Origin of the sequence: Coleofasciculus sp. A1-SPW-01 (assembly GCF_040217205.1) — a bacterium.
GTDB lineage: Bacteria > Cyanobacteriota > Cyanobacteriia > Cyanobacteriales > Coleofasciculaceae > Coleofasciculus > Coleofasciculus chthonoplastes_A.
Genome location: NZ_JAVJNP010000127.1, coordinates 1 through 57,479 on the forward strand (window position 1 = coordinate 1; position 57,479 = coordinate 57,479).

49 protein-coding genes, 1 tRNA gene and 1 pseudogene are annotated in these 57,479 nt (G+C 46.3%); 26 read left to right on the plus strand and 25 right to left on the minus strand.

Annotated elements, in window-relative coordinates:
• Nucleotides 1–326: 326 nt before the first annotated feature.
• Complete coding sequence (locus RH949_RS19090) at nucleotides 327–1,064, minus strand: LmeA family phospholipid-binding protein (protein ID WP_446355329.1); 738 nt, start codon at nucleotides 1,062–1,064, stop codon at nucleotides 327–329.
• 284 nt (nucleotides 1,065–1,348) lie between these two features.
• On the opposite strand from RH949_RS19090, the gene RH949_RS19095 reads away from it, so the two are divergent.
• Both RH949_RS19095 and RH949_RS19100 read left to right on the plus strand, forming a co-directional pair.
• Nucleotides 1,349–2,116, plus strand: coding sequence for a pseudouridine synthase (locus RH949_RS19095; protein ID WP_006105488.1), 768 nt, complete (start codon nucleotides 1,349–1,351; stop codon nucleotides 2,114–2,116).
• Nucleotides 2,117–2,158: 42 nt separating this feature from the next.
• The gene (locus tag RH949_RS19100) at nucleotides 2,159–2,950 is read left to right on the plus strand and encodes a helix-turn-helix domain-containing protein (RefSeq protein ID WP_044210666.1); all 792 of its coding nucleotides are present in this window, start codon (nucleotides 2,159–2,161) and stop codon (nucleotides 2,948–2,950) included.
• A 131-nt stretch (nucleotides 2,951–3,081) separates the two neighbouring features.
• On the opposite strand, the gene malQ is transcribed toward RH949_RS19100, so the two are convergent.
• Nucleotides 3,082–4,590: a 4-alpha-glucanotransferase gene (malQ, locus tag RH949_RS19105; protein ID WP_446355332.1), complete on the minus strand. Its 1,509-nt coding sequence runs from the start codon at nucleotides 4,588–4,590 to the stop codon at nucleotides 3,082–3,084.
• Nucleotides 4,591–4,749: 159 nt separating this feature from the next.
• Here malQ and RH949_RS19110 point away from each other — a divergent pair, with 159 nt between their 5' ends.
• The 4 genes from RH949_RS19110 (at nucleotide 4,750) to RH949_RS19125 (ending at nucleotide 9,256) form a co-directional block, all read left to right on the plus strand.
• Nucleotides 4,750–5,178: an NUDIX domain-containing protein gene (locus RH949_RS19110; protein ID WP_006105561.1), complete on the plus strand. Its 429-nt coding sequence runs from the start codon at nucleotides 4,750–4,752 to the stop codon at nucleotides 5,176–5,178.
• A 125-nt stretch (nucleotides 5,179–5,303) separates the two neighbouring features.
• Nucleotides 5,304–6,620 (plus strand): FAD-binding oxidoreductase, encoded by a 1,317-nt coding sequence (locus RH949_RS19115; protein WP_446355334.1) that lies wholly within the window; start codon nucleotides 5,304–5,306, stop codon nucleotides 6,618–6,620.
• A gap of 191 nt (nucleotides 6,621–6,811) precedes the next feature.
• Nucleotides 6,812–8,215, plus strand: coding sequence for a (Fe-S)-binding protein (locus RH949_RS19120; protein WP_446355336.1), 1,404 nt, complete (start codon nucleotides 6,812–6,814; stop codon nucleotides 8,213–8,215).
• A 129-nt stretch (nucleotides 8,216–8,344) separates the two neighbouring features.
• Nucleotides 8,345–9,256: a ribonuclease D gene (locus RH949_RS19125; protein ID WP_446355338.1), complete on the plus strand. Its 912-nt coding sequence runs from the start codon at nucleotides 8,345–8,347 to the stop codon at nucleotides 9,254–9,256.
• Between the two features lie 226 nt (nucleotides 9,257–9,482).
• Here the strand turns inward: RH949_RS19125 and RH949_RS19130 are convergent, their stop codons facing one another.
• The gene (locus tag RH949_RS19130) at nucleotides 9,483–9,701 is read right to left on the minus strand and encodes a hypothetical protein (RefSeq protein WP_006105499.1); all 219 of its coding nucleotides are present in this window, start codon (nucleotides 9,699–9,701) and stop codon (nucleotides 9,483–9,485) included.
• Nucleotides 9,702–9,852: 151 nt separating this feature from the next.
• Here RH949_RS19130 and RH949_RS19135 point away from each other — a divergent pair, with 151 nt between their 5' ends.
• Both RH949_RS19135 and RH949_RS19140 read left to right on the plus strand, forming a co-directional pair.
• The gene (locus tag RH949_RS19135; RefSeq protein ID WP_446355340.1) at nucleotides 9,853–10,464 is read left to right on the plus strand and encodes a hypothetical protein; all 612 of its coding nucleotides are present in this window, start codon (nucleotides 9,853–9,855) and stop codon (nucleotides 10,462–10,464) included.
• Nucleotides 10,397–10,924, plus strand: a complete 528-nt coding sequence (locus RH949_RS19140) for a hypothetical protein (protein ID WP_446355342.1) — start codon at nucleotides 10,397–10,399, stop codon at nucleotides 10,922–10,924. The genes RH949_RS19135 and RH949_RS19140 overlap by 68 nt, the downstream gene beginning before the upstream one ends.
• A gap of 500 nt (nucleotides 10,925–11,424) precedes the next feature.
• Here RH949_RS19140 and RH949_RS19145 read toward each other — a convergent pair whose 3' ends face one another.
• The 5 genes from RH949_RS19145 to RH949_RS19165 form a co-directional block, all read right to left on the minus strand.
• On the minus strand, nucleotides 11,425–12,165 hold the full coding sequence (locus RH949_RS19145; RefSeq protein WP_446355344.1) for a DUF429 domain-containing protein: 741 nt from the start codon (nucleotides 12,163–12,165) through the stop codon (nucleotides 11,425–11,427).
• A 455-nt stretch (nucleotides 12,166–12,620) separates the two neighbouring features.
• Complete coding sequence (gene hypB, locus RH949_RS19150) at nucleotides 12,621–13,559, minus strand: hydrogenase nickel incorporation protein HypB (RefSeq protein WP_006105556.1); 939 nt, start codon at nucleotides 13,557–13,559, stop codon at nucleotides 12,621–12,623.
• Nucleotides 13,550–13,888, minus strand: coding sequence for a hydrogenase maturation nickel metallochaperone HypA/HybF (locus RH949_RS19155; RefSeq protein WP_006105483.1), 339 nt, complete (start codon nucleotides 13,886–13,888; stop codon nucleotides 13,550–13,552). Before RH949_RS19155 ends, hypB begins: the two co-directional genes overlap by 10 nt.
• A 290-nt stretch (nucleotides 13,889–14,178) precedes the next feature.
• Nucleotides 14,179–14,709, minus strand: coding sequence for a YHS domain-containing (seleno)protein (locus RH949_RS19160; protein WP_446355347.1), 531 nt, complete (start codon nucleotides 14,707–14,709; stop codon nucleotides 14,179–14,181).
• Nucleotides 14,710–15,149: 440 nt separating this feature from the next.
• On the minus strand, nucleotides 15,150–15,539 hold the full coding sequence (locus RH949_RS19165) for a pentapeptide repeat-containing protein (RefSeq protein ID WP_446355349.1): 390 nt from the start codon (nucleotides 15,537–15,539) through the stop codon (nucleotides 15,150–15,152).
• A gap of 163 nt (nucleotides 15,540–15,702) precedes the next feature.
• Here RH949_RS19165 and RH949_RS19170 point away from each other — a divergent pair, with 163 nt between their 5' ends.
• Nucleotides 15,703–16,062: a DUF4342 domain-containing protein gene (locus RH949_RS19170; protein ID WP_044210663.1), complete on the plus strand. Its 360-nt coding sequence runs from the start codon at nucleotides 15,703–15,705 to the stop codon at nucleotides 16,060–16,062.
• Between the two features lie 125 nt (nucleotides 16,063–16,187).
• On the opposite strand, the gene RH949_RS19175 is transcribed toward RH949_RS19170, so the two are convergent.
• Nucleotides 16,188–16,928 (minus strand): hypothetical protein, encoded by a 741-nt coding sequence (locus RH949_RS19175; protein ID WP_044210661.1) that lies wholly within the window; start codon nucleotides 16,926–16,928, stop codon nucleotides 16,188–16,190.
• Between the two features lie 542 nt (nucleotides 16,929–17,470).
• Between RH949_RS19175 and RH949_RS19180 the strand changes: the two genes are divergently transcribed.
• The 4 genes from RH949_RS19180 to RH949_RS19195 all read left to right on the plus strand — a co-directional run bounded on the left by RH949_RS19180 (nucleotide 17,471) and on the right by RH949_RS19195 (nucleotide 23,190).
• Nucleotides 17,471–17,983 (plus strand): hypothetical protein, encoded by a 513-nt coding sequence (locus RH949_RS19180; RefSeq protein WP_006105532.1) that lies wholly within the window; start codon nucleotides 17,471–17,473, stop codon nucleotides 17,981–17,983.
• A gap of 94 nt (nucleotides 17,984–18,077) precedes the next feature.
• Nucleotides 18,078–21,239 (plus strand): DEAD/DEAH box helicase, encoded by a 3,162-nt coding sequence (locus RH949_RS19185; protein ID WP_446355352.1) that lies wholly within the window; start codon nucleotides 18,078–18,080, stop codon nucleotides 21,237–21,239.
• A gap of 61 nt (nucleotides 21,240–21,300) precedes the next feature.
• On the plus strand, nucleotides 21,301–22,587 hold the full coding sequence (locus RH949_RS19190) for a DNA cytosine methyltransferase (RefSeq protein WP_446355355.1): 1,287 nt from the start codon (nucleotides 21,301–21,303) through the stop codon (nucleotides 22,585–22,587).
• Nucleotides 22,588–22,986: 399 nt separating this feature from the next.
• On the plus strand, nucleotides 22,987–23,190 hold the full coding sequence (locus RH949_RS19195; protein WP_006105494.1) for a hypothetical protein: 204 nt from the start codon (nucleotides 22,987–22,989) through the stop codon (nucleotides 23,188–23,190).
• A gap of 105 nt (nucleotides 23,191–23,295) precedes the next feature.
• Here the strand turns inward: RH949_RS19195 and RH949_RS19200 are convergent, their stop codons facing one another.
• The 9 genes and pseudogenes from RH949_RS19200 to RH949_RS19240 all read right to left on the minus strand — a co-directional run bounded on the left by RH949_RS19200 (nucleotide 23,296) and on the right by RH949_RS19240 (nucleotide 29,777).
• On the minus strand, nucleotides 23,296–24,075 hold the full coding sequence (locus RH949_RS19200) for a hypothetical protein (RefSeq protein WP_006105489.1): 780 nt from the start codon (nucleotides 24,073–24,075) through the stop codon (nucleotides 23,296–23,298).
• 54 nt (nucleotides 24,076–24,129) lie between these two features.
• Nucleotides 24,130–24,474 (minus strand): TMEM14 family protein, encoded by a 345-nt coding sequence (locus RH949_RS19205; protein ID WP_446355357.1) that lies wholly within the window; start codon nucleotides 24,472–24,474, stop codon nucleotides 24,130–24,132.
• Nucleotides 24,475–24,799: 325 nt separating this feature from the next.
• Nucleotides 24,800–25,168 carry a DUF760 domain-containing protein gene (locus RH949_RS19210; RefSeq protein ID WP_006105547.1) on the minus strand — a complete coding sequence of 123 codons (369 nt, stop codon included), beginning with the start codon at nucleotides 25,166–25,168 and terminating at the stop codon, nucleotides 24,800–24,802.
• A gap of 149 nt (nucleotides 25,169–25,317) precedes the next feature.
• Nucleotides 25,318–25,809, minus strand: coding sequence for an SMC-Scp complex subunit ScpB (gene scpB / locus RH949_RS19215; RefSeq protein WP_006105500.1), 492 nt, complete (start codon nucleotides 25,807–25,809; stop codon nucleotides 25,318–25,320).
• A 156-nt stretch (nucleotides 25,810–25,965) separates the two neighbouring features.
• The gene (locus RH949_RS19220; protein WP_006105486.1) at nucleotides 25,966–26,841 is read right to left on the minus strand and encodes an ABC transporter ATP-binding protein; all 876 of its coding nucleotides are present in this window, start codon (nucleotides 26,839–26,841) and stop codon (nucleotides 25,966–25,968) included.
• A gap of 10 nt (nucleotides 26,842–26,851) precedes the next feature.
• Nucleotides 26,852–26,977 (minus strand): HepT-like ribonuclease domain-containing protein, encoded by a 126-nt coding sequence (locus tag RH949_RS19225; RefSeq protein ID WP_006105576.1) that lies wholly within the window; start codon nucleotides 26,975–26,977, stop codon nucleotides 26,852–26,854.
• Between the two features lie 66 nt (nucleotides 26,978–27,043).
• Nucleotides 27,044–27,310 (minus strand): annotated as a pseudogene (locus RH949_RS19230) (HEPN domain-containing protein); the annotation flags it as partial.
• A complete protein-coding gene (locus RH949_RS19235; protein ID WP_446355361.1) occupies nucleotides 27,294–28,367 on the minus strand; it encodes a ParA family protein in 1,074 nt (357 codons plus the stop codon). The gene RH949_RS19235 and the pseudogene RH949_RS19230, both read right to left, overlap by 17 nt.
• Nucleotides 28,368–28,466: 99 nt before the next feature.
• Nucleotides 28,467–29,777, minus strand: coding sequence for an NAD(P)/FAD-dependent oxidoreductase (locus RH949_RS19240; RefSeq protein WP_446355363.1), 1,311 nt, complete (start codon nucleotides 29,775–29,777; stop codon nucleotides 28,467–28,469).
• A gap of 507 nt (nucleotides 29,778–30,284) precedes the next feature.
• Here RH949_RS19240 and petC point away from each other — a divergent pair.
• From petC to RH949_RS19265, 5 genes are all read left to right on the plus strand, one after another.
• A complete protein-coding gene (gene petC / locus RH949_RS19245; RefSeq protein ID WP_446355365.1) occupies nucleotides 30,285–30,818 on the plus strand; it encodes a cytochrome b6-f complex iron-sulfur subunit in 534 nt (177 codons plus the stop codon).
• A 236-nt stretch (nucleotides 30,819–31,054) separates the two neighbouring features.
• Nucleotides 31,055–31,432: a rhodanese-like domain-containing protein gene (locus tag RH949_RS19250; RefSeq protein ID WP_446355367.1), complete on the plus strand. Its 378-nt coding sequence runs from the start codon at nucleotides 31,055–31,057 to the stop codon at nucleotides 31,430–31,432.
• Nucleotides 31,433–31,612: 180 nt separating this feature from the next.
• Nucleotides 31,613–32,299 (plus strand): class I SAM-dependent methyltransferase, encoded by a 687-nt coding sequence (locus RH949_RS19255; protein ID WP_446355369.1) that lies wholly within the window; start codon nucleotides 31,613–31,615, stop codon nucleotides 32,297–32,299.
• Nucleotides 32,300–32,381: 82 nt separating this feature from the next.
• Nucleotides 32,382–33,380: an NAD(P)/FAD-dependent oxidoreductase gene (locus tag RH949_RS19260; RefSeq protein WP_006105874.1), complete on the plus strand. Its 999-nt coding sequence runs from the start codon at nucleotides 32,382–32,384 to the stop codon at nucleotides 33,378–33,380.
• Between the two features lie 98 nt (nucleotides 33,381–33,478).
• The gene (locus tag RH949_RS19265; RefSeq protein WP_446355394.1) at nucleotides 33,479–33,973 is read left to right on the plus strand and encodes a rhodanese-like domain-containing protein; all 495 of its coding nucleotides are present in this window, start codon (nucleotides 33,479–33,481) and stop codon (nucleotides 33,971–33,973) included.
• Nucleotides 33,974–34,277: 304 nt separating this feature from the next.
• Here RH949_RS19265 and RH949_RS19270 read toward each other — a convergent pair whose 3' ends face one another.
• Nucleotides 34,278–36,221, minus strand: a complete 1,944-nt coding sequence (locus tag RH949_RS19270) for a DUF3370 family protein (protein ID WP_446355372.1) — start codon at nucleotides 36,219–36,221, stop codon at nucleotides 34,278–34,280.
• A 216-nt stretch (nucleotides 36,222–36,437) separates the two neighbouring features.
• Between RH949_RS19270 and RH949_RS19275 the strand changes: the two genes are divergently transcribed.
• From RH949_RS19275 to dacB, 4 genes are all read left to right on the plus strand, one after another.
• Nucleotides 36,438–36,511: transfer RNA gene (locus RH949_RS19275), tRNA-Asp, on the plus strand.
• A gap of 207 nt (nucleotides 36,512–36,718) precedes the next feature.
• Nucleotides 36,719–37,480: a hypothetical protein gene (locus RH949_RS19280; protein ID WP_446355374.1), complete on the plus strand. Its 762-nt coding sequence runs from the start codon at nucleotides 36,719–36,721 to the stop codon at nucleotides 37,478–37,480.
• A gap of 187 nt (nucleotides 37,481–37,667) precedes the next feature.
• Nucleotides 37,668–39,119, plus strand: a complete 1,452-nt coding sequence (gene gltX / locus RH949_RS19285; RefSeq protein WP_446355376.1) for a glutamate--tRNA ligase — start codon at nucleotides 37,668–37,670, stop codon at nucleotides 39,117–39,119.
• A 434-nt stretch (nucleotides 39,120–39,553) separates the two neighbouring features.
• Complete coding sequence (gene dacB / locus RH949_RS19290) at nucleotides 39,554–41,101, plus strand: D-alanyl-D-alanine carboxypeptidase/D-alanyl-D-alanine endopeptidase (RefSeq protein ID WP_446355378.1); 1,548 nt, start codon at nucleotides 39,554–39,556, stop codon at nucleotides 41,099–41,101.
• 129 nt (nucleotides 41,102–41,230) lie between these two features.
• Here the strand turns inward: dacB and RH949_RS19295 are convergent, their stop codons facing one another.
• The 5 genes from RH949_RS19295 to smc form a co-directional block, all read right to left on the minus strand.
• Nucleotides 41,231–41,896 carry a hypothetical protein gene (locus RH949_RS19295; protein ID WP_446355380.1) on the minus strand — a complete coding sequence of 222 codons (666 nt, stop codon included), beginning with the start codon at nucleotides 41,894–41,896 and terminating at the stop codon, nucleotides 41,231–41,233.
• 1,116 nt (nucleotides 41,897–43,012) lie between these two features.
• A complete protein-coding gene (locus tag RH949_RS19300; protein WP_446355382.1) occupies nucleotides 43,013–43,363 on the minus strand; it encodes a hypothetical protein in 351 nt (116 codons plus the stop codon).
• A 2-nt stretch (nucleotides 43,364–43,365) separates the two neighbouring features.
• Nucleotides 43,366–43,917 (minus strand): hypothetical protein, encoded by a 552-nt coding sequence (locus RH949_RS19305; RefSeq protein ID WP_446342933.1) that lies wholly within the window; start codon nucleotides 43,915–43,917, stop codon nucleotides 43,366–43,368.
• A gap of 521 nt (nucleotides 43,918–44,438) precedes the next feature.
• Nucleotides 44,439–45,446, minus strand: a complete 1,008-nt coding sequence (locus tag RH949_RS19310; RefSeq protein ID WP_006105876.1) for a PRC-barrel domain-containing protein — start codon at nucleotides 45,444–45,446, stop codon at nucleotides 44,439–44,441.
• Nucleotides 45,447–45,527: 81 nt separating this feature from the next.
• Complete coding sequence (smc, locus tag RH949_RS19315) at nucleotides 45,528–49,352, minus strand: chromosome segregation protein SMC (protein ID WP_446355384.1); 3,825 nt, start codon at nucleotides 49,350–49,352, stop codon at nucleotides 45,528–45,530.
• Nucleotides 49,353–49,907: 555 nt separating this feature from the next.
• On the opposite strand from smc, the gene RH949_RS19320 reads away from it, so the two are divergent.
• From RH949_RS19320 to RH949_RS19335, 4 genes are all read left to right on the plus strand, one after another.
• The gene (locus RH949_RS19320) at nucleotides 49,908–51,080 is read left to right on the plus strand and encodes a HetZ-related protein 2 (protein ID WP_446355386.1); all 1,173 of its coding nucleotides are present in this window, start codon (nucleotides 49,908–49,910) and stop codon (nucleotides 51,078–51,080) included.
• Nucleotides 51,081–51,242: 162 nt separating this feature from the next.
• Nucleotides 51,243–52,796 carry a hypothetical protein gene (locus RH949_RS19325; protein WP_446355388.1) on the plus strand — a complete coding sequence of 518 codons (1,554 nt, stop codon included), beginning with the start codon at nucleotides 51,243–51,245 and terminating at the stop codon, nucleotides 52,794–52,796.
• A 195-nt stretch (nucleotides 52,797–52,991) separates the two neighbouring features.
• Complete coding sequence (locus RH949_RS19330) at nucleotides 52,992–53,615, plus strand: (2Fe-2S) ferredoxin domain-containing protein (protein WP_006105843.1); 624 nt, start codon at nucleotides 52,992–52,994, stop codon at nucleotides 53,613–53,615.
• Between the two features lie 97 nt (nucleotides 53,616–53,712).
• Nucleotides 53,713–54,762 carry an S-layer homology domain-containing protein gene (locus RH949_RS19335; protein ID WP_446355390.1) on the plus strand — a complete coding sequence of 350 codons (1,050 nt, stop codon included), beginning with the start codon at nucleotides 53,713–53,715 and terminating at the stop codon, nucleotides 54,760–54,762.
• A 449-nt stretch (nucleotides 54,763–55,211) separates the two neighbouring features.
• On the opposite strand, the gene RH949_RS19340 is transcribed toward RH949_RS19335, so the two are convergent.
• Nucleotides 55,212–57,233: a M48 family metalloprotease gene (locus RH949_RS19340; RefSeq protein ID WP_446355392.1), complete on the minus strand. Its 2,022-nt coding sequence runs from the start codon at nucleotides 57,231–57,233 to the stop codon at nucleotides 55,212–55,214.
• Nucleotides 57,234–57,479 lie beyond the last annotated feature (246 nt).

The window sequence follows — 57,479 nt, forward strand, 5'->3', positions numbered from 1 at the left end:
TTTCATGGCTAAACTATACCACCTCATGGGATAGAAAGAGAGAGATTGAAAATACTTCGGGGATTGACCCCTCGCATTTTCCGCTATCCCCCTACCCCTTACTTCGTTGAAGGGGTAGCCCCTCGCGATTCGGGTGGGAAAGTTAAAGTTATAGCAACCGCCATGGCTGTTAGGACACATCATTTATGTAGAGACGCGCCATGGCGCGTCTCTACAATGGTGCCGAACGTCCTAATCGATGTGTCTATTGCTATAACGGCGGAGAGCGTCATTTGTCATTTGTCATTCGTCATTCGTCATTTGCTCCCCATCTTCCCCAACACCCATCAGGGTATAACTCTAATACAGCCGCGACAAATTAATTGTCCTGGGGTTAGAGTGAGTTCTTCGAGATCAACCTCTGATCCTAAATCAATCGTGAAATGTTCTAACGTGATCGGGGGCTGTTGAGCATTAATGTGAATCTGGAGGGGGTGGAGTCGCAGTTGTTGAGGTGTTGCCAGTTGAATGCCCGCATCAATCATAATCGGTATTTCTCTGGTCGCCTCCTTTGTCACAGTCCCTTTGAGAGTGAGTCGCTCCCCATCAATCGTAATCTGCTGCCAATTGATTTCGGATTCGTTCAGGGGTGGATACTGATCCGGTCGATTATAAGATTTAATAAATGTATTCAGTAAATCCGTTAAAGCATTTGATAATAAGGGAGCGTCCAGAGAGGCTTGCAGGTCACTCTCTCGCAGTATGAGTTGACCCGTAACTGGGATAGGTTCTAGGAGTTGTAAGGGTTTGCCTTTAAACACCTGAGTGAGATTGAAACGAATATTTGTCCCATCTAGCTGGATTTGCGACAGATGCAGTCCTTGATAGATAGCTCGACGAGCCGCAATAGATACCGTGGGAATGTATCCCCGCAGAATTTGGCGATCGCGACCCATCAGCTTAAACTGTAGTGTTTCCACTGCCTCCACCTGCGATCGCAGCCATAATTGCACGGCGGGGGATACCACTGTGCTAATCATCCGGCTGCCTTTGTCTGTCTCAGCTTTTGATTTATTAACGCCCATTGCCACAATTTCGGGTCAATCCTGTATTCTGACACAACAGGGATAGTCTCCGAGCAAGGCAATGAGCCGGTTAAAAAAACCAAACGCTTGCAATTCTCCGCATTCTTGTAATATTTGTACATGGTCTATTCTGGTCAGGGCTAGAAGTAGACTGATTCTCTCTAGCCACCTTAAAAGCCGGAGAGGTTTAACCAAACTCCTGCTGGATACTATAAGGATGGAGATCAACTTGGAACCAGCACGATCTGGGTTGAGACGAACTAGCTTACACAGGTAGTCAAGCCATGGAGGAAAGAGTACAAAAAATTATTTCACAGTGGGGTATCGCCTCACGGCGTCAAGCTGAGAAAATGATCGTAGCAGGACGTGTTCGGCTCAATGGCACTGTGGTGCAGCTAGGACAAAAAGCCAATCCGGAAACGGATTTGATTGAAGTGAATGGTCAGCGGCTCAAACCCAGTAATCGTCCTCAGGCAATTTATCTGTTGCTCAATAAACCCGTGGGTGTAGTCTCTACTTGTCGGAATTATCGGGTGTGTAATACCATTCTTGAGAAGCGTCGTACAGTTCTTGATTTACTGCCAAGCACGATTAGACAAGGTCAGGGCATCCATCCGGTGGGACGGTTGGACATGGAATCTACAGGAGCGTTAATTCTGACAAATGACGGAACACTAACCTATAAACTTACCCATCCTCGCCATCACGTTCCCAAAACGTATCGGGTTTGGGTCAAGGGTCATCCTCCTGAATCAATTCTCTCGGCTTGGCGTCAGGGTGTGGACTTGTCGGGTAGAACCACTTTACCTGCTCAAGTTCGAGTCCTCAAGCAGCAACCCGATAAAACACTTTTAGAAATTGTCTTGACAGAAGGGAGAAACCGCCAAATTCGTCGAGTTGCTGACCTGCTAGGCTATCCAGTAATCCATCTGCACCGCACGGCAATTGGTCCGATTCAATTACAACGACCGGGTGAACCGATACTGCTCAGTGGTCACTACCGTTATCTTGAAGAATTTGAAATCCGCTTCCTCCACAACCGAGTTCACTAACCCTTACGAAAACGTGCCAGCAGATATCAAGGAGTACCGTGTATGAAGGAGAATACGAGTCATTTGCAGCAGGAACAAGTTGAGAAGCTCGAAGTCATAGGCGCTCGCCTACGTCAGTTTCGCCTCGAACAGTCGATTACCTTAGAGGAAGTTGCGGCTCAAACCCGAATTCAGGCACGGCTTTTACAGGCGATTGAAGACGGAAAGATCGACCAGTTGCCAGAGCCTGTATACATTCGCGGCTTTATCCAGCGATTTGCTGAAGTGCTAGGACTCAACGGTACAGAACTTGCCAATGCTTTTCCGGTGGGAGCGAGTATCCAGTTGATCAGACCTCGTTGGCGGTATTTACCCGCTGCTCAATTGCGACCGCTTCATCTCTACCTGCTCTATATTCTGTTGGTGATTGGTTCGGTCAGTGGTTTATCTCACATTCTGAGTCGCTCGGCAGTGCAAGTGATTGAAGTTGACAATGCCCCCTCTGCCCAGCAGTTTCCGACACCGAAAAAGACTGAACCCAGACCACCGAAACAGTCCCTTGATATTAACCAATCGGCGGAAATTAGTCATGCCAGCCAAGATGGTAAACCCGTGCAGGTGGGTGTTACCCTGAAGGCTCAGTCTTGGATTCGAGTTGTTGTGGATGGTAAAACCGAATTTGAAGGCGTCTTGCCCGAAGGCACCCAGCGGACTTGGGTGGCGGATCAACAACTGATTGTCCGGGCGGGTAATGCCGGAGGCGTCTTGGTCGAGTTTAATGACCAAAGTGCTAAACAAATGGGCGCCCCCGGTGCGGTTGAGGAAATGACCTTTGCAGCTAATCCTCGGTCTTGATTGTCTGTTTGCTCAACAGATACAGCAGTTTGCTCTGCTATGCGGTACATTGTCGATCCCCCTAAATCCCCCTTAAAAAGGGGGACTTTGATCTACTGTACTTTATTACAGCGCAAAGCGCTGTATAACCCTCAAGAATCATGGGGTGTCCGACCATAAGTATAAATCAGGGTTTTGATGCGATCGCGCAGTTGATCCGTTAAGCTCTCTGCTCGATAACGCCATTTCCAGTTTCCCTCAGATGTACTGGGACGGTTCATCTGAGCCTCTGTACCCAAATCCAAGAAATCTTGGAAGGGAATCATGGCAAGATTGGCGACACTGCTGTAGGCTAACCGGATTAAATCCCAATTGATGCCTTCGGGACTTAACCCTCCTAAGTAACGAATTGCATTGTCTCGTTCATAGTCGGGGATCTGGTTAAACCAGCCGATTGTCGTGTTATTATCGTGAGTCCCGGTATAAATCAGACAGTTGCGCTCTATGTTAAAGGGTAAATAGGGATTATCTGGACCGCCACCAAAGGCAAAATGCAAAATCTTCATCCCCGGAAACCCAAATTGATCCCGCAATGCCTCGACTTCTGGGGTAATTACACCTAAATCCTCAGCGATAATCGGGAGTCCTTCTAATTCCCGCTTCAGGACTTTGAAAAATTTAGCTCCTGGTCCTTTGACCCAGCGCCCATTCATAGCAGTGTCTTCACCTTGGTCAACCTCCCAATACGCCTCAAAGCCGCGAAAATGATCGATTCGCAGCACATCGACGTACTCGAACATCATCTTCAGGCGCATGATCCACCAGTGATAGTTATTCTTTTCCATGCGTTCCCAGTCGTAAATCGGGTTCCCCCACAATTGACCGGTTTCACTGAAATAGTCTGGGGGAACACCCGCCATCAGCGAAGGTTCGCCTGTTTCCTCATCAATGGCAAACAGTTCTCGGTTTGACCAGACATCGGCGCTATTATGGGCGACATAAATCGGGATATCGCCAATAATCTGGATATTATGGTCATTAGCATACTGCTTCAACCAAGACCACTGGCGGAAAAACTCAAACTGGAAGTACTTTTGCTCATAAATGCGATCGCGTAACCGTTCTCGCCACTCCTTCACTGCTTGTGGTTCGGCTTTAGCAATGTTTGGCTCCCACAAATGCCAACTCACATCATCAAAGGTGTTGTGAAGTGCCATAAATAAGGCATAATCATCCAGCCAATAGGCGTGACGCTGACAAAATTGCTCGAATTCCTCCTGTTGTTCCGGGGACGCTTCCCGCTTAAAGCGATCGCAGGCTTTGAGCAGGAGGGATTTTTTCAAAGGAACGGCTCGCTCAAAGTCAATAGAATCCGGGGGAAACTCCGGTAGATGGGCGAGATCTTCCTTTGTGAGTAGCCCCTTCATTTGCAGTTGTTCTGGACTAATCAACATTGGGTTTCCCGCCATGGCGGAGTAGGACATATACGGCGAGTTACCAAACCCCGTGGGTCCGACGGGCAAGATCTGCCAGAATCGCTGATCGCTAGCCGCCAAAAAATCAATAAATTGATACGCTGGTGAGCCTAAGTCACCGAATCCATAGGGACTGGGTAAGCAAGTGGGATGCAGCAAAACACCACTCGATCTAGGAATCTGCATAAAGGATAGACCATAGTACAGCAAAGCAAGTCCTATCGACATTAGCACGCTAGGGAGACGTTAAAAAAGAGCCATCGTGGTAGATTTAACTCTGCCGATAGAGGTATTCTGAAAACAACGAACCCAAGGCGATCGCTACCCGTTACCTGAACTTAGCTTGTGACTTACCGAAATCCAGTTCCCACCGTCGATATCATTGTTGAACTCATAGATCGACCCTCGCGACCGATTATTCTAATCGAGCGCAAAAATCCCCCCCTAGGCTGGGCAATTCCTGGCGGCTTTGTCGATTACGGGGAATCGGTGGAAACCGCAGCGGTTCGCGAAGCGAAGGAAGAAATTGGCTTACAGGTGGAGTTAATTGAGCAGTTTCACGTCTATTCGGCACCTGACCGCGATCCGCGTAAGCATACCCTGAGTATTGTATTTCTCGCCACGGGGACAGGCGAACCCCAAGCCGCTGATGATGCCAAAAATTTGAATATTTTTAATCTGTGGGAGATTCCCACGAATCTTTGTTTCGATCATGACCAGATTTTGCGGGATTATCGACGTTATCGCCATTATCAGGTACGACCTCGTTATTGAGAAGCTGGGGGAGATGGGGTTGTAGAGACGTTCCGGTGGAACGTCTGGAAGATGGAGGAGATGGGGTAGCAAATAACCAAGGACGAATGACGAATGACGAATGACGAAGGACGAAGGACGATCCAATGAATGCGATCGCACAAACTCTAACCCCGATTGTGGGTGACTCTAACCTCTACCAGGGGGATACTTTACCTCCGCTATGGCAAGAGCGACTCAAGAGAGCTTATGGCGTAGACACGATTACCAGTACCCTTGTTTGTCCAACCACAATTCAACAGCTTTGTCAAGTAATGGAGTCTGCCAATACTCATAACTGGCAAGTTCTTCCCTGCGGGAATGGGAGTAAATTAGCTTGGGCGGGTGTCGGTAAACCCGTGGATTTGGTGATTAGTACCCAAAACCTGAATCAGGTGATTGATCATGCGGTGGGTGACTTGACAGTAACGGCGCAAGCGGGTGTGAAATTGGCAGATTTACAGCCAATACTGCTGAAAACCAATCAATTTTTGCCTCTCGAACCCGCCTACCCGGAATCCGCCACTCTGGGTGGAATTATTTCAACGGCGGATAGTGGCTCATGGCGACAACGCTATGGTGGGGTGCGGGATATGCTATTGGGAGTTTCCTTTGTCCGCAGTGATGGACAACTTGCCAAAGCTGGGGGACGAGTGGTGAAAAATGTGGCGGGTTATGACTTGATGAAACTGTTGACGGGGGCGTATGGCACCCTGGGAATTTTAACCGAGGTGACGTTTCGCTTGTATCCGGTACAGGAAGCATCGGGGACAGTGGTACTCACCGGAGACGCTGAGGCGATCGCATCAACAACCCAAACCTTACTTGCTTCCGCCCTAACCCCTACAGCCACCGATTTACTCTCGTCGGGATTGGTAAAACAATTGGATATCGGTCAAGGGATGGGCTTAATGGTACGCTTCCAAAGTGTCACCAAAAGTGTACAGGAGCAGTCGTCCCGGTTGCTAGATGTGGGGCAACAGTTGGGACTCCAAGGCACACTTTATCAGGATAGCGATGAAGTGACTCTATGGCAATCATTACCAGAACAAATCTGGGGAATGCCCCAATCCACCTCAATTACTTGCAAAATAGGGATAGTACCAACGGCGGCAGTAATGACTTTAACTGTACTGGATACTCTTACCTCTGGAACGGGATTAGGGTTAATTCATGCTGGAAGTGGCTTAGGAAAATTGCGGCTTAAACCTGAAACAGTGAAACCTGAGACGATTTTAAAGATGCGAGAGCATTGCCAATCCCACAGTGGTTTTTTGACGGTACTAGAGGCTCCAATTAGTGTAAAGCAACAGCTTGATGTTTGGGGATACAGTGGCAACGCTTTAGATATTATGCGTCAAATTAAACAGAAGTTTGATCCGAAAACCCTTTTAAGTCCTAATCGATTTGTCGGAAATATTTGAAGACAGAAGTCACAGAATCAGATTTGACCCTTCACAACTCTCAATGGAACCTGGTTTTTACGAATGTAGGGGCGGGTTTTACTATTATCTTTTATTTTGTTTGCTCCCGGATGTGATTAAACCCGCCCCGACTAAACCCCTAAAGTCTCACAATTTATTTATTTCTGCACATCTACCTCAAATAAAGCAATATGCAAACGGATTTTAAATTTCCCACACCAGATTCAGTCAAAGAAAGCGCAGCAACAGCCCCCTTAGAAACGGAACCAGAGGAGTCTCAAGTTCCTGGTTTTGACCCTAAAAATCCGCCCAAACAAGACTTAATCGATACTTGTGTTCACTGCGGATTTTGCCTCGCCACCTGTCCCAGTTACCGAGTGATTGGCAAGGAAATGGATTCACCGAGGGGACGGATTTATTTAATGGATGCGATTAATAAGGGTGAAGCACCATTAGCTGAGGGGACGACACAACATTTTGATTCCTGCTTAGGCTGTTTGGCTTGTGTGACGACCTGTCCCTCTGGCGTACAGTATGATAAGTTAATTTCAGCTACACGTCATCAGGTTGAACGAAATCAGCCTCGGAGTTTAGCCGATCGCATCGTTAGGGCGTTAATCTTTAATCTGTTTCCTTATCCGGGACGCCTGCGCCCCTTTCTTGCGCCACTTTATCTCTATCAAAAATTAGGATTACAAAAGCTGGTTCGGTCTACGGGATTACTCAAGCAAATAGTTCCCCGTTTAGCCGCAATGGATTCAATTTTACCGCAAATTACGTTAAAGTCCTTTCAGAATAACTTCCCGGATGTAATTCCGGCGCAAGGGGAAAAGCGGTATCGAGTGGGTGTGATTTTGGGATGTGTACAGCGGCTATTTTTCTCTCCGGTTAATGAAGCGACGGTACGAGTATTAACCGCGAATGGCTGTGAAGTTGTAATTCCCAAAACTCAAGGGTGTTGTGCTGCATTACCCGAACATCAGGGACAAACAGAACAAGCCCAAGCCTTGGCGCGACAAATGATTGATAGTTTTGAGGGGACGGGTGTTGATTATGTGATTATTAATGCCGCAGGCTGTGGTCATACGTTGAAGGAATATGGGCATATCTTAGACGATGATCCGGTGTATCGCCAGAAAGCGCAAGACTTTGCAGCGAAGGTGAGAGACGTACAGCAGTTTTTAGCTGAGGTAGGATTGACGGCTAAATTGTCACCATTGACCGATAAACCTTTGACAATGGTGTATCAAGATGCATGTCATTTGTTACATGGACAAAAGATTTCCTTACAACCGCGTCAGTTATTGCGGAAAATTCCGGGGGTAACATTACGCGAACCCATTGATGCGGCGCTATGTTGTGGGAGTGCGGGGGTTTATAATATGCTGCAACCGGAAATAGCGGATGAGTTGGGACAGCAAAAGGTTGAGAATCTGTTGAATACGGGGGCGGAGTTAATTGCGTCATCGAATCCGGGGTGTTCACTGCAAATTAAAAAGCATTTGAACTTGCAGGAGAAAGAGATATCCTTGATGCATCCGATGGAGTTGTTGGATTATTCCATTCGGGGCGAAAAGTTGAGGATTAGGGATTAGAGAATCGGAGTAGGGGCGCACAGACGTGCGTCCTGTACTGACGTGCGGAATGGATGAAAATGGATAAACCAGGATTTCTGATCACCTAAGGTGTATTACTGTAGGATGAGATAGCTGCTCGATTGACTCATGCCATACCTCACCCAAGCCGAAGCCATTCGCTGCGCGATCGCAAGCTGCACTCAAGCCTCTATCCTATGGTTAGATACGGAAGTCGCTGACTATAAAACCGATACGCCGCAATTGTCGTTAATTCAAGTCTTGGCGGATGGAAATGAACTCACGGCTGAGTCTGTCTGGATTCTCGATGTGTTATATCAGCCGGAACTCGCTGATGAGTTTATTGCTAAAGTAATGTACAATCCGGCAATTGAGAAAGTCTTTCACAACGCTAGTTATGACCGGAAATTTTTGGGTAAACGCAAGGCAAAAAATGTCACCTGTACCCTAGAACTGGCAAAAACGATTCCCTACTATCGCCTCCCTGTCCCCAATTATCAACTGAAAACCTTAACTGAATATTTTGGGATATGTCCCCAAGTGGATAAAACCGAACAAACAGGCGACTGGCGCAAACGTCCCCTCTCCCCCCGCCAACTGGATTACGCGGCGAAGGATGTCGTCTATGTGGCTCACCTTCACCGTCATTTATTAGACTTAGCTCAACCTGACCCCGCCACAGAGGATATTGAAGCCCTAACCTTACGCTATCGACAAATCGAGCATCGCTGGAAACAACTGGATACGGAAATTCAGCAAATTAAGGAACGGCTGAAAGCAGCTATGCAAGCGCAAAATGTCAAAAAAGTCCATGGATTTCGTTTATCCAGTCAAAATCGTACCAGCAAAAAAGTTGCGTTTCATCAATTAGCAGAAGTGACAAAAAAACTAGGGATTGAGTTAGATATATCAGTACAATTGACGAAATCCCTACAACAAAAGTTAGGGGAGGTAATGGAAGAATTGCCCGTAGAAGAAGAGAATAAAACGACTTGGCGACTCTCGATTACTGAGCCAGAGGAGGAAGACTTGCCGTTTTGACAGACATGCCATGGCACATCTCTACAGGTATATCATGTTCTTTTCGTCGTTATCATCGAAATCCTGGAATTTTTAGAGGATGCGTAAGCAGAATTAGCCCTAAGACAGGGGGTGAAACTGTTGCCTATTGCCTATTGCCTATTGCCTATTGCCTATTGCCTATTGCCTATTGCCTATTGCCTGTTGCCTATTGCCTACCCTCACCAGAAAACTTATTCAGCAACCCCTAAATCACTTTAATCAAGCCGTGACGTACTCCATAAATTAAACGGGTAATGGCATCCTCAGCCTCAGGACTCAATGTATCTTCTAACGGTGCTGTCATTAACTCATACCACTGCGAGAAGCTAATTTGTCCAGTTTGCATAGTTTGGGCAAACACTAGGGCTAAATGAGATGAGCTGCGGCTGAAATTTTGTCGTTGTATTTTTTCTGCAAGTATCATAAAATTTACCAAATTCTAAAAATATTCTTTAGCCACACCAAGATTTTAATCAAAATTTTAGATTTTGTCTGTAAAAATGGGCGATAAACCCTGAGGTAATAAGTAAAGAATTGTAACAAAAACGAAAATTCATCGCTACTGTTACGGCTTTATGTTCAAACGCAAAAGCGATCGCACCCAACCTCTTATACTATCATTGACGACCCTGAGCGAAGCCGAAGGGTTTCATGTGGTGTATTTTGAGTCCTCCCAAGACTTAGAAATGGCGGATGTGGACATTGGTGAAGTGCTACTGGCGATCGCACGCCAGATTAGTCAAAGTTTAACCGATATTGCCCTGGTTGAACCCAGGAGGCTGCGAGAACGGTTGAATCGGTATTTGGGACCCCAGAAGAATCAGTTGGTGGATGCAATTAATCAGGAATTGATTGAACCTGCGATCGCATCCCTAAAAGCGATCGGTAAAAATGGATTGGTGGTGATTGTGGATAACCTTGACCGCCTGGATAGTCGCCCTTTAGATGAAGTGGTGGCAGATTGTGGGGAGGAGAATCGGCAGGCGGCGCAACAAGCCGCTAAAACCACCCAAGAAGCCGCCCAAATCGCTCAGAACGAAGCCCAGGAGGGAACGAGACTGGAACGAGAGGGGACGAATGCTATCAAAGAATTTGCATATCAACCGCTCAATGCTTTAGTTGCTGCCATGGAACCGACTCACCGAACTCAAGGGGCATCAGGGTACTGTCAACAGCGCCAACTTTAGCCCCGATGGGCAGCGGATTGTCACTGCCTCAGATGATAAAACCGCCCGGGTGTGGCGGACTGATGGGTTAGACTCGCTGTTAGCGCAAGGCTGTGACTGGTTGAATCAGCATCTGATATTTAATCCCCAAGATTTAGAAACATTAGCAGTTTGCCAAACCCCCGCCAACAAAACCGCCGCCGCCCAATTTTGGGTTTACCAGGGTGAAACCCAAGCCAGGAACGGGAATATTGAGCCAGCCGTGGAACTCTTCCGCAAAGCTTTAGCTTGGAATCCCAATTTCAACCTCAATCCTCAACAAAAAGCCCAGCAATTAGCGGAAGCCTCAGAGTTAGTTACACAGGGAGAAGCGGCATTTGTCATTCGTCATACCAAATCCGCCTTTATTACCCCCTGCAAGAGGAGGCGATTGAAATCGCAGCTACACAAACAAAGTCCGCCTGCGCGGACTAGGTTATAACGGGGGTAGCGTTCCCCGGATTTGGTATAAGGCTGGGGTTTGTAATGTATCCCTAATCTGATTCAGTGATAGGATTAGCTTCAGCATTGGAGGAGATTCTTCACTTCGCTTCGCTGCGTTCTCCAATGACATACAGCAGTTTGCTCTGCTATGCGGTACATTGTCGATCCCCCTAAATCCCCCTTAAAAAGGGGGACTTTGATCGACTGTACTTTATTACAGCGAAAAGCGCTGTAAGCTGTTCGGCATTTAAACCTTAATATCAGTAATGGCGAAAGCCTTGTAGTGCGTTAAGCGAAGCCATGCCGCAGGCTTTGCATCTTGCTCGCTACTAATACCCAATTGAAATGCATGACAGCTTATCCGGGTGTTGGGTTGAGGTGGTGGGTTGCTGGGGGAGTGCGATCGCATTCATAATCCTATTGAGTGATTTTTGGGAATGCAAAAAGAACTCCCCTCTCCCCCGGTGGGAGAGGGGTTGGGGGAGAGGGGGTTGTGGATTAAGTTGACACGACAGGTGCAGGGACAATAATATAACCCGTGCTGACATCACCCAATACCCAATTCCGCTCAATCCCCCAATACCACCAGTACGCCCCAATATAGGCACAGATTAAACTATCCAGTTTATCTTCTAGTTCCTTCAGCGTCGCCCCAGTCAAGCGTTCCGAAAAACTATCCTTTAAACCATCAATCCCATCAAGTTTGGGTTCTAAACTCGGCAATTCCTCCCTAATCAAATGATAAAGTTTTAATAATTCCCCTTGACGTTCTGCCACTCTTCCTTTTTTATATTTCAAAATCCGATTTAAGCCAAACAAATGCACAATCGCGGGATGGGGAAAAACCTCGATTTGATAGCGTCCCAGGGTTTTGGGTGTTATCTGGGGGGCGTGAATAAACCCCCGTGCTTCCAAACTCAAACCAAACTCTATCGTGCGTTGGGCAAAAGGGCGCTGGCGATTGGCGGGATAGCAACCTGCGTGGTAACGGTGAAAATACCGATGGCTGAGTTTATCCGGGATACGCATTCCCGTGGCGTTAGGAATCAGTGTGGGGGCGTCTACGGCGATGAGAGCGGGTTCAGTGGCGGCTGTCCAATCATCAATCCAATTCAGAATATCTGCTGTAGCTTGTTTGCGGTTTAATTCTAATAGCTGAAGCTGTCCATCTGACCAATTTAAGCAACATAAACCACTTGCACCCGACGTCCAACCGAGATCAATTCCGATAAATTTCATGGGATAAAAAATACTGACCCAAAAACAGTAGGGGCGCACCGACGTGCATTGGTGTCAACTACAGGCGAGAAAACCAATGCTGGCAAGGTTTTAACCTGTGTCTATCTACTCCTCGACATTTTCCCCCTCATCCCCTAACCCCAACTCCGGACCCCCCTCGTTCCCCCCTACAAGAGGGGGGAGGACAGAGGATGTTTCACTTTTTTTGCACGGGGATGACAGCGGATGCTTCGCTTTTGTTGCACGGGAGAAGGGGAACCGGATTCTCTTGCTCCCCTCTTGCTCCCCTCTCCCAAGCTTGGGAGAGGGGCTGGGGGTGAGGGCTGGCGTGGGAGAGGGGTTGAGCTAAAGTTGATAAGGATGACCGACGTGCGCCCAATTTCACCGTCAAATCTATGCCGCCATTTTAGCTGTGTCAGTCCACTACAAAGTTGACAGGCTCCCTTCTCGTTCAATCACATTGACTCCACGGGTTGCACGGATTGACACTGAGAGGTTAACCATTCATACCAACCCTCTAGCCCAACGCCTGTTTTTGCCGAAACCTGAAACACCTGCATCTGAGGATTCACGGTTCGTGCATACTCAATACAGCGTTCCACATCAAAGTCTACATAAGGCAACAGGTCAATTTTCGTGAGAATCATCACTTGGCTAGCCCGGAAGATATGAGGATATTTAATCGGCTTATCATCGCCCTCAGTTACCGATAAAATCGCCACCTTCGCCTGTTCACCCAAATCAAATAAAGCGGGACAAACCAAATTTCCCACATTCTCAATCATGACCACAGAATTGAGGGGAGGATTGAGTTGAGTGCAACCCCGTTCCACCATCGCCGCTTCCAGATGACACCCGGTTCCGGTATTAATTTGGACAACCTTACACCCGGTTGCTTGAATCTTCTGGGCATCATTCGCTGTCGCTTGATCCCCTTCAATTACATTAATCGGTAATTGTGCCTGTAAATCCTGAATCGTGCGCGTCAACAACGTCGTTTTACCCGCCCCCGGAGAACTAACTAGATTTAGCGCCAAAATATTACGCCCTCTAAACCATCCCCGATTTTGGGCAGCAATTAGGTTATTTTTTGCCAGGATATCCGCTTCCAGGGAAATTTTTGTACCGTGAACCTGGGCGTGAACTTGAGAGACTTCATCGTGGTGATTTCCCGACGAGTCGTGAGTGTGAGTGTGGGTGATGACTCGACCATCGGGTAAGGTGTGAGTATGGGAGTGGCTAGATGAGGAGGAGTGCGTGACAACAGACCCATCAGGTAATGTATGGGTATGATTCGGGTCGTGATTGGAGTTAGCCATGGCAACAACCTCCCCCGTTTCCGGATTGGTAAGCGTGGTGTCAGCGCCATCAGAACAGCCGCAGGTTACACACATGGTTCGACCTCCATTTCCTTAATTTTCAGTTCTTGACCCGATATTATATCCAGTTCTACACTACCGCATTCACAGAGACCAAAGGGTTGATCGAGGGGAATTTGAGCATCACAGTGACGACAGCGACCAATACCCGGAATTTCAATGATATCCAGAGTTGCCCCTTCTAAGGGAGTGTCTTTGCTACAAACATCAAAACAAAATAACACCGCATCAGGCATTATCGCCGCTAACTGACCAATTTCTAGGCAGACTCGTCGCACTTTCGCCCCCTGCGCGTGTTCGGCAACGATATCAACGATATTTTGTGTGATTCCCAGTTCGTGCAATGATCTATTCCGTTACAGAGGATCTCCGATTTAATTTTATCTCGTTTTTAGGTAAGAGCGTAGGTGATCAAGGGAAAGCTTCCCGAAGCCTAATTGAGATGCTCTTAGCCTGGGGAATATGTTAGGACATCACTTAGTCCAAGAGGGAACTCTTAACAGGGAAATACGTTAGGACATCACTTAGTCCAAGAGGGAACTCTTAACAGGGAAGAGGAAACATTAAAGAATGTCCTAACCTGTCTTAGTACCGCTATACCTAATCCCTTTAAAGGTACAGAAATACCTTGGTATCACTCCTCCAAAACCTGGGGCCAGTTCTGATTAGCTTGAGCAATATGTCCCGGAACATCCTTTTCCCAACGTTGCTGAATACGTCGATTGAAATTTAGGTAAAGTTTACCGTCCACAATTTTCCAAGCATTCGGATCAATCGGAGCCGTGTAGCCTTGGCTTACCGCCCAAGCGCAATACCCCCCATATTGAGGAGCATATTGCTCAGGATTATTGGCAAACAAGTCACGATTTTCTGCACTGGCAAATCGCCAGGTAGCTCCTTGCCATTCGTATTCAAATTCGGCACGACCTGGAAGCGGTTGTCCTTGGGTAAAGTATGCCACAGGATCGGTGCCTTTAATCGCCACCCCATCCTCTACATAAAAGCTGACTAGAGTTGTTGGCTTGTTAGCAGGATTAGCCACAGGGCTAGGATTGCTTTGTTGAGTTTGGCTTTCCACGTTAGCAGAGGGAGTTGTATTGGCATTATTGCAAGCGGTTAAGCCCAGCAAGACAATAGAGGCGAAGGTTAAGTAGGTAATTTTCATTGATGCTGGTGTTTCTGGAACTGATTTTCTCACGTAATGACTAGAATACTACTGGGTTCTGAAACGGTGGTGAAAGTTAGATGAGTTAAGACTGAGCCATCCGAAGAAAGCGCTTAAGTGGAATGGTACTCAATTAAGGCTGGTGGGCAATGCCCACCCTACGGAATATTTAGGGTTTTCCCTGAAGTTATACCAAGTTGCAGTCTAAGGTAGAATCTGTCATGCTGAGCAGAATGCAGTGAAACGGAATGACGCTCGCGCATCTGTCCAGATTCTCGTATCTCGTTCCTCGCTATAGCGAAAGCTTCACGCTTCGCTCTTCCTAGACATGATAGAACGCAACTTGGTATTAGTCCATTTTAATGGACTTGAGCTTTTAGCCCGGAGTTTGAACTCCGGGCTACTCCGGGCTACTCCGGGCTCCGGGCAGGTTTTCGGGCTTACTCACACCCTTGCTCAGAGATTTCGCCATCGGGCATAATCACACCGCAAAGGTTCGCCCGTTTTAGGTTCGCATCAGTCAAATTTGTTAATCTCAAATAAGTCCCCCTCAAATCAGCCCCTTTGAGATTCGCATCGGTCAAATCTGCCCGTCTCAAGTCGGCTTCTCTGAGATCAGCCCCTCTCAAATCCGCATCTTTCAAATCAGTATCTCTCAGATCAGCAAGTCTCAAGTCTGCATCTCTCAAATTCGCCCCTTCTAAAGCACATCGGCGACAGGCTCCAGTTTCCAATAATTGGCGAACCTGATCCGCATTTTCTGCCCGGATAGGAGTCGCTAATCCTAATCCAGTCAGGAAAAAAACCATTACTAAGATTTTTGGATACATTTTTCCTTTCTTTGTCAAGTGCCTATAGATGTATTGTGCCAAACTCCACGGTAGAGATTTCTTTATATAGTCCCGAATCATCCAATCAATTCAACCTAACTTGTGAACTCTCTAGCAAATGAGTTCGTTACCCTGAAAGATAGTGACATACAGAAGCTTAATTATGAACGAACCAATTCGCACCGAAGAAAGCGTCGAAGAGATTAACGCTAACACCGTTCCTCTAGAAAATGAGTTACAGTCTATTGAACCCGACGTTGATACCACAACCCAAGTCAATGTCGAAGAATTCACCATTAGTGGCGATGACTTAGTGGGTAAAGTGAGGGAACTGATCCATCAGGGTAATATTCGCCGGATTATCGTCAAGAACGAAGAAGATCAAATCTTAATCGAAATTCCCCTAACCGTTGGCGTCGTGGGTGGAGTCGTTGGGGTGACGCTGTTTCCCGTCATCGCGGCTGTCGGCGCGATCGGGGCGCTGGTTGCTCGTTTGAAACTCGTGATTGAGCGACGAGAATAACCCTTGGACAATACGAAAAATCAGGGATTGGAATAAGGGCGGGTTTTGTCCTTCGGTTATCAGTGACAATCCGATTGAATGGCTAAACCCGCCCCTACAATTGGCTTAATGCCTTCTGTTGTCCATCAGCGCAAAAATTCTGAAGGCAAAAGCGGTTGATTTGTTTGTTCAGTTTTCAACGTCGGCGGACGTACATTCCCAGGCGTTGGAGGTTTTGGTGGAAGTTCATAGCGCTGCGTTCCCCAACCCCAATTCCTATCTTCAGGTTTAACCACAGGGGGAGTTTTTCGACCCGTTGGCAAAGGAATCCGTTGGCTTTGAGTGACTTTAACATAAGGCTGACCTTCGTTCGTAAAGCGAACCAGTTGACCTTCAAGTTCGGGTGTCTGGATGGTTTGATTTTCTACAGTTGGCAGTTGACCCTGTGGATCAAATAATGCCACAAATGATACATCAGCAGAGGGTTGCAAGGAGTCACCAATGGGCGATTGATCCAGTTGCCATGCTTCCCGGAAATGTCCATCGGGCGCTACTTGCCATAAATTTAGCGTGGCTTGCCATTTTCCGTCCTCAACTCTGACCACTTGACGATCCAGAATGGAATAAGGAGAATACGATTCATCGCGATAAACCGCCTGATCCGGAAACCGTAAATCGCGAATTGCGGCTACGGTAATTTGACTTTGATCAGGGAGATTAGTTGTGCCACTCAAGCTGTAGAGTCCAGGACGACCTGCGGCTTGGGAGTTTAGGGTTAACTTGATACCTTCTGAGTCTTGAAATGAACAGCTTGTACACCAAAGTAATAGTAGGACTACAATCGTCCAATTCCGAAAAAAAGATAGGCAGCGCATTTTATTTGTCATTTGTCATTTGTCATTCGTCATTTGTCTTCGGAGCCAAGTATTCCCCTGTAGGGGCGGGTTTAGGGACTCTGTAGGGGCGGGTTTAGGAACTCTGTAGGGGCGGGTTCAGGAACTCTGTAGGGGCGGGTTTAGGGACTAAAGTCAGCTATTCACCGATAACTGAACAGCAAAACCCGCCCTTTCTCACCGATAACTGAACAGCAAAACCCGCCCTTTCTCACCGATAAGTGATCAGCAAAACCCGCCCTTATTCAATTGTCGGGGTTCTGTAGAGGCGTACATAAGTCATAAATTCTAGGGGACACAATGCTTCCACTACCAATAATTGTGCTGAATTGAGATGCTTCCCTAACCGACTACGTCTGGAACAGCATCGGATTTGATGGCTGATCCAATGTTATAGTAGTCCCATCGACTGACTATCATAGCAATTTTATTGGCATACTGTGTAGGTATGTACCATCAAATCTTGGAGCTGGGATGAACGAAGGTATATTAGCTTATTTTTACTGGTTTCGATAATTGAAAACGAAAAAATAGTAATGCTTGACTTAGCCAAAATAAAACTTATAGCTCAATCCTATTCTCCTCAAGAATTATTCGCTGCCCTAGTTTGGCAACGCCGCTTCAATGAGTTTGACGGTGAGGAAGTGATTACGGATCTTGCCAAAAACTCGTCTTTATGGGCAAGTTTTATGTTCACAAAACCGATTTTTGCCCCCGACGAAAATGGTTTGAGCTTTGGCGGTGTGATTGATACGCTTCTGGCAATGGCAAACTATCGTCCAATGCCGGAAACCAGTATTCTTCGTTTTGTCGCTTATCCAGCAGATACACTCTATATTCTGGCAGAAAACCAAGACACAATCGTGTCTCAGCTTTTAGACTTAGGCAAAAAGTGGCGAGCTGACTCAGTAGATATAACGGATGGTACAAATGAAGACTACACTTGGCGACTCAAACGGCGACTGATGGCTCGATTAGAAGCTGGGGTTTCGGATCAGGAAATGCAACGCGATCGCGACGCGGTGGTGATGTCCTATTGGTGGGATTGAAGGTTAACCGAAGCTTTCCTTATCCCCTACTGTACAATAATTGAACAAGCAGACCTGATAGGAATAACGCGCTGGCAGAATGCTGGCTTAGATCATGGCTGATCCAAACTGGGAAACCCTGAAGACGTTTCTCCACCAATTGTTGTTGATTACTTTACCCAGCAACGAGGATGTATCTGTGGTGCATACGTTCCTGGCAGAGAACTCTGATAAGCTGAATGAGACGTTTGCCCTGGTGCTACAGGAATGGGCGATCGCAAGGTTGGCTGAATTGGATGATCGTCACAAGCCGGATCTGGCGAGACGCCTGCGGGGAATTAGTCAGTTTATTAACCAGTTTCCTGGCGGCGATCGCACGGATCATCTGGAAATTGTCCGCATTAGCTACGAAATTGCGGCTCAGGTTTTCACTCAGGCTGATGATCCCCAGGATTGGGCGGAAACTCACTATTATTTAGGGTTAATTTATTTAGAGCGGAATAAAGGCGATCGCATCAGGAACCTACGCCAAGCCATTCAACGATTGGAAGCCGCTTTAACCGTCTACACCGCCGCGTTTCCCGATCAACGAGCCGAGATAGAAACCCATCTGGAATGCGCCTACCTCGAAATTCGACAGCATGAGTCAATTGAACCCAGCCATCCTCGATTATCCTCGACCCCCGCATCGTCTCCGTCAGCAACTCCCCAAGTCAGTGAAGCCGACATCGCCGCGATTCAACCCCCTGCATTTCGGGCGATCGCTCAAAGCCTACTCGACGGGGAAAAGTTAACCGCTGTAGAAATTACTCCCGCTTCCCAGGAAAAGGCGGAACCCTTACCCCAGGATTTACCCCAGGTTCTCCACTACGCCTTAAATACCATTGGCATCAACTCTCTATGGTCTCATCAGTACGCCTCATTACAGGCGTTGCGTCAAGGAGGAGATATTTTACTCTCCACCCCAACAGCCAGTGGCAAAACTCTGGCGTTTCTTCTCCCGATTTTGGAAACCTGTTTGAGCAATCCCCACGCCACCGCCCTATTTATTTTTCCCTTAAAGGCATTGGCGGTGGATCAGTTGCGGCAAATTCACGACATTATTGACCTGATCCCGAAGTTTCAGCGGATTAATGTAGTGATGCTGACGGGAGATGTTCCCATGGCTGAACGGATTAAATTATTAGAACAATCACCGCAAATTATTTGTATCACCCCTGACTTACTCCACCATCAACTTTTTAAAGTTTTTAAACCACAATGGCAATCGTGGCAATTGTTTCTGAGAAATCTGCGTTATTTAGTGATTGATGAAGCCCATACTTATCGCGGTAGTTTTGGTGCCCACTTTGCCAATCTAATGCGACGATTACGATTAGCGATCGACCAAAGTGGTGGCGATTCCACTCAATTACAACATATCTTTGCCACGGCGACGATTGGCAATCCAGGGGAATTAGCCGAAACCTTTAGTGGAAGACAGGGAAATTTATCCCTAATCGAGAACAGTGGTGCAGCAACGGCGGCGCGGACAACCCTCTGTTTAGCCCCATCTAAGTATGCCAATATGGACTCTTGTGCGATTGTCCTATCTTGGTTAGAGCAAGGATTAAAGGGGATTGTTTTTTGCAATAGTCGCATTTCCCTAAAATCTCTCTTAAATCAAATCCAAGAACATCTAGAGCAACGGGGACAAGGCTATCTTAAATCCCAAGTCAGGATATTTTATGGTTCGCTGAAATCTCATCATCGTCGCCAAATTATTCAGCAACTGAGTGCGGGAGAAATTAGCATTATTCTGGCAACCTCAGCCTTAGAAGCTGGGATTGATATTCCGGAACTGGATTGTTGCTTACTGCGCGGTTATCCCGGTTCACTGATGCAGTTACGTCAACGTCAAGGAAGGGCGGGACGGAAAAGCCCTGGTTTAGTTATTTTTCTGCCCATTGCCCAAAACGCCTTGGATTATTTTTATGGGAATAACCCGGACTTATTATTAAGAGGTGAAGTTGAAAGTGCGGTATGTAATCCCGATTATCAAGTTTTCCTCAAACAACATTTACTTTGTGGGGCTTGTGAGAGTGGGATTCCGTTGGAGAAATTCTATCAGTATTTTGGTCAATCTGCCGCAGACATTGCTATTCAGTTGATGAATCAAAACCAGTTATCCCTCTCTCGCCACCAGCACTTGTGGACGAAACCTTATCCCCATAAAGACGTGCAAATGCGAGGAACGAACCATTTTACGGTGACATTAGTGGATCAACAGACGGGGGAAGAATTTGAGGAATTGGATGAAAAGCACGCCCAGCGAGAAGTCTTTCCTGAGGCAATTTATCAGCATCAGTCACCTTGGGGCGATCGGGTTTGGTATTCTTGTCAAAGTCTGGATTTGGAAAATCAACAGGCAATTTTAAAACCTCTAGCTGAAGATCCCCAGCAGTTAACTCGTGCGGAACAAGAAACTGAGATTGAACTCAAATCTTACTTAGCTGAACCGAAGATTTTGCCAACCAGAATTCCGGAAGGACGAATACGCCTAATTCTGGGTTGGGGAGAAATTACCGATTACGTTAATGGATATACACTCTACAGTCTAGAATACGACAAAACCTGCCAAAATTTTCAATGTCGGCGGTATCATACACCTGTCAAAGAAGCTCAATGTCCAGACTGTCGGCGCAGAACACGGTTTGCTGAAATCCAGAAACGGATTAAAACGGTGAATTTTGAGCAGCCTTATTTAACTCGACTGGAAGCACCTGTACTGCAAATTGAAGTTAATCAACCGATTCAGGACTATTTGACTCAACAGGTTAAAGGAATCAAACAAAAATTGGTTCAGCAGTATGGGAAGAATATTCCTAGTGACTATACCTGTCTTTGGTCTTGCCCGCCAGAACGGATTGCGTTACATTCTATTACCCACCAAATTAATTTGGCTGTACCCTTATTAATTTTGAGTGAGACTCAGGAGGTAAATAGTCTAATCGTGAACAAACCTAACCGTCAACACACCTTACCCACAATTGGCTATTGGTTTGATACAACCCCAGGGGGAAATGGGGTATCTGAGGCTATTTTTCATCGCTTCTGGGACTTTGCGTTCAAAGCTAAGGTGTTAGCAGCAGGGTGTGACTGTGATCAGGGTTGTCCTCGCTGTTTAATGCAGCACAGTTGTCCTGAAAGTAATGCGGCGTTGAACAAGAGTTTGGGACTGTCACTATTGGAAATTATCAGTCAGATGGAGACGTTACCTCTAACTTCTGAACGTTAGGATAAAAAGGCAGAAGATTGTACATTAGACTGCAACTTGGTATAAAACAACGGATGAGGGGATGGCAAAATTAGGGTATCGACCTGTCGCCATTGATTTATTTGCAGGTGTTGGTGGGTTTTCCTTGGGAATCGAACAGGCGGGGTTTGATGTGGCGATCGCAGTGGAAAAAGACCCGATTCACGCGGCTGTCTATAAGTTTAATTTTCCCCAGACTCATGTCTTGTGCGCTGATGTGACTGAGTTGACGGGAACACATATCCAGAAAGCCTTGCGGAATTGGTGCGATCGCCAAAAACGTCCGGTTCGGGTGAGCGATCGCGACAGGATGGACATAGACTTAGTATTTGGGGGACCCCCTTGTCAGGGATTCTCTGTCATGGGGAAACGTCAGGTTTGTGACAAACGGAACCTTTTAGTCTTTGAGTTCTGTCGCTTGGTCAAAGAACTCCAGCCTAGTTATTTTCTGATGGAGAATGTTCCGGGTTTAGGGTGGAAAAAATACCAAGACTTATTGAATCGGTTGCAATGGGAGTTTAACGCCGCCGGCTATGAGATAACTCAACCGATACAAGTCCTCAACGCGGTTAATTTCGGTGTACCCCAGCAGCGACAACGGTTATTTATATTGGGAAATCAGGTGGGAGTTAAACCTTTAACCTATCCTCAACCTCAATTGCAATCACCCTCTGAATTTTGTACCGTTCGGGATGCGATCGCGGATTTACCGAATTTAGATGATTTTCCTGAACTCCAAACCTCAGACTGGGTAGAACTGACATTCCCTCAGTTAAAATTACTCCAGGCATTAGCCATGCCTTACGTAGAAAAACTACGAAATATCATCAGCGATCCCTTTAATTTTTCCCATCCCCGCAAATGGAATCCATTCCTCTTAACCAGTTCTAAGCGAACCCGACACAATCCTGCATCAATTGAACGGTTTAATCAAACACTACCGGGTCAATTGGAAGCAATTAGTCGCCTACAACGCCTAGACTGGGACAAACCCTGCTACACTCTACGAGCAGGTACTGGATATGATCGAGGTAGCTATACCTCCCCCCGTCCCATTCATCCTAACTATCCACGGGTAATTTCAGTCCGAGAAGCCGCACGTTTACATTCATTTCCGGACTGGTTTCGCTTTCATGGGACGAAATGGCATGGATTTCGACAGGTAGGGAATGCTGTACCGCCACGACTCGGACGAGTCTTAGGTGATCAAATCATCGCCGCCTTGGGAGTTGAACCCTCGCCGCCAACCCTTACCCTCACCCTAAGAGACTCGCACCTATTAGAATTAGGTCAGGTCAAAGCATTTAAGTATTGGAAACAAAAGGTATAAGTAGGTGGGGACAATTAAAGTTAACGGCGGAGATTGTCATTCGTCATTCGTCATTTGTAAGGGTTTGAGGAGTATTTATATAACTGAACATAGTTAAGTTTATTTCCACCAACCTACTTAAGATATCCGTAGGGTGGGCATTGCCCACCAGCCTTAGGGAGTGTGCCATTCAGCTTAAGTTATAGTGTCACTCCCAATATTTTGTGATTTAGATCACCTAAAAAAGACAAACTTATCATAATCCTTCCTCAGGAAGCATCACTTGGCAACTCAATACTTATCACAATTTTGGTTAAGTCATAATCACTGACAATCGGCTGATTTGATCACGTTAAAAAATCGATAAGTTCTTTAATATATTTTATACAAGGAGAGATACACCACGTTGCCAAAGACCCAATGAAATCTGCTCAAGTTTGCTTTCCCAAATTTCCCGTCCAGCAAATTGCCCATCGCATTATTGATATGCGCCAAATTAGCTGGATTGATCAACAACTGTTTATGTCAGCCCTTTTATCGAAGCAGTCACTCTCAATGGAAGAGGAACACTTAGTTGAACGGATTTATGAAGGTTTACATCGGGGATGGATTCGAGTCGTTTAATAGAATGAATTAGGGCTTATGAATTATTTAGACTTAGCTTACTTCTCAAAGAGCGATGATGACGAATGACGATATTCACCGTTCACGTTAATTCTGTCCACCTACTTAGATTCGACCACTACCAATTTTGGGTAGAACTTCCTTTGCCCATAATTCATCAGAAATTTTAATTTGCTTGTCTTCAGGAACTCTTTGATTATATTGCTCTAATAACGCTGTAATAAGTTGAATATACTCTTTCAGTAAATCCCGAATTTCTTGTCTGGCTAATAAATTATAAGAATTTGATGTATTTTTTTTTGCACTGAATTGCCGAATTACAGGCGCATTGAATACGATCCAAAGAAATGGAGAATTAATAACTTCTTCCATCAATTCAATGAGTTCAGGTTGTAAAAATAAACAATATTTTTCCATAGTGCGGTTTAAGGAATCCTTAAACTGCGAACATTCACGTAATAGATAATCTGACCAATCCGCTTCAATTGCGCCCAATACAGGGGCTGGTTTGGAAAAATCTAGAAACGCTAATTCTTCAAAAAATGTATGATCAAATAAGTCAACGACTGTTTGATAATTTTTATCCGGTTTTTCGGCAATAGCCGCCTTAAACATATTAAAAAATAAATAAAAGTGACGCCTAAGCGGTCTCCTTAGTTGCAGGAATGCTACAGCTTCTAGTTTTCTACGTTGATTTTCTTGATCGATCGCAATGACCCGATCAATCGAAAAGACGACAATTAAAATGCCAGTAATTTCTGAGGCAATATCTAAAGAAAAGGATTTGAGCCAAGGATATTGACCCGAACTGATGAAATAAATGAAAAAGCAGCAGCCCAATAAGATAGGAAGTACAACATAAGGAGTTTTGAACGATTTTCTCATCTTATCGCCTGCTACTTTGCTTGAGCGTCCGGGTTATTGAGAAAAGATACTCTTCTATTGCAAGAAACCCTCTGCTGCTAATAATCCTACAGAAAAGAGTACGGTAGCCATTAGCGAAAAAACCATCATCATGCCAGAAGGCATAAAGCTGCGGGTGCGGAAAAGGCGAATAATAAAAACGATAAATAACACTAGAGAAATGAATGTGGCGAGTCCGAGTCCCATAATCGGGATAATCCGACAAAGCCACCAAGCCACCAAAAGTCCCAGACCACTACTGATACCCGAAATTAGGGATTTTTGGCTTTTGGCTTTGACATACCCGATTACGCCACCCACCAAAACGAGTAAAGCGTAGATTAAAACAAATCCGGTAATAATTGGCAATAAGTTGTTCATGTTAGGAAAATTTTGCTGGATATCAAGACTGACGATCCACTAATTTATCGTATTAATTATACTCTAGTAGCGCTACCTGGGAGGAGGCAGAAGGGTGCTTACGGATACCTTCTTGTTTCAGCCGTAGAACGTCTTAACCTGGAGGGCGACAGCTATATCTGCTTTGTCGTCTAGGGTTAACGGGTGAGTTGCTTCCGCCGCGCTATTCTAGTAAATCACACAAAAACGACTGCCCTTTACGGCAGCCCAATCCCCCGCCTCCCGTCTTCATCAGACGGGGGAATAGCTTTTCCATGACTCTATTAGGCTTTTACTTTGAATGAGTTTAGAGGGAAGAACCGTTAGAGTGGTCGTTGTAATGGGATTGCCCATGCCAATTCATGGTGTCAGTCATATTATCTTCTAGTTCCATGCGTTGTTCCATGCGACGCAGAAAATAGCCCGTCATCATCGCCGAAGCCAACAATCCAGCTAAGTTTTCGCGATCTGTGGTAACTTGTACATTGAAACTCTCAGACGGAAGCATACCCACCAGTCCTTGGACATTCTGGGAAATGATTTGCTGAATTTCCGGGCTGGCAGATTTGGCAACCTGGGACAGCACATCGGGGGATTGGTGTTGGAGATAGCTCAGGAGTTGGTTGGTTGCGTCATCTTCAGGGGGAGAATTGAGGAAGTCAGAGTTAAATACCATTAGAAATTAAAAGATGTGACTTACTTGTTTCTACTCTAAACGATTGTACTAGCTACCGACTTGGTGCTTTGGTTAAACAGTCCTAGTTCTTAAGGAAGAAATTCAGGATTGTGCTTGGGGCTGAAGGATAAGATCAGGTGAAGTGGTGCTTAGGATTGAGAGGATGTGCGTAGGGACGGTAGGAGGTTATCGAGTTCAAAGTGTTGATGAAATTTATTGGTGACTTGCAACCAGTAGGAACGACCATCAGTTTGTCGGCGTCTGCTGACAAATCCGAGGGAGATGAGTTCTTGAACATGCTGATAGGCACCACTACCGCGTAAGTCGATCAGTTCAGTTTGAGCAATAGGTTGTTTGATTGCGATCGCCGCTAAGGTTCTCAATGCTCCTACACCTAATTCAGCAGGCACTAGACTTTGCATTAACGTAGCAAATGAAGCCCGTAACTGCAAGCTATAGCCCTTTGGTGTCTCGACGACTTCTAGGGCGCTGTCTCGATAGGCATAGTCTGACATCAGTTCAATTAAAGCATCTTCTACCGCCGAGCGATCGCATCTGGCGCACTCAGCAATTTCCGTCAGGGACAAAGGTTTGCCCTTTAAGTATAGAATCGCTTCAATTTGGGTCGCTAGACGAGGCATTGGGGACGTTTTGAGTGTTGAATGTGTAGGGGCGGGTTTAGGGAATTTGCTCAAGCTGTTGACGATAACTTGGGTTCAAAACCCGCCCTTACCGAGTGTTGAGTGATGAGGGATTAAGGATTGGGGATTAGGGATTGGCAAGTACCGAAATGCTCATCAATCGAGTTGTCGTCCCGTCAGTTCCACAAAGATATCTTCTAAATTTGAGGGACGAACCATCATACCCGTTTTATCCGGTAAGCTGTCAAGGTAGGCATTGGCATCATCTAGAGTGGGAAAGAACTTATACTCGAAGCGATCGCCAATTTGTTTCATCAGCAACCCTTCGCCATGGTTAGCTTTCAGTTGTTGCAGGGTTCCCAGTTCAATTAGCTTACCACAGTCCATAATACCGATGCGTCCCGGCTGACTTGCCCCATACGCATCACACAACACCTCCACCTCGTCCATATAATGCGTCGTCAGCAGCATAGTCATCCCTTGGCGGTTTAAATCCCGAATAATTTCCCACAGGCGGCGACGGGTTTGGGGATCAAGTCCCACCGTGGGTTCATCTAAAAATAGAATTTTGGGTTGGTGGAGTAGCGCCCTAGCAATTTGCAGGCGACGCTTCATCCCACCGGATAGGGTTTTCACGGGCGAATCCCGCCTTTGGGCTAATTCTACGTACTCCAACCACTGGTTAATTAGGGTTTGCCGTCGGGGATTGGTAATGTGGTGCAAACGTCCGTGGAGTTCCATATTCTCCCAAACGGTCAGGTCGTTATCAACGCTGGTTTGTTGCAACACGACACCGATATTTTGCTTAACTTCAGCCGGTTGGCGCACCACATCGTAACCCGCAATCTCAATTTGCCCTTCAGTGGGTCGGGTTAAAGTGGTTAACATGCGAATCGTCGTCGATTTCCCCGCACCGTTAGGACCGAGTAGACCAAATATCTCTCCCGATTCGATAGTGAAGGAGAGGTCATTAACCACAGGAATTTTATCGTAGGTTTTTTGGACGTGTTGGACACAAACAGCAGAGGGCATTCGGTCTGACTCATAGTAGGACAACTTTACATTTCATCATATCTTCGTCCCACACAATATCGTAATCAACGCCGAAGTAATTATGGATTAAGCGATCACGCATTCCCGCGATCGCACGCCATTCAACGGCATTCAATTGTGGTATAGTTCTGACTTAGTGTATCGGGTAGTTGTTTAACCGCTTCGCCAGTGACTTCACTTATACTTGAAAACGATAAAATGCAGATTGAGAACTGTTGCGTGGAGGATTAGGTTCGGAACGCTGACCCCTGTGAATTTCTAGCATTCCTAGAGTTACAACTTTATGGACATAGTAATCCAAGGCGCTCACAGCTAGAACTAGAGCAGCTCTCAAAATATCTGACAAATCTAGGGCAGGAGTGGATTGAGCCTTGACAGAGTTGTGAATAGAAATCAGATCTCGAACACGAGCAATGCTGATTCGGAATTGATCAAGCGCTGACTGCATAGGAAGGAGAAGTGAGTCCTATAATCTTATCGGCTAAATCCGAAAATGTGCTTTCAAATTGTTCTTGCTTCTCTTGAGCCTTTTCTAAAACCTTGCCCTGCCATTTAGCAGAACGTAATTGCTCAGGTGTCAAGGCATAGACGGGTGTTTGATGCTCCTGTGACAGAGCGATTAAACTATTAAATTCGGGAATTTTCGTAAGAGTGTAACTTTTATCAATACCATTCTCCCTATAAAGTTGTTCAGGAAGCATCATGTTATTTTGCCTCAGAACGGGAATCAAATTTTTAGCAATGTCCTGTTCAATTCTTTGCATCCATGTTTCAAGAGCAGCAGTTTCCTTGCCGCGAATGATCCGGGATTTTTGAACAATAATACCTAAAAAGCGTAGTGTAATGTCAGAAAATGGATAGGAGGATTCTTTCAAGATAGGAAGCGAACTAGCCTGTTTAGCCCAGGCGTACCATTTGGGTAGAACTTTAGCTAATGAATCAATTGCCATTACCGAAAAGAAATCGGCAGTAGTAGGCACGATAAAAAAGTCACTGGTCATTAGTAAATTCTGATTAATTGCTCCTAAACTCGGACTCATATCAATCAAAATGTAATCTGCAGTAAACTTTTCAGCCGTTTTATTCAATAAATCTGTAATAGAGCCGGGTAAGTTTTTGAGAGCCTGAATTGAGCCACTTAGCTCTTGAGCAATTCTCAACGTGGCTTCATATTCTGCAAAACCCACATGACCAGGCAGTAAAAACAGTCGCTCTTGTCCCTCAATGGGAATGCAGTCTACTGCCTCAATAGCTCTTGGCTGTGACTCAAATGCTGGTGCTAGCCCTGTTCTAATATTTGAATGGGTATTGTAAATCCTCTCAATTCTTGCCTCGTCGCTCTCTGTTCCTTGCCCTAAAGCCATACCCGTTAGGTTACACTGGGGATCGGTATCGACAAGAATTACTGTTTTTCCCTTTGAGGCAAGCATCCAACCAAGATTAAATGTGGTTGTAGTTTTGCTAACTCCGCCTTTGTGATTAAAGAGGGCTATTTTTTGAACCATTGCACTTACTATTGCCTCTTAGTCCTCCAACTTTAGACTTTAGTATAGCGTAAGCCTGACTTTTCCAAACTTACTCTGCCAAACTGTTAGTTTAATCGCTTATCTAGTTTGCAAACTTGACTCAATTGGATAATCCTTTGATACTGGAATTGGTTCTACCAGCGATAAGCCCAACAAGCGCAGACTCCAACGCTCAAACCAAGGTACAGATAACCCCCATCGCATCTTGGTTAAGAAAAATTGCTCAAAGGCAATCTTCAACCAGCTTACCCAACGACCCCGTTTTGCGATCGCACGTCGCCGTTGACCGGTTTTCGGATTCGGTAAAACGGGATCAGCTAAGAAGACAATTCCTGTATCACCAAAATCCGCCATACAAATCGCTGCCAACGTTGGCGTTACTGGTGTCGCTTGAATCACACCCAATTCTCTGGCAATATTGTGCGCCACCGCCATCCCCATCGCCTCCGCCATTTGCCCCGTTTTTGGCACACCGATAGGCAAAGGTGTCTTTTCCGGTGGCGATAACTGCACCACTACACCCGCACTATAAATAGAGGGAAATGAAGGATGCTGATACGTCGGTAATACAGGTAGAAAACCCTTCTCATCACTCAACCCAGGGACATCTCGGACAAAGCTTGGTCCCCGGAACGGCGGTAGCAGCATGGCGTAATGGAAGGGTAGCCTATGACCCTCTGCTAAGGTGATCTGATGCGGATGAATAGCAGTAATTTCAGCCTTCTCAATCACCTCAATCTGCCGTTGACGCATTAATTCAGTTACCAATTCTGCCGAATCTGCCATACCCCCAATTCCCAAATGACCTGCATAGGGTTCTGGGGTGACAAACGTAATCGGTACTTGTTCTCGCAATCCTTGTCGCCGCAGTATCCAATCGGCTAATAGGGCAAATTCATAAGCCGGTCCCATACAACTCGCACCCGGAACCGCCCCCACCACCAAGGGTCCGGGATTTTCCAGAAATGTCGCCCACGCTTGTTTTGCCATTAAAGCATGGTGAGGATTGCACACCGATTGGGTGTAACCGCGATCGGGTCCTAATCCTGGTATGGTATCTAGGGCTAATTCCGCCCCGGTAGCAATCACTACATAGTCATAATTAATAGACCTGTCTCCCACCCTTAACCATTGAGCGTGGGGGTCAATACCCGTTACCTTACCTTGAACAAACTCAATTTGACGGGATTTAAGCACAGAAGCAATATCTACTTGAATTCGCTGGAGTGGAGTTAAATTAAACGCCACCCAAGGCAGAGAAGGAGTAAACGTAAATTTAGGTTTGTCACAAATTAACGTAATTCGGTGGACATGAGGCAGGAGATGCCGCAGTTCGTAAGCAGTGGGGAGTCCGCCAATACCCGCACCGATTACCACAATATGAGCCATGATTACACCATTATTTCTTAAAACTATACAACTTTGTAACTATATTTACAATTTATCGGGATTGAGTAGCCCCCGGCAACGCGAGATGCCAAAACGAAATCCCTGTACCCTGTAGGGGCGACCCGCTTGCCATCCGTGTCAACTTAAGCTCAACCCCTCACCCCCAGCCCCTCTCCCACGCCGGGGAGAGGGGAGCAAGAGCATCCGATCCCCCTTCTCCCCACGGTGGGAGAAGGGGTTAGGGGATGAGGGGAAAATGTTGAGCAGTAGATAGACATAGCTGAAAACCTTGCCAGCATTGGTTTTCGACCTTAAGTTGATACCAATGCCCGCTTGCATCAATCCCCAACTAGCGTCCATTCAATCGGTTCGGGTTGCCCTCTACGAAGCATCACCAGCACCTGAAGCAAATTAAGCAAACCTCAAAATTACTTGACTAAATAGTAGGATAGTTATTAAGCTAAATAACAAGTCGTAAATTTTTTTGACACAAATCGGAGGATATCCATGGAAGACAGTCTATCGATACAAAGTCCCTCAATGTCTCGGCGACAGCTACTCAACTTCCTCACCGGAGCAACCATCGCCGCCACAGCCAGCGCCGCCCTTTATCCAGCCGCTAAATTCTTTGTCCCACCTCAAGAAGGGGGCGCCGATGGTTCGATTATCGCCAAAGATAAATTAGGTAATCCCATCCCCGTGTCCCAAATCGTCGCGCAAGGAACAGGCGCCCGTGCCTTGGTTGCAGGTTTGGCAGGTGAACCGACCTATTTAACCGTTACCGACGAGAACACCTTAGACTCAATCGGCATTGTCGATAACTGTACCCACTTAGGTTGTACCTTTCCCTGGAACAATATCGACCAACAATTTCAATGTCCCTGTCACGGGTCTCGTTATAGTCCCGATGGTTCCGTTGTTCGAGGTCCAGCTGACCGTCCCCTGAAGCTGGTGCAGGTCAATATCGAAGGCGACTACATCCGCATAGCGCCTTGGACGAAAACTGATCCCCGCACTGGGGAAACACCGTGGTGGGTATAAACTTTAATCATTTTGTCTGATACCAATTTTGTATGATGTTGCACTTTTACCCCACCGCCTACGGCACCTCCCCTTGCTAAGGGGAGGTTGGGAGAGGTGAATGAATATTAAGTGCCATGTTACGAAAAAATGGTATGAGATTTTGTTGCATTTCTGACGTTCCTATAGACTTTCGGTCAAAAATGTCTATGGAAACAGTAACACTATTGAGTTTTAACTTGAATTGGGAATAAATTATGAATTCTGTCTCCTCTTTCTCTCCTTCTGTCAAAGACTGTTCTCCCCAAGAATTTGTCCAATCTGCAAATCAGCCTTTACTTATCGATGTCCGCAGTGGGTTTGAATATGCCATGGGTCACGCTCCCAGCGCAATTAACCTCAGCTTACCCCGCATTCTAATCGGCATGATTCCGATGTTTCGCCGCTGGGTTTTACCGCAGTGGTTCCAAGATTTATCCAAAGATAAACCCATTGCCGTTATTTGTTTAACCGCCCATCGCAGCCCTATTGCTGCCAAACAACTGGCTAAAGCGGGTTTTGCTCAGGTGTTTAACATCACGGGCGGCATGGTGGAATGGCGACAGTTAGGCTTAGAGATTCAAACCCATTCTTAAGTGGAATGGGACGGAAAACTTGCCTATAATATCAGCAAAACACTTGATATAATGTAGGGTGGGCATTGCCCACCAGCATACCATTCAGTGGAATTTTTATTCAGTGAATCGTTGACAATAAAGCCACATAATGTTAATTTGCTGCCTGAGAATTTTCCTAAGTTTAAATAGTGAATCGTTATGATCTTAAAAATACAACCCTGTTCAAACTGGTATAAACAGTTATTTGCTTGGGGAATGGCAAAAGCCAACTCAGCCGATGAAAATGCTATTCAATTGCAAAATTGCAGTAACCATTCTACCCTAGCTCAACTCAAACAGGCTTTATTTGCTGACTTGCAGGGTAAGGTTGTAGAAATTGGACCAGGGGCTGGGGCGAATTTGGCGTATTATCCCACTGACATTCATTGGATAGGTGTTGAACCAAATCCCTTTATGCATTCCTACCTGGAACAGGAAGCCCAGCAGGTTGGGTTGAACCGGATTGATATAAAAAGTGGGTCGGCTGAACGGATTGATGTTGATGATAATAGTGTGGATGCTGTTGTCAGTACCTACGTTCTCTGTTCCGTCAGCAATCTTTCTGCAACCGTACAAGAAATTCGGCGAATTCTCAAGCCAGGAGGTCGCTTTTTGTTTGTTGAACATGTGGCGGCTGAATGTGGCAGTTGGCAACGGCGGATTCAAGGGAGTATTGAGCCAGTTTGGAAAACGCTGTTTGATGGGTGTCGCCCGAATCGGGAAACCGGACTGGCGTTAGAAAAAGCGGGATTTGAAAATATAAATTATCAACAGTTTCAGGTTCCTTTTCCAATTGTTAGTCCTCATATTTCTGGAGTGGCTACTAAAAGTAGAGATGTGTCATAACAGAATTTCGTAGGGTGGGCATTGCCCACCAACATAAAAATAACTTTGGTTTCATTCTCAGTTCTCTAGAATTATTACAACCATGCAACTCACGAAAAAAAGTCTGCCTGAACGTCTGAATCATATTTATGATGCGATTGTCGTTGGTGGTGGCGCTGGTGGACTTTCCGCTGGAATTTACCTACAACGATTTCGCCTTTCGAGCTTAATTATTGATAAAGGCAAAGCTCGCTCATTCTGGATGCAAGAATTGCACAATTATTTAGGCTTACCACCGGATACTCCGGGTCGCGTTCTGCTGCAACAAGGGAAACAGCATTACACGTCGTTAAATGGCGATATGCTGAATGGTTATGTTGAGGAAGTGGTGGATGAGGGAGATAGGTTTGCCGTGCGGGTAAAGGTGGGTCGTAAAAATAGTATTTACCCCGTATTCCGCTCGAAATACTTAATTGCTGCGAGTGGCATTATCGACAATTTACCCCCTTTGGAGGATATGCAAAATGTCTTTGATTATGCAGGATATAATTTACACGTCTGTATGGTTTGTGATGGCTACGAAATGACAGATAAACAATGTGGTTTCATTGCGGGTAGTGAAGCCAGTATTGAAGAAATGGTGTTTAATCTCAGTTGGTTTACCCCTTATATCACCGTGTTCACTCATGGACTGTTTGCGGTGAGTGACTCAATGCGTTCTCAACTGCACAATCATGGTTATCGTTTGGTGGAAACCCCGATTAAGAAATTTCTGGGTGAAAATCACCAGATGACGGGAGTTGAGTTAGTAGATGGGTCAATTATTCCCTTAGAAACCGGATTAATTTCTATGGGGTCACGCTATCACAATACTTATCTCCAAGGATTCAATTTAGATGTCAAGGGTAGTAATCTGATTACCGATAAAATGGGGCGGACGTCTCACCCGCGAATTTTTGCGATTGGAGACTTAAAGGTGGGGTTAAATCAAGTGGTTGTGGCGGCTGGAGATGGTGCTTTAGCAGCGACTCAGATTTGGCGAGATATTCGTCGGGAATCCGGTTCTCGCCGCTGGGAGGAAAATCTAGCGGTTTCTGTTTAATGAGCCGGAAGTCAATAACCAAAGCCTTGAGCAATGGTGCATTACTACAATTGCCCAAAATCAACAAACGAAAAACAACTCAATTAAGGATCAAAATGATGAAAAGTAAAAAAATGATATCAGGATTAATCCTGGGATTATTACTGGTTTTAACTCTGCTAGGTGGTGTATTTTTGCCTAAATCTGCCCTAGCTGCCGTAGAATCTAAGGTGACGAGTCCACCTAGCGCAGAAGTCTATACAGCAGTCGATCAGTTGCTGAATTCGCTACCACGAGATTACTACACAGTAATGCAGGTAAAGCAGTTAAAGAACAAGCTCAAAAAGCGGGATAATGTCGTATTGGTTGATGTGCGAGAACCGTCGGAATATGCTTCAGGACACATTCCTGGCGCTATTAATATTCCCGTGCGATCGCTAACCAAAAATTTGGCTAAAATTCCCACGGATAAACCTGTAATTTTATACTGTTCTAGTGGGCATCGCACGGCAATTGGTATGACGGCGTTGCGGTTGTTAGGGTATACGAATGTTCGCAGTTTTCCTCCCAGTATTAATGGCTGGAAGGCGGCTGGCGAACCGTTGGAAAAATAAGCCTGTTTAATTCCTTGAATTACCCTAATACCCTAATAGGAATAATAAGTATCTTAGACTACGGGAGACAGCGATCTCCCTAAGTCATTCCCTTCTCAGAGTCGGCAAGGCGAAAGAAAGCAGATACACCCTGCCTTATTCAAGACCCTATATAAAATGCAGATGACCCTCTAAACCTTTGACGAAATAACGGCTCATTTTGTGTCATTGGTGGCAATAAATTTTAAAAGGAATGGTACGCTCAAGCCAGGTTTGTCGTTGCACTTTATACCCAGCTTGGAATAGAGGCTGGGGGTGAGGGCTGTTACCTCGCCAATGTCTTCACCGTCAACACCTGCGGCGGTGTGGAATCGGGTGGATAAATAAATTTGACGTTTACCTTTCGCTGTTCCCCTGGCGCTAAATTTAACGTAACTAAGGGGTCAGACGGTTGTCCGCGACGCTGAACTAAATGCACATAGCGTGTCTGACTTTTCCCTTGATTATCTTCATAACTGATCCGAACCGTTCCCCGAAAAAAGACCTGATCAACGGTTGGATTCAAAAACAGTAATTTATCTGTACCTGCCTCATCTTTTAACGGTGTTTGCATTGATACCGTTACTGTTTGCAATTGACTGGTCGTATTTTTCAGGGGTAACGTTAGATTATATTCTACGCCATAATTACTATGAGCATAATAAGCCGTGTCCGGATAACGGACTAACATCGGCGCACTTTGAATTTGACCTGTATTCAACGTGATTAAATGGAGCGTTCCTAAGACATAGGAAAATGCCTCACCGGGTTGGGGAAGGCTCAAATTATCCGATTCTAAGGTATCTGTAATCTTTGCCAACCATTCTGTTCCTTGGGACACCCCAGCGACTCGTCCAAATACCGTCGGTTCTCTAGGCGGGTCAAGGGGGGTTGGTGTAAGATTACGGGGTTTGGCTAATTCCCCTTCGACTAACAAGGTTTGCCATTCCGCTAATGTCGGGGCGCGGTATGTACCATTCGAGTTTTGCGGTGCTTTCATGGCTAAATTGGCAACATAAACTGAACCATTACTGCTTAACCGCATCATCGTGGAACGTCCATTGGATGCAGGTGCGCGTTGGATAGGAATTGGTTGATTCATCAACAGTTGAGTTTGCCCTGCTGCTAATACCAATTGTGCCGGAAACCCATCCTGACGAATCCCCCGCAGTACATCACTCATCGTGCGACTACCGGGTCCTGAATAAATCTTACCATTGGGATTATCTACTATATCGGGTAAGTCAATAAATGGTGCATCGGGAGTACTTAAATAACTCGCCGCTTGCAAAACCTCAACCGTTACGGGTTTATCGGTGGGATTGTGCAGCAGTAATCCCTGATAAAGGGGACGAGTTTCTGCTTGAGTTTCTGCCCTAGCGATATGATGGGTAAAAATATCGAAACGTCCTTGAAAGGGAAAATTCAAATGGGCAGAAGGAATGCGCTTTCCGGTTAGGGAAAATGTGGATAACAAAATTCCTTCGCTTCTGACTAATTCGGGATAATTACTATTAAATGTGGGAACAGAATTCAGTCCTCCGGGTAATGTCCGCACCTGTTGGGGATGAATTTCAACCCCAGCAATATACTCAGGCGGAACCGCATAAATATTTAACGCCCGACATAATAGCGCCGCTACTTCGCCCCGAGTCGCCCGTTCATTGGGGCGAAGTTGTCGTACTGTAGGATAATTCACCACCAGAGTATTTACCGCCGCCGCCGCGATCGCATTCCTGGCGTATCCTGGAATACCAGAGGCATCTTGGAAATACTGTCCCACGGTAGAGTATGGATTACTGGGAATGCTGTAATTCTTCGCCCCCGCCAAAACCCCAATCGCTTGCACACGGGGAATCGGTTGACTGGGTTGAAAAATCCGCCCTGGATAACCCGCGAAAAATTCCCGTTGATAAGCGTCTTGAATTGCCCGATATGCCCAGTGACGCTGTGGTACATCTGTAAACGTAATCCCACTGCGTTTAACTTCGGCGTCGGGAAAGGCATTCAGCATTAACACCGCAAATTCTGCCCGGGTAATCGAACCATTGGGGCGAAACGTGCCATCTGGATAACCCGTGACTAGGTTTCGAGATGCCATCTGGTTAATGCAATCCTTTGCCCAATGGGTTTGGATATCGGGGAATGCAGTAGCCTCGGTGGTAATCAGGCTACCACAGAAGGCAAGGAGAAGCGATTGAGAGATAGAGACGTAGAAACCTCTGGGCATGAATTAGGGGTTCGGGTTAACTTATCGTCGTTGAAGCATTTTTGGCAGAATTTGTTTCTGCGATTGTTCATGGTTCATTGGGAATCATCTCCCTCATCTCCCTCATCTCCCTCATCTCCCCCAGCTTCCCCTACACACCCAGAGGAAAAATTTTTTTTCGGCATGGGCTTGACAAATCCATAGATCTTCGTAACAATGGAATTCGGCTCGGAAATTGGGACTGTAGTTCAATTGGTTAGAGCACCGCCCTGTCACGGCGGAAGTTGCGGGTTCGAGCCCCGTCAGTCCCGTAAAATGCTTAAAGAATATAGGTCTAGTTAGCACAGAATGTAATGCCTACTCACTCAACCGCTACGGGGTGAGTTCTATTCGCAGTGAATTCAATGGCATTATCGCTTGTCTTAACCCCTCTACTGGCAACATCGAGATTTCTAGCTGAATTACGATGTTTTAATAATATAATTTTCGATAAATTATAATAGGATACTCAAGGTGTTATGTCGCCATTCACGGGTTATGACTCAAGCACTTATCCAATTTTCCATGAATGTCTTCAACGGTATTTTCCAGGTGCATTACCTATGGAAGATTACATGAAAAAAACTTTCCATTGTTTAAAAGCCCTGGGTTTTGAAGATGAAAATACAATGGGACTGGCAGCACTCTGTCGGGACGAAATTACTGATCCGTTACTTAATGAAGTCGTTAAATACTGGGGAAAAACTTTTAATTGTTGTAGTCTTGCTGGGTTCGTGATGATGGGAAAAACGGGTTTAGCCGCCGCAACCAACCACGTTCCGATTTTCGACGGAATACGCCGCTTTACGTTTTTAGCCATGCCTCATATTGCGATTTCTAAAGATGGAGAAATTGGCAAGGTTTATCGAGAAGGCATCCACAAGGCGTCTCATGCCTGTGGTGCATTAGAAGCGATTGTCAACGAGTTAGAATCAGGACGTATTAACCTGAAAATGGATATCGAGGATCTGGAACAATCTATTATCCGACAAAAAATACTGTCCACTATAAATTATGGAGACAAACCGAATTTAGTTGAGATGACTAAGTTGGCTTGTCAGATTATTTCTGATGATGTAGAAACCCTCTTGCATACCTTAGATTCTTCTATATTTAAGTATGCGGTGATGACGGGTATTCAAATTCATGGTCCTATGGATACGAACTGGATCTATCCTCATAATTTTTATGTGGTGGGTGCAGATTTACCAGGAGGCAAAAAAGTTATTGAAGTGGTTTGAAAAAGAAATTCGGGGATGGGTGAGGGAGTGTTTAGCACCTGATAATTAGCAAAGGTGGGTGATTATCCCTACTTTATCCGTGGGTAAATCACCCTCAAGTCAGCGCCAACGACAACTGAGCGCCGTTCTACGCTACAATAAATAGCTGGAAAATACTTAGCCAACCCTACCACCAAAGATTGATCTTGTGACTGTTAGAGTCCGCATTGCACCGTCTCCCACCGGGAATTTACACATCGGTACCGCCAGAACCGCCGTATTTAACTGGTTATTCGCCCGACACCACGGGGGTCAGTTTATTCTACGCATCGAAGACACCGACCAGACGCGATCGCGTCCCGAATATACCCAGAATATCTTGGATGGACTCACCTGGTTAGGACTCAACTGGGATGAAGGACTTGTTTTTCAATCGAAACGGTTTGACCTTTATCACCACACCATTCAAACCCTTTTAGATAAAGGGTTAGCCTATTACTGTTACACCACAGAAGACGAACTCAAGGCACTCCGGGACGCCCAAAAAGCCCGGAAAGAAGCCCCTCGCTACGATAACCGTCACCGCAATCTCACCCCCGAACAACGCAGCGCCTTTGAAGCGGAGGGACGACAACCCGTGATTCGGTTTAAGATTGACGATAATCGCGAGATTGTCTGGAATGACCTGGTGCGCGGTAAACTCACCTGGAAAGGCAGTGATTTAGGGGGGGATATGGTAATTGCCCGCGCTGCATCCCAAGGTGAAATTGGTCAGCCTCTCTACAATCTAGCGGTAGTGGTTGATGATATGGATATGAAAATCACCCATGTCATCCGAGGGGAAGACCACATTGCCAATACTGCCAAACAGATATTACTGTATGAAGCCCTCGGCGCAACCGTACCCGAATTTGCTCACACGCCATTAATTCTGAATCCCCAGGGGCAAAAACTGTCTAAACGCGATGGCGTGACCTCGATTTCTGAGTTTCAGAATATGGGGTTTGTACCAGAAGCCATGGCAAATTATATGACGTTACTGGGTTGGTCACCACCGGATTCAACCCAGGAAATTTTCACCCTAGACGAAGCCGCCCAACAGTTTAGTTTTGATCGGGTGAATAAAGCGGGAGCAAAGTTTGACTGGGATAAACTAGATTGGCTCAATAGTCAATATCTGCACAAAAAATCACCATCAGAATTAGTCGAGTTACTGATTCCCTATTGGCAAGAAGCTGGGTATGAGATTGACCCGGAAAATAATCGCCCTTGGTTAGAACGATTAGCGGCTGTGATTGGTCCGAGTCTGACCCGCTTACCAGATGCGGTGGAGATGACGCGGCTGTTCTTTACCGACTCGGTTGAGTTGACCCCAGATGCAATTGAGCAACTTAAAAAAGAAGGGGCTACAGATGTACTGAACGCGGTTTTGGAAGCCTTAGACAATACGCCAGAATTCAGTCCAGAAACCGCAGGACAAATCATCAAACAGGTAACAAAACAGCAAAAAGTTAAGAAAGGGTTAGTCATGCGATCGCTGCGGGCTGGACTTACGGGTGATGTCCATGGTCCTGATTTAATGGAGTCTTGGGTATTGCTGCATCAGAAAGGACAAGATAAATCCCGTTTACAGCAAGCTTTGAGTAAGGTGTCATCGTAAGCTGTTTGGCATTTAAATCTTAATGTCAATAATGGTGAATTGTAGTGTGAGCATCTTGCTCACTATCTATACCCAATAAACATTTGGGAATCTTCAAAACTCTGAATATCCCGTAGGGTGGGCACTGCCCACCCTACTAGGCTGGCAAGCTTAAAGTTGTGGGTAAAATTTTTCTGGATAGCTACTCTCATAAGGGTTTGGCGAAAATACTTGACCACTGTTTTAACCTTGCCAAGCTACTACGGTATATCGAGTTTCGGCGATCTCAAAATGCTGATTTGAGTACCATTCCTTTTGGGATAAAGAGCGGGTTTTCGTGGAACGGTTATCGGTAGATAGGCAAAATTAAACGGCTTGCACCCACCTCTATAACTCTGCTTTCAGACACGCCCTGATTGCTTGTACAGTATCAGAGGTAGCCAAAAACTCTGTCCATGTTTAATTCCCTTTTCTCGTTCAAACCCAATCAACGTTCCTATCGCTCTAGGTTTAACCCCACACAACTGCTGCTGCTGTTGCTGTTGTTACTCGAAGCACAACTTGTCACCCAACCCACCCCAGTCACGGCTCAAACGGATGCGCCGACAACGGTTGAACCCTCCCCGGATACAGCGCCGACAATTTGTCCGGCTGATCTCAAAGCCTCCATCAACGCGATCGCCAATCGTCCTGAATTTGATTATGCTCGTTGGGGTATCTTGATCCAACCCCTATTCTCAGACACACCCTTATATAGTCGTGAACGCGATCGCTATTTTATCCCCGCCTCTAATCTCAAATTATTCACCACCGCCGCCGCTTTATCCCAACTCGGTGCTAACTTTCGCATTCGCACCTCTGTTTATGGCACCCCTTCAAATGGAACGATCACCCAATTACGAGTCATTGGGCGAGGTGATCCTAGCTTAAATACGGATCAGTTAAAAGACTTAGCCCAACAGCTTCGGCGTCAGGGGATTCGGCGGGTGGATCAACTGATTGTCGAAGATCGTTATTTTAGTGAACCCACGGTTAACCCAACCTGGGAATGGTCAGATATTCAATTTTATTATGGGACTGCTGTCAATAGTTTAATTCTCAATGAAAATGCGGTATTACTAACCTTAACTCCTCAAAACGTCGGACAACCCCTCAACGTTACTTGGGCTGATCCCATTGCGGAAAAACAATGGCAGATTGAAAATCAAACCGTTACCACTGAAGCCGAACCAGCGGAATCAATTAATATTTCTGGGGTGCTGGGTAAACCATTATTACGAATACGTGGTCAATTAGCAGCGGATGCAGGACTTTGGTTAACGGCGGTGGCAATTCCTGATCCGGGGGACTATTTTCTCCAGCATTTCCGTCGGGCGTTAGCGGATTCTGGAATTCAGGTGGAACGAGGGTTGGTGACGACTGAACCGAATTTTCAAGAAGACACTGAATTAGCGGCGGTAGACTCTCCTCCCCTGAGTGAATTGATTACTGAAACCAATCAGCAAAGTAATAATTTGTATGCAGAAGCATTATTGCGATCGCTAGGTGTGACTGACAAAGAGGCGGATGAGTCAACGGCTACGGCTGGACGGGAACAGATTAGAGCGAGTTTAGCAGAATTAGGGGTTGAACCGGAATCCTACGTCCTTGCTGATGGTTCAGGATTGTCTCGCCACAATCTAGTAAGTCCCACGGCTATTGTACAAACCCTACAGGCGATCGCCCGAACTCCGATGGCACAATCCTATCGCGATTCCTTAGCCGTGGCTGGGGTAGAAGGAACACTACGACAGCGCTTTCAGAATACCCCAGCCCAAGGTCGAGTGTATGCTAAAACGGGAACCATGACGGGCGTGTCGGCACTTTCCGGCTATGTGGAGGTTCCCGATTATCAGCCGTTGGTGTTTAGTATTATGGTGAATCAATCCAATCAATCAGTGAGTACAATCCGTCAAGCCATTGATGAAATTGTGGTTTTGCTTTCGCGGTTGCGTTCTTGTTAAAAGAGGGAATAGGGAACAGGGAACAGGAAATTCTAGTGTTGTAACAAATCTGGGTTGGCTACCGCCGTAATAACCCAGTCCGCGTAGGCGGACTTTGTTTGTGTAGCAGCGATTTTAATCGCCCTAGCTTTAGAATTTGGCTAACCGACTCGTGGCGTAAAGATCATGATATTCGGTATAAAACTTGCCACTTCTAACTTCTCGACGTATAGGTTTACCTGTCCAAATTTCCACAGATATCCAATCGCCGCTTTGTTTAAGTTGAAAACCGTCTTCACCTGGAATCAGGTCATCAAAAATAATTGACCAGTGGGGCGGTGAAATTTCCCAGGCTTGAGGCGGAATAATGCCCTCTTGTTTGCGATTTCGATCATAAATGGGGATAATCGTTTGGGGATTGAACCCAACCCGCGTCACAATTGGATTAACACAGCGACCTTCACGAGTCACAAACTCCAGAACTGCATCCCAGTCATAGATGGGTTGACAGTCTCCGACTCCAAACTCATCTTCTGGCACACAGATAGCGCCCATTAACCACGTTAACTTGGATAGAATCCGATTGACACGCGAGCGATCGCACTCTAGCAGATTAAGTTCTACAGGGCTAAACTCGCGTAGTCTAGGCGTCCACTTGGGTGTCCATAATTCAAATGATAAGGTTGGATCGATAGGGACACGGGTCAGAGTCAAGTTGGGAGTGGCTTGTCGGGGTGGCAACGCTTGGAGAAATTCTGACTGAATAAACTCTGACATCCCTCGGCTTTGTACGCTAAACATAGCAGTTTGTAACATTGTCGTTTAGTTAAGAACCTCTTTATCGACTCAACAAAAAATAATAGAACTACCCTGATCAAGGTTACGCTTCAACCTGATCGTCCGTTACCCCTCTACAGAGTTAATTTGACCTTAATTCTTTATCAAAACTTTAATATCGAAGATTTGGCGATCACTCTAAGTGATCAATCCTTAAAGGTATTAGTGATTCTTTTTGTTTAAAAATGTAATATAAATCACAGACAAGGGTCATGGGTCATTTTTTATAGCCCACATTCCGCACGTCAAGTTGTAGCATGCAAAGTAGTACAAAAATCCTGGGTAGCTTGGCAAACTTTTTACGTATAAATATTTAGGGCTTGCTGCACAAGCCTGAAACCCTTACAAATAAAGAGTTAGGGGATGATTAAATGTGCATCAGGTGCAAGGCGAAAGAAACCCATAAGCTGGAAATCCTGGCATTTTTCGAGGATGCTTAAGCAGAATCTTCCCCCATCAGGGGGTTGACCCTTCGGCTGCGCTCAGGGTCAACATTGAGCGAAGTCGAGATGTTGAAACTGTTTCCTATTCCCTGTTCCCTCTTGGACTAACTGATGTATCCTCGTAGTGCTATATCCCCAAGGTCTCACAATCACAAGAGCTTATATCGATTGAGCGCTTCTTTGGCTAAATCACGAACAAAATTCAAGGTGTGTTCAGCTTCAAAGTTATTGTTATCGCCTTTTTCTCGATTACATTTCCAACATATAATCTGAAGGTTGCTTGACTCAAACAGCAATTCAGGACATCGAGCTTTATTAACTCTGTGGTCTAATGTAACGTAATTAGGATGAAAGTAATAGTTTCCTGCCTTGTTTATACAATCTACCCCATTCGCATCTTGATATTGATAGCCTCTTTTGAGCGCTTCTTGGTGAGATTGTGTGCTGTGTGAGAACTTCCCATGTACCATCTTTTTCCCACAGAAGGGACAAGGCTTCTGATTAAACTTTTGTCTATACTCGTTTGGGCTAATCGACCCATACCTCGGATGATTAATTAGCTTTTGGTTTGCACCATATTTCCACAGATCGTTGATATCTGAACTTCTGTAAAGAGTCTTTAGGGCATTCTTATTCATATCTGGCACTGTTTTTACAAGAGTTGATACTTAGCAAGGGCTTTGTTAGCTAGTTGTTTAACATTTTTGTAGTTTTTATCAAGAGTCTCTAGGGCTTCAGATGCAATGTCTTGCGCTTGTTCAGCTTCTAGAATCGAGTGCTTGATAGCCCCACTTAAATCGCCTTTACGCAACTTGTGATCAAAAAGACTCAACTCTTGGAATGAGGTTTGCAATAGACTCCACGACTTCTGAACATGATTCCAACCAATATTACGATACCCTTTAGATCGCAGTTCCTTTTGTTTTGCTCGCTCTAGTTTAGAGAAGGATTCTGTATTTCTTTGCTGCCAATCTCGATAACTTAATCCATCAACAATATTCATAATTATCTACCCATTGAAATCAACGTCTCGTTTATCCTTTTCCACTCTGCAACACCATGATTGTTACGGATGTACTCTTCAATCCTAGATAACTGTCCTTTTAGAGTATCAATTCTTTTTTCCAAAATTTTTATTTTATCGGCTGACTCCTGCGTGGATGCCAACGTCATCTGATCCATGTCGGAAATAGTTTGACGCATATCGGAAACCATGGTGTTGTAGTCTTCCTTATGTACCAAATCTCTCTCTAAAAGAGTTTCCTTACGATCAGAGCGGTTCTGGGAAAGGGCGTTGATTAACCACCTTCCCACTGAAACAATCTCAGAGTTTTGGGGGTCAAGGAAAGACTTTAACTTATCATTTGCCTCTCGGGTTTTTTGGGCTTGACAGTACCTGTTGTAAGTATTGGCAGATTTTACCAGTTCCAACACGTCCAAGTGTTGAGCCGCTTGGCTAATTTGCTCATCAGTCATTTTCTTTTGTAAGGCATATTGGGCAACCCCTGAAGCCCGACTGATCCGCTGAATTAACCGATTGCGTTCTTGTTTGTTCATCTCCTGTACCCTGTAAATTTAACAATGAAGAACTGTGTATTTGTTAATACTCTTGTAAGAATCTCTAGCCTAAGAGAGTGTCTAAGTATTATTCAACTTTACCTGATAAAACTCAACGTTTAGGCGTGAGCAACATCCGTGTTGGCGACATCATGGGATGTGTAATAAAATCAATAATGTTTGAAACGGCGATCGCGCCCAGAAGTGTTTCACGTTTGAATTCGAGGGTTATGGTTGTACTTTATGCTTCTTTCTCCAGTATTCCCTCTCTATCAGTAAAAAACTTAGCGATCGCCAAAATTTTACAAAAACTTTACTCAACCCTTATACTACGGTCACTTGAGGGCGATTTTGCTTACAGCAGATTTCGGGTTGATGATGTACAGTCTCTAAGCAAGATCCCCGACTTCTTCAAGAAGTCGGGGATCTGTCTGTGTACCTCAGTTATCAGTTTTTTTGTCAACGTTGAGCGGCAAAACCTAGCCCAGAAAGAATTTGGGGAAACTCTCTACCATCCTCTCCTAATAACCCGCCTCTTCCTCATATTCGGGGGTTTTAGTCTTTTCGGGAATATTAACGGGCGGTGCTTGATAGGGTTCGCGCTCTACAGTATCTTCCCAAGCATCACCTTCTACCTCATAATCCGCGTACTCATCTTTGTGCGGCGGCTCATAAGGTTCGGGTTCTGCATAAAGGGGGTCTTCATACCGACGCGCTGCTTGAGACGAATCTTCCCATTCATCCCCCCAATTATCCTCTTCTAGTTGGGCTTCGGCATAAATTGGCTCTGCCCGTTGTTGGCGTATCGGCTCACGTATCGGCTCCGGTTCGGGTTCTTGCCAATCCTCATCCCACCGTTCCTCGACTGGCGTAGCCGTCTGGATGGGTTGAGAAATCGGGGTGCGAACGGGTATTCCTGTCCCCAATTGATTTTCCGGTCGGGTGGTGGGCGCATAGTAGCCTTCCTCTTCTTCCCGCTCCCAAGGAGGATTGCCAATGCCCATCCGCTCTAGAATACCCACGGTTAGCTGAATCAGCCGTTCTTGAGCGCCTTCAAAGACGATGAGGCGGTCTGGACCACTGCTAACAATTTCCTCAATCGGTAATTCATAAGTACTAATCACCTGATCCGGGATTTGGGGTAATCCCAAGGAGGCAATAATCAAAGACGCTACCTTGCCATCTTCTACGCTAAACTTGAATCCTCGAACCCGACCTAAGAGTTCACCGGTTTCGGTAATCACTTCGCTATTGATCAGCGTACTGTAGGCATCAACGTCAACATCCTCAACCACATCCTCATCCTCAACCAGGATGACATCACCCACTTGTTGAATGCTGCTGAGGAGCATATACTGTGGCATTCCAGCCAGCGAGAGCAGGTTGTCTCGTAACCCTAATGCCACAACTTCGCGCCGATCAATATCTACGAGCAGCTCCTTGACGACACCGAGGCGCTTACCGTTATTGCGAGTAATCACCTGAGTATTTAAAAAATCGGAGCGCTGACGAATTAGTTCAGTTGTCATTATGTCTTGCAATCCTGAATCTCGACTCCTGCTGGAATGGTTATCAATAGTATCAAGGCTAATAATCACATATAATCTACATCAGTCCCGTTTGGCAGACCCTAATTTCAATCCTAAGACTTGAGTATACGCTCCTCTCGCTTGGGTAACACCAATGGTGCGCTCGGCAGATTCAATCATAGGTCGGCGCAAACTAACAACGATAAATTGGGCAAGTTTAGCCTGTTGTTTGATCATTCTAGCTAATCGCTCGACATTTGCCCCATCGAGAAACATGTCAACTTCGTCAAAGGCATAGAATGGTGACGGTCGATACCGTTGTAGGGCGAAAATAAAACTCAGGGCGGTGAGAGATTTTTCGCCGCCGGACATCGACGCCAATCGTTGCACCGGTTTGCCTTTGGGGTGAGCCACCAAGTTAAGTCCGCCGTTAAAGGGATCGTCGGTGTCATCCAGTTGCAGATGCCCGTCGCCCTCGGAGAGTTCGGCAAAAATTGTTTGGAAGTTTTGATTAATCGCGTCAAAGGATTCTTTGAAGGCTCTTAATCGTAGGGTAGTAAAGTTTTCAATTCGCAGCAATAGCTCAGTCCGCTCCGCTTCTAGGGTTGCCAGTTTTTCCGACAGTTCCTGGAGACGGGCTTGGGTGTGATCGTATTCTTCCAAGGCTAACATATTCACGGGTTCCATTGCCTCAAGTCGTTTTTGACCATTGCGGATATCCCGTTGCAGCTTCTCCAGTTGAACGGTGATTTGGGAAATGCTGTAGGGGTGGGTTTCACGACTATCGTTTTCTTGGCTCCCAGATGGAACTAAACCCGCCTCGCCACCCTGTTGATTACCAGCCTCATCTTCCAGACGTTCCGCCGGAATGTCTCTACTAGCTTCTTTATCTCCCCCATCTTCCCCATCTCCCTTATCTCCCGTCTCTACCATCAGGGAAACCTCTGGCAACGGATCAGGTAATTCAGCCTGTTGGATTTCAAGTTGAGTTTGTAGGGTAGTCAGTTTTTCCTGCCTTGTCACCTGGGTTTCCTGAAGCTTTTGCCGTTGCCAAGACAGCTTTTGCTGGTTGAGGTGTTGGTTTCGGAGGATAGCCTCGACGCGATCGCGTTCTTGTTTGGCTTCCCCTAACCGTTGTTCTAGCTGGGTTAATCGGGCTTGGGTTTGTCCAATTTGCACGTCAATTGCCTCAAGCTGACGATTAATCTCGGCTTGCTGTTCTTGGATTGATTGGTGTTGGGTTTGATATTCGGCAATCCGTTGATAACTTGTCGCCAGCTTTTCATTCGTGCGCTGATGCTGATTCTCTAAGGCTTGCAGTTGTTTTTCCGCCTCCCGCAATGCCTGTTCGCGATCGCCTAATACGGCTTCCTGGGTTTTAATTTGACTCTGAATCTGTTGCCATTCCTGGGGAGTTTGCTCGGCTTCCAGTTGCGCCAGTTGTTCGCGTAAGGCTTGCAGTTGTCGTTCTTGGGCGGGAAGATCCTGATTTAACTGCTGCAACCGTTCCGCCGCCGTTTGAACTTCCTGGGTATTTTTGGCAAGGAGCGATCGCACTTGGGTTTGTTGTTCCGTTAGCCCTTGGATGTCTTTGCGGGATTGTTCTAGGCGTAATTGGGTCTGGGAGCGGGTTTCCCTGGCATCTGTCAGGGTTTGCGTCAATTGTTTAGCCGTGGCTGATTCCCGTTCCAGCCATTCGTCACAGCGCTTTAACATGGCTTCAATATCTTGGAGACGATCCCTCAACGCCATCATCTCCGCCGAATCACTGGTATCACTAATACCAAAATGTAATCCAGACCGATAACTACTACTTCCCCCCGTCATCGCCCCACTACTTTCTAAAAGTTCTCCGTCCAATGTAACAATCCGGCATTGACCCAAATAGGGACGTGCTGTACTCAGGGTTTCAAACACCACCGTCGAGCCAAATACATAAGCAAAAATTGTTTGGTATCGAGGTTCACAATCGATTAAATGCACCGCGTAGTCAATAAACCCTTGAGCATGGCGCAGTGCCACAATGGGAGAGAATCGAGGCGGTTTAATTTTATTTAAGGGTAGAAACGTCGCTCTCCCCGCACGTTTTTGTTTGAGCAGTTCGATCCCCACCGCCGCCACGGCATCATCTTCGACAACGACATGCCCCAAACGCCCACCGGCTGCGGTTTCCAGGGCAAGTTGGTAGTGGGGTTCGACGCGACCGAGTTGGGCGACTAAACCATGAACGCCGGGGATATCCGCCTGAAGAACAATTTTAGTCGCATAAGTGCCTTGGGCTTCTTGCTGTGCCTGTGCTTGGGCTTCTAACTTATCCAGTTGACGCTGTTTGTCCCGTTGTTCGGACAGGAGGCGGGTTTGGGTTTGCCGTTGGGTTTGTAACTCTTGTTCCGTAGCGGCTAAGGTTTGGGCAAGGGTTTGAATCTGTTGCGAGACGGCGTTTAATTGCCCCTCTAATTCTGCCGCTTGTGTCTGTTTGCTGGCAAGTTCGGGGGCGATGCGTTCTAATAGCTGGGTTTGTTCGTCAATTTGGCGGCTAAGTTGGTTATGCCGTTCTTGGAGTTGGGCTTGTTCAGTGCGCTGGGGATTCAGGGTTTGCAGTCGAGCTTCAATTTGGCGGGTGAGGGTGTTTTGGTGCTGCACCCAGGCTTCTGAAGCCGAGGCGATCGCATCCGCTTGTTCTCGGCTGGCGTTCAGGGCGGTTTGAGCCGCCTCCCGTTCTTGGCGGCGTGAGGCGATAATTTGGGTGTCGAGATGGTGGCGTTCAGCCTGAAGCTGTTGCAGACGTTCTTCCTGTTGCTGAATCTCGTTTTGGGTGTTTTGTTGGTTCGCCTCGGTATCCGCCAGGTTTTGAATAAGTTCCTGTTGGCGGCGTTGTAACTGGCGGCGTTCGGCGTCTTGGCTGGCTAAGGTGGCGGATACGGCAACTTGTTCTTCTTCGCCTAAGGCTTTGACACGGGTGTTGAGGGTTGCGAGTTGTTCAGTTCCTTGACGAATTTCGGATTCTATGGTATGCAATTGCTGGGTTAGCTGGCGTTCATCCTGTTCTCCTTTCTCCATCAGAGAGGTAAGATGAGCCACCTGTTGTTGAAGCGATCGCCATTTGAGGACGAGTTCCCATTGTTGTTTTTCCTGGAGTTCCGCCCGCAGCTTTTTGTATTTCTCTGCTTTAATCCGATCCGCCGCCAAGCGATCGCGTTGGGTGATCAGTTCTTTTTCAATAATCCGACAGCGATCTTCCCGTTCTTTAACCTCATTCAGGGTATCTTTCGTCTGGGTAATTTTGCGGTCAAAGGCGGCAACTCCGGCTAATTCATCAATAATTTCCCGCCGTTCTCGCGAGTTCATGGAGATGATGCTAGTAACATCCCCTTGTAACACCACATTATAGCCTTCGGGATAGACTCGCAGGCGGTTAAGCTGTTCGTGCAGTTGAGTCAGCGTGCAGGATTCACCGTTAATATAGTAGGTTGAGGTGTAGGTGTTTTGCTTAGTCACCCGCAGCCGCCTTGTCACAGTCCATTCGGTTGATTGGGGAGTTAAGGGTTGGGAGTTGGGATTGTCTTCTTCTGTTTCCTCTTCCTTTTCTGCATCTGATTCCGAGTTTTCCGGTATCTCTTCTACCCCTAGAATATCGGGTGCGTCAGATAGGTCAAATGTCACCGTAACCCTGGCTTCAACCGTACTCCGTCGCTCTTTATTATGATTAACCAGATCAGGTAGACGTTCAGCCCGCATTCCCTTGGAACTGGATAGCCCTAAACAAAAGAGGAGAGCATCGAGGATATTGGATTTTCCTGACCCATTAGGTCCTGAAACCACAGTAAATCCGGGCAGCATCGGAATTTGAGTCGTGCCGCCAAAGGATTTAAAATTAGTGAGTTCCAGGCGCTTAACATGCACCATAGGTGTAGGTCAGTTCAGGTTCGCTGTGTGGTACGAGTGTATCAAAATAATAATGTTGATCAGGTTAACAGATATTATCCTGTTCCAGAGATCGCGATAGGATAAAACAAGCTCAACCCTAGGATGGTGGAATGAACAGGGTGATTGTGTCTACAGGGCTTGAAAGCTATTGCTTTTCGGCTAATTGTTGTAAGGGTTGTGCCATCTGCTGCTTCCTTCAGTTTGATTGAGTGGTGCGTGAGACTCACTGAGCGATAAATGCTAGCCTGATCTGGAGAGTTTTAACCTATACCTGATCGATACCAACGGTTGCCCCGCATTGAGTTCACAAAATGCAATCATTAAGCCGGGAGAACACATTTTTAGGGGCTTGTGATCCAAAACACGTTCAAGGTAGATCCGAGTCTCATCGAGGGCGTACTCTGGGTCAAAATACTGATGTGACTGTCTTGTAAGCAACACAGGAGGGCGATCACTTCTATTTCAGGATAGAAATGATGAAATTAGAACAGCAGATGCTATCAAAACAGTCAGTGCAACGAAAGGGGAGTTGTTATGCAAACATTAAAACAGGGGTTAGAGGAGTGCCATCTGATGGAAAGGTTGGCAGATCAACTCGAACAAGAGTGGCAACAGCGTTTAGCCAATGACTATCCAGGCTATTGCCCAGGGATCAGAACCAGCATTGTCCACTGGTTACTGGGAGAAAACAGGGAACGGTTAAACCACCTACTACCCGACAAACTCAAGATTGTCTGCCAAGCGATGAACTATCGCTATCGGATTTTACGTCAGCGCTATTTGGGGGTTACTCCAGAGCAAGCCTATCGCAATTTGACGAGTCGGTTAGCGAGTTTAATGACGTTACGGAATAAAATCCGGACGTGGGTGTCTCTGAGTCGCGATCGCCAACGGGCTGTGGTGGATGTCTTACAAGAAGTGATTCAGGAATTATTAAACAGCGATCGCTATATCCAAGGGCAGATTGGTTGGATTGCCCAATGTAGTGAAGATATTCATTTACGCGACGCCCTCTTACTCACCACCCTTGAAGAATATTGTATGCGTCCGATCCGCAATCAGCCGTTGGTTGTCTATCGATTCGTCAATTTTCTCAAGCGATCGGGACGCGGTGGAATGACGCATCTACCGGGCGGGGAAAATGTGCGATTTGTCTCCGAGTCGATTACCTCCGATGATACCGATGCTCCGGTGAGTTTATTAGATAATCAAGCGATCGCGGATTATCAAGAGACTCAAGGCTGGCAAGAGCAACAAGCGCTGCGTCTATCAGTACGCCAAGAATTTGAAACCTACCTCGACCAAAACGTTGGTGCCCAAGCCGCCCAATGGTTACGCCTGTATCTGCAAGGGAAATCTCAAGAGGAGATCGCTAAGACGTTAGGCTTGCCGATCCAAAAGGTTTATCGCTTGCGAGAAAAAATCAGTTACCATGCCATTCGCGTCTTTTCCCTGAAAGTTAAGCCGGAATTAGTCGCCAGTTGGTTAGAGGTATCCTTAAAGGAGCATAACTTAGGGTTAACTCCCATACAGTGGCAAGACTATTGGCAAAGTCTCACCGACCAACAGCACCAGTTGCTTCAACAATTGAGAACTGGTAAAACGCTCGATGTCATTGCCAAGGATCTAAATTGGAAGTATAACCAGGCACTTGGCGAATGGAGTAAGCTCTACTTAGCGGCTCAAGACATCCGTAGCTCTTCCTAGAACGTTGATCATTTGCCAATTCCGTGTATTCCCTAACCAACGTTGTTAAAAATTTAAGTCGGGTTCACAGCTAACCTTTTTGCCAATCCCAAACCGGAAAGTCTATATTATCTGACTCCTGGGGCATCTGAACCGATTGATACTCAGGCTGGAGAAATTACTATGTTACCCTCACCACAGGACCCAGAACGAGCGGACACTCCTGTTCAGTCTAAATCATCCTCTCAAGCGTCAGAACTATCTGGCGTGGATACTGAGCAAATGTTTCGGCTGATTGATAGTATTCTGCCTTTTGAAGCCTGTCTATTTCATCAATTCTTGCCCCTGTCTCTCGAAGGCAAGTACCTGAAGCTTGGTATAGTGGATACCCACGACTCCACGGCTCTTGATTATGTCCGTCGCATTCTGGCGTTTATGAACTGTTCCCTCAAAGTCGAACAGATTACCGCCAACACTCATACAGCGATGTTGTCTGCCTATTTAAATCAAGGTCATCGCGACACAGCACCGAAAAGGCAACGCTCTGAGCGCCAACAGTCCATTCCTCGGTCGGAACAAGCAACGCTAATTATTGATGATGCCAGTTTAGCTGAAGATGAGGCGAATCAGCCTGAGCCGTCAACCCCTTCTCCTCAAGCGGCGGCACAGAAACACAACTCTACCCCAGTAGCGTCTCAATCGCAACCGAGTGATGCTGCCCATTTAACGGAGGATGAGACAACTGAACCCCAGCCATCAACCTCCGCCGCTAACGCAGCGAAATCCTCTCAACCTCCAACCAGCCATGAGGTGAGCCAAACTGAAAATGAGGCGGTGCAGCCTGAGGAATCAAAAGCGGCGGCGAAAACCAATAATAATTCTTCGGCTAGCGAATCTCACCCGACACTGATTATCGATGATATCCGTCAACTCCAGGACGAATTAAACCAATCCTCTGAAATATCTAACCACGAGGATAGCCAGCCATCAACGCCAACGCCTCAACCGACGTCACAATCGTCTAATCACTCCCCAGCCCAACCACCGCCTCCTTCTGGCAAAACGGTATCGACTCAGACGGCGCTGACGCCAGTTTTCCAAAGGTCACTCCCAACTAAAGCTCTTTTACCCTTGGATGTAAACCCTGTCTATTTATCTCGTCCGATCGCGTTTTTGGCAACCTTAGCCCCCCATCAAATTGTGGAAGAGTTGTTAGGGCGGCTGTTGCAGGGGGGAATTGGTCGGCTGTATTTTCAGCGACAATCTGAGCGGGGTCGGGTTGTTTTGCGCCAGGATAGCTCTTCCCAGTCTGTCTTGGATAAATTAAGCGTATCTGTTTTTGAAGATATCATTATTGAGCTTAAGCGCTTAGTTAACCTGCCGTTGCAGCCCATTACCCAACCCAAACAGATCGAAAGTGAGCGACTCTATCAACAAGAATCCCTCCTATTGTGTTTGCGGCTAGTACCCGGTACTCATGGGGAAGAGGCAACGCTACAACTCTTGCGAGGAGCGCCTTTAAACTTCTATCAACAACAAAAGGTGGAACGATTGGGTCAGGAGGCGATTAAACTTGCCGGACAACTCCAGCACAAGCTCAATGAAATCCGCGATCGCTCTTATCGCTATTCCATTCCGCCGGTGGAAACCCTACCAACCCTGAACCAACTCTTACACCATCTCGACACACAACTCGAAACCCTGATGCACAATCCCATGGATCAGCAGGACAACTGAAATCCACCCCCATCTCCCTCTGCTTCCAGACGTAGCATGTTACGTCTCTACAGCTACCTGCTCCCAGACGCGCCATGGCACGTCTCTACATGGCTCCCACTCATTTGTAACGACTTATGAAGAACTCTTACGAAAAATAGATGACATGTTTTATCAATTAGCGCTACGGTTAGGGGGAGACATTGGAGTACTTTCATGGGTAAATCATATAAAAAGAAACAAGTCAGCCCCTTCAAGCTAGAGGGACAGTTTGTCAAATTTCTGGGTAAAGCTGGCAAAAAACCCAAGTTGCTGTGGGTAAATACAGAAGCAGGTGAACGATATATCAAGCTGGCTAAACCCTTACGGGAATCTCTACCTGAAATCCTCAAACCCGGAGATCCGATAGAAGTCTATGGCAAACAGAAGTACAAACCCAAACGTGGGGAATTGAAACTCAAAGCCGAGCGGGTGACATTGAAAACCCCGTCAGCATCTCAGCAATATGAGAAACTTTTGCAACCGTCTCCCCAGAAAACCAAAGCCAGCGTCATGGTGTGTAAAAAGTCATCCTGTCGCAAGCGCGGTGCGGCAAAAGTCCATCAAGTGATGAACAACACCTTGCGCGATCGCAACCTTGATGACCAAGTAGCGATTAAAGACACAGGCTGTATGAAGCAGTGTAAAAAAGGTCCATGTATGGTAGTGATGCCAGACAAAGCCCGGTACAATAAGGTGGCTCCCGAAGACGTACCGACGCTAGTGGATAAGCACTTTGGCAGTAAACTCAAGCCAGAGGCAAATGTATCCCAACGCTCTACCGTCAGATGTGGAGGCTAATACTGGGGGATTGGGGGGTCAAGAATTCAGACAACCGAAAAAATTCTCTGATTCCCCTTGCTTTCTTAGTGTTGTTGCCAGTTAAACAAGGTGCATAATGAGAAATCTACCGCCACCCGATTCGGACTCCTCTCCACTAGGTTTGGAGGAATGGATTGGTATAATTATCGCCGTTATCACTATCGGTGGGATTTTGATTGGAGTATTGGGTCAACGGCAAAAGGGATTGAACCTACAGCAGTGGATTGGCTCACTCACCTCTGAACCAAAAACAGAAGCACCAGAAGAGCCAAAAGTAACTTCTCCGATAGCTGAGGAGATTCCCACTCGCGAAACCCTCAGCAGCGCTCCTTTGGCAACAGACTCCCCTTCACCTTCTCCAGCCGTAGCTGCTGCACCCGAATCCATTGATGAAGACGAGGCGTTTCCGGAAATAGCTAGAGCTGTTCCTCTTGCTCCGATTGTCTCAGCTCCCACGACAGAAACAGCAGAAATACCCACGGAAACTCCGGAAGCAACACCGACACCAACCCCAACGGAAACGCCTGATGCAGCCGTGAAGTTTGCCGATGTTCCAGATGACTATTGGGCAAGTCCTTATATTACCGCTCTGGTGCAGCGGGATATTATGAGCGGCTTTCCAGAAGATAATACGTTTAAACCGAATAGTTCGATCACTCGGGCAGAATTTGCGGCGTTGTTAAGAAGCGCTTTTGATCAACAACCCACCTTAGAGACACCCAACTTTAAGGACATATCTTCAGACTTTTGGGCATGGTCTGCGATTCAGGAAACCAGCAAAACTAATTTTTTGCGTGGCTATCCTAATAATACCTTTCAACCCAAGCAACCGATTCCTAAAGTACAAGTTTTAGTGGCACTAGCGAGTGGATTGGGGTTAGAAGCAAATCAATCTCCTCAGGAGGTGTTACAAACATATCAGGATTCAAATCAGATTCCAGAGTATGCGCGTGAAAAAGTCAGTGCGGCAACAGAAGCGGGTATTGTGGTGAATTATCCAAATACTGAGTCTCTCAATCCGACTCAAGATGCAACTCGCGCTGAGGTAGCGGCGATGGTTTATCAGGCTTTAGTCGAAGCTGGGAAAGCAGATGCTGTAACGTCTGAGTATGTGGTTAATCCTTGATTGAGAATGTTAGATAGGGATAATGAAAAAAGACTGATTTCCTGACACCAAGCTTATTATTTTTCTGGAAAGGCATTTATGTTAGTGATGTAGTAGGGGTACGGCAATGCCGTACCCCTACAGGTGCTAAGGAAAAGTCAAGGAATAGATAATACTAATACTCTAGCGAGATCGCACTCTATCTCTACTATGTCTCAATCTGATCATACCCAACCCTTACCCCCCCTTGATCCCACTTTTTCCCAGATTAACTCAATTTGAGTAAGCTTTTGTCTTCACTATTGCCTATTGCCTAGCGCGTAGCGCTATATTACTGCGCCATCCAGGGTTTTTCTCTGGAACTCTAAGAAGATGAAACGAAGGGACGCGGCTTCAGCCCGTCCCGTAGTATCCTCTTAGAATCCCCCGCGTTTTAACCAGCGGAGAAGTCAATCCCTTTTGCTAGAATACTATTCTTCTAAGGTGTCCTCCTTCTGTTCACACTCCTCATCATCATTTTCTTCACATTCCTGTTGCGCTTCGTATTCCTTGAGCAATTGCGCCACTCGCTCTTGAATCTGCAAATGTCGGGCGACGCCTTCGTAGGTATAACGGTTGTAGCCATTGCGCTCAATGAGGGTTTCAATATTGCTAATCCGTTCCTCTGTATTCGGGTGAGTAGACAGCCATGCAAATAAGGGGCGATCGCGGTCTTCTTCGTTTAACGTAATCATGAGATTATGCAGTCCATCCGCTGCATAGCCGCCAGCGACTAAAATCTTTGTTCCCAATGCATCAGCCTGACGTTCCATGTCCCGGCTATAGTCGAGAACAATTAAATTTGTAGCGGTGCGACCAAAGGGAATATATTGGGTAACATTGGCAATCAAATTCCCCTCCGTTACCAACTGGAAACCATGGGATAATACCGCATGAGCCAGTTCATGAGCCAATAACCCCGCTAACTCCGCCTCAGAATCCGTTTTCAGAATCGCGCCAGCATTGACAAATATCTTTCCACCTGGTAAAGCAAAGGCATTCAGTTGGTCATCCATGACCACATAAAACTGATACTCAAACTCATCCCGCCCCGCTACGATCGCGAGTTTGTTGCCAATTTCCTGGACATACTCCAGCACCTGTTCATCTTCAACCATAGGGAGTTGCTTTTGTACCCTTCCGGCGAAGCTTTCACCCACGGCGGATTCACCGCGCAGCATTAACGTGGTGGTTTCAATTGCCGAAATCGGACCAAAGAGATTCCCGGTAAAAATATAACCCAACGCCCCCGTAATCACATTCGCGATCGCGTTTCCTCTCAGTTCACCCCGCAAGCGCGATCGATAGCGTTCCAAATTCTCCTCCGCTAGCACTTCAAATTCCGCCGCTTGGGGATGATTGAAGTTGAGCATGGCAAATTGACGGGCGGCGAGGGAGGCTTCTAACCAGCGTTTGGTATCGGCTAGGGCGGTAACTTTGGCTTTAATTAAATCTGGCTCATTGGGATATAAGGTTGTCGCCCGTTCCAATACCTGAATCGCCTCCTCCTGGCGATCGTACTCCTGGAGGGTTTGAGCATAGCGCAAATGACCGGGAATAAATTCTGGTTGCTGTTCGACTAAAAACTGGAGGGGGACAAGAATCTTGGTTTCTAGTTCCTGTTCTAACCCTTCCTCAGACTGACGCCAATACACCGCACCCGCAGGTGAGAGTTCACTCGGCTCATAGATAGCGACGGGTTTCTCTAGGGCTGCTTCCGTGTCAAAAGAGGCTTTGGCTTCCCGATAAAGCTGTTGAGCAGCGGTAAATTGACCGCTCATGTAAAGGCGATCGGCTTCAATCAACTGTTGCTGACGTTCTCGTTCTTCAGGCGTCAGTTCGGGGATTTCTGCGGTAGTTTCGGTGTCTTCTTCTACATCAGTCGAGTCATCGCTGGCGGTTTCTGAGGTTTCTGTCGTCTCGACTTCGATAGAGTCTGGCGCTGTAGTTTCGGTGTCTTCTTCTACATCAGTCGAGTCATCGCTGACGGTTTCTGGAGTTGATGTCGTCTCTGCTGTATCAGTAGAGTCTTCAACTGTGGATGGGGGAGATTGAGTCGTGAACTCTGGTGGTATTTCCTCAGAGGGGGTTGAGGGAATTGAAGTGGGTACAGCCTCTGGAATGACGATAGTTTTTGGCGTTTCCGAGGAATCCTCAGCGACGATAACTGAAGTGGAAGCGGCTGAGGGAGTCTCTGGAATCGCGATCGCTTCCGCCCTGTTTGTGGGTAATTGGTGTTCAACCGTGACTTGTTCAGGTAATCCGATCTGCATCGGGTGATGCAGTGGATCTGGCGTCTGAACAATTGGCTCAATTGGGGAATCTGAAATGGTGAGATTCTGAGTAGAACCAATGGATTCAGGGGTTTTCGCAGACTCGGCTAAAACGATAGAGGTTGAAGTTGGCAGTAGGATGCCTAAGGAGAGTAAAAGGGAATTCCAGAGCAGTTTCATCAGCCGATCTCCAGGGATTGCTCGGTTGGGTGTGATTGTAGCAATGAGGCAGTGGCGCTAGTTGGCTCTACCTAATTAATTAGGGTAGCTTAGTTCGGGCTGAATGAGGGTTAACTAACAGTCCGTAAATATCTAGACAATCATTGACATAACTAGACATTTTTGATGATATAATACAGGAATGTCTAGTTTAACTCCCCAAGAAGCAGCTACTCGACTTTGTGTGACGGTCTTGCACGTTGCACC

Excerpts from the sequence above, each read along its gene's own strand:
- RH949_RS19090 (WP_446355329.1), bottom strand. The coding sequence starts at position 1,064 with ATGGGCGTTAATAAATCAAAAGCTGAGACAGACAAAGGCAGCCGGATG.
- RH949_RS19095 (WP_006105488.1), top strand. The coding sequence starts at position 1,349 with ATGGAGGAAAGAGTACAAAAAATTATTTCACAGTGGGGTATCGCCTCA.
- RH949_RS19100 (WP_044210666.1), top strand. The coding sequence starts at position 2,159 with ATGAAGGAGAATACGAGTCATTTGCAGCAGGAACAAGTTGAGAAGCTC.
- malQ (WP_446355332.1), bottom strand. The coding sequence starts at position 4,590 with ATGCAGATTCCTAGATCGAGTGGTGTTTTGCTGCATCCCACTTGCTTA.
- RH949_RS19115 (WP_446355334.1), top strand. The coding sequence starts at position 5,304 with ATGAATGCGATCGCACAAACTCTAACCCCGATTGTGGGTGACTCTAAC.
- RH949_RS19120 (WP_446355336.1), top strand. The coding sequence starts at position 6,812 with ATGCAAACGGATTTTAAATTTCCCACACCAGATTCAGTCAAAGAAAGC.
- RH949_RS19125 (WP_446355338.1), top strand. The coding sequence starts at position 8,345 with ATGCCATACCTCACCCAAGCCGAAGCCATTCGCTGCGCGATCGCAAGC.
- RH949_RS19130 (WP_006105499.1), bottom strand. The coding sequence starts at position 9,701 with ATGATACTTGCAGAAAAAATACAACGACAAAATTTCAGCCGCAGCTCA.
- RH949_RS19135 (WP_446355340.1), top strand. The coding sequence starts at position 9,853 with ATGTTCAAACGCAAAAGCGATCGCACCCAACCTCTTATACTATCATTG.
- RH949_RS19145 (WP_446355344.1), bottom strand. The coding sequence starts at position 12,165 with ATGAAATTTATCGGAATTGATCTCGGTTGGACGTCGGGTGCAAGTGGT.
- hypB (WP_006105556.1), bottom strand. The coding sequence starts at position 13,559 with ATGTGTGTAACCTGCGGCTGTTCTGATGGCGCTGACACCACGCTTACC.
- RH949_RS19160 (WP_446355347.1), bottom strand. The coding sequence starts at position 14,709 with ATGAAAATTACCTACTTAACCTTCGCCTCTATTGTCTTGCTGGGCTTA.
- RH949_RS19165 (WP_446355349.1), bottom strand. The coding sequence starts at position 15,539 with ATGTATCCAAAAATCTTAGTAATGGTTTTTTTCCTGACTGGATTAGGA.
- RH949_RS19170 (WP_044210663.1), top strand. The coding sequence starts at position 15,703 with ATGAACGAACCAATTCGCACCGAAGAAAGCGTCGAAGAGATTAACGCT.
- RH949_RS19175 (WP_044210661.1), bottom strand. The coding sequence starts at position 16,928 with ATGACAAATAAAATGCGCTGCCTATCTTTTTTTCGGAATTGGACGATT.
- RH949_RS19180 (WP_006105532.1), top strand. The coding sequence starts at position 17,471 with ATGCTTGACTTAGCCAAAATAAAACTTATAGCTCAATCCTATTCTCCT.
- RH949_RS19185 (WP_446355352.1), top strand. The coding sequence starts at position 18,078 with ATGGCTGATCCAAACTGGGAAACCCTGAAGACGTTTCTCCACCAATTG.
- RH949_RS19190 (WP_446355355.1), top strand. The coding sequence starts at position 21,301 with ATGGCAAAATTAGGGTATCGACCTGTCGCCATTGATTTATTTGCAGGT.
- RH949_RS19195 (WP_006105494.1), top strand. The coding sequence starts at position 22,987 with ATGAAATCTGCTCAAGTTTGCTTTCCCAAATTTCCCGTCCAGCAAATT.
- RH949_RS19200 (WP_006105489.1), bottom strand. The coding sequence starts at position 24,075 with ATGAGAAAATCGTTCAAAACTCCTTATGTTGTACTTCCTATCTTATTG.
- RH949_RS19205 (WP_446355357.1), bottom strand. The coding sequence starts at position 24,474 with ATGAACAACTTATTGCCAATTATTACCGGATTTGTTTTAATCTACGCT.
- RH949_RS19210 (WP_006105547.1), bottom strand. The coding sequence starts at position 25,168 with ATGGTATTTAACTCTGACTTCCTCAATTCTCCCCCTGAAGATGACGCA.
- scpB (WP_006105500.1), bottom strand. The coding sequence starts at position 25,809 with ATGCCTCGTCTAGCGACCCAAATTGAAGCGATTCTATACTTAAAGGGC.
- RH949_RS19220 (WP_006105486.1), bottom strand. The coding sequence starts at position 26,841 with ATGCCCTCTGCTGTTTGTGTCCAACACGTCCAAAAAACCTACGATAAA.
- RH949_RS19235 (WP_446355361.1), bottom strand. The coding sequence starts at position 28,367 with ATGGTTCAAAAAATAGCCCTCTTTAATCACAAAGGCGGAGTTAGCAAA.
- RH949_RS19240 (WP_446355363.1), bottom strand. The coding sequence starts at position 29,777 with ATGGCTCATATTGTGGTAATCGGTGCGGGTATTGGCGGACTCCCCACT.
- petC (WP_446355365.1), top strand. The coding sequence starts at position 30,285 with ATGGAAGACAGTCTATCGATACAAAGTCCCTCAATGTCTCGGCGACAG.
- RH949_RS19250 (WP_446355367.1), top strand. The coding sequence starts at position 31,055 with ATGAATTCTGTCTCCTCTTTCTCTCCTTCTGTCAAAGACTGTTCTCCC.
- RH949_RS19255 (WP_446355369.1), top strand. The coding sequence starts at position 31,613 with ATGATCTTAAAAATACAACCCTGTTCAAACTGGTATAAACAGTTATTT.
- RH949_RS19260 (WP_006105874.1), top strand. The coding sequence starts at position 32,382 with ATGCAACTCACGAAAAAAAGTCTGCCTGAACGTCTGAATCATATTTAT.
- RH949_RS19265 (WP_446355394.1), top strand. The coding sequence starts at position 33,479 with ATGAAAAGTAAAAAAATGATATCAGGATTAATCCTGGGATTATTACTG.
- RH949_RS19270 (WP_446355372.1), bottom strand. The coding sequence starts at position 36,221 with ATGCCCAGAGGTTTCTACGTCTCTATCTCTCAATCGCTTCTCCTTGCC.
- RH949_RS19280 (WP_446355374.1), top strand. The coding sequence starts at position 36,719 with ATGTCGCCATTCACGGGTTATGACTCAAGCACTTATCCAATTTTCCAT.
- dacB (WP_446355378.1), top strand. The coding sequence starts at position 39,554 with ATGTTTAATTCCCTTTTCTCGTTCAAACCCAATCAACGTTCCTATCGC.
- RH949_RS19295 (WP_446355380.1), bottom strand. The coding sequence starts at position 41,896 with ATGTTACAAACTGCTATGTTTAGCGTACAAAGCCGAGGGATGTCAGAG.
- RH949_RS19300 (WP_446355382.1), bottom strand. The coding sequence starts at position 43,363 with ATGAATATTGTTGATGGATTAAGTTATCGAGATTGGCAGCAAAGAAAT.
- RH949_RS19305 (WP_446342933.1), bottom strand. The coding sequence starts at position 43,917 with ATGAACAAACAAGAACGCAATCGGTTAATTCAGCGGATCAGTCGGGCT.
- RH949_RS19310 (WP_006105876.1), bottom strand. The coding sequence starts at position 45,446 with ATGACAACTGAACTAATTCGTCAGCGCTCCGATTTTTTAAATACTCAG.
- smc (WP_446355384.1), bottom strand. The coding sequence starts at position 49,352 with ATGGTGCATGTTAAGCGCCTGGAACTCACTAATTTTAAATCCTTTGGC.
- RH949_RS19320 (WP_446355386.1), top strand. The coding sequence starts at position 49,908 with ATGCAAACATTAAAACAGGGGTTAGAGGAGTGCCATCTGATGGAAAGG.
- RH949_RS19325 (WP_446355388.1), top strand. The coding sequence starts at position 51,243 with ATGTTACCCTCACCACAGGACCCAGAACGAGCGGACACTCCTGTTCAG.
- RH949_RS19330 (WP_006105843.1), top strand. The coding sequence starts at position 52,992 with ATGGGTAAATCATATAAAAAGAAACAAGTCAGCCCCTTCAAGCTAGAG.
- RH949_RS19335 (WP_446355390.1), top strand. The coding sequence starts at position 53,713 with ATGAGAAATCTACCGCCACCCGATTCGGACTCCTCTCCACTAGGTTTG.
- RH949_RS19340 (WP_446355392.1), bottom strand. The coding sequence starts at position 57,233 with ATGAAACTGCTCTGGAATTCCCTTTTACTCTCCTTAGGCATCCTACTG.